The sequence below is a fragment of the Derxia lacustris genome (assembly GCF_002105195.1).
Taxonomy (GTDB): domain Bacteria; phylum Pseudomonadota; class Gammaproteobacteria; order Burkholderiales; family Burkholderiaceae_E; genus Derxia; species Derxia lacustris.
Window position 1 is genome coordinate 56,231 of the sequence record NZ_MUHU01000036.1, and the last position, 47,418, is coordinate 103,648.

Below are 47,418 nucleotides of genomic sequence, written 5' to 3' on the forward strand. Positions count from 1 at the left end.
GTCGATGCCGTTGCGGCGCAGGAAATCGACCGTGAGCGGACCGCGCACCGCATGCACCGACAGGTCGCTGACCTTCTTCTCGAAGCCCATCTTGCTGCCCTTGACGCCGGTGCCCCAGATCACGTCGCCGTCGCGCGCCGTGTGCAGCACCGAGCCGATCGACACCAGCTTGCGTTCGCCCGGCTTGGGCTGCTGCGGCCGGATGCCGCTGATGCGCTCGACGATCTCCATCGAGGCGATGTCGCCGAAGTTGCCGATGGCGAAGCGGCGCTTGCCGACCTGGCCGTCGAAGGCCTTGTCGACCGCATCCCACCAGAACAGCGGCAGGCCGACGCGTTCGGGCGGCAGCTCGGGCATCGGCTCGTCGGTCACGGCCTCGCCGGCCGCCGGCAGCGCCACGCCCTGGCTCAGCCCGTAGTCGCGCTTGACCGGCTTGAGGCTGGCCAGCACCGCCTGCAAGGACACCCGCGCGACCGCGCAGGCCTCGTCGTTGATGCCGTAGGAAATCACCACCTCGTCGCCGTTGACCACGAAGCCGCAGGGATAGACGACCTCCTCCACCTCCTTGTTGAGGCGCGGCATGTCGAAGGTGGTGCCCTTGGGATTGGGCAGCTCGAACGGCTCGGTCGAGGCGGTCAGCACCTCGAACGGCGCGCGCGGCGCGAATTCATAGAAGCAGGCGCGATAGCGCCGGCCGGTGCGGGTCTTGTAGCTGGAATGCGCGATGGTCAGGAAGCGGCCGTTGACCAGCACCGGCTGGGCGCTGCCGCGCAGTTCGCCGAACAGGTTCTGATAGCCGCTGTGCCAGCGCGACACCGCCGCCTCCTCGGCCAGCAGGAAGCGGTCGCCCTCCTCGCGCACCGACAGCACCTCGTGCGGGCAGAGGCCGTAGACCGCCCACAGCTTCGACTCGGCGGTGAACAGCATCCAGTTCTTCTCGATCGGATCGCGCCGCGCGCGGTAGATCTCGCGCGCCGGCGCCACCGGCCGCAGCCCGGCGGCATCCATGCGCGCGATGAACTGATGGTTGCGCGGCCGGTTCGCGCCGTCGTTCCAGATGAGATGGATCGCGCCGTCGAGCACCAGATAGCGCGCATCGGCATGCCACTGGAGCGCGCGCTCGTTGAGGTTTTCCTCGTCGGCAAAGCGGATCAGGTCGGACAGCGGCGTGACCGAGCCCGGCACGATCTCGAAACCGCGCGTCAGCCGGCAGGCCGCCAGCCGGCGGATCTCCTGCTTCTCGTGCACCACGCGATAGGTCATCGCAAAGCCGTCGCCGAGCGCGATCAGCGTGGGATTGAACACGCGGAAGCCCTCGTTGGGCGCCGGCGCATCCACATCGACCATCACCTCCTCGATCAGCACTTCCAGCAGTTCGCCGGTCTCGGGATCGCGCACCTCGATCTGCTTCGGCTCGGGTGGCTGGATGTGCCAGGCCTCGGGCACCAGGTCGGCGTTGTTGAACAGCTTCATGCCGACATCGCCCGCCGACTGATCTTCGGTCTTGGCGCCAGAAAACGGAAAGTTGAGCTTCATGAGCAATATCTCGATGGAAAGGCGTTCCGCGCTGCAACACGCAGGCGAATCGTCGATGACTGACAGGCGCGATGCGGTTTGAATTGTCGGCGTGCAAGGCCGCTGCTCGAAGGAAGACTTGCCGGCGACAGGCGTAGCGTCGCCGGCGCCGTCACACCGACGGCTGCACGAAATCCCAGTGCGCGCGGAAGAAGCGTGCGCGCCGGAAGCCGGCGTTGTCGGCCCCGAGCAGGCGGCCGGCCCAGTGCTGGGGAATGTCGACATCGGGCAGGCCGACCGCGAGCACCCGGCCGTTGCGCACGATGCCGACGCTGTCGTCCTCGTTGTCGAGCGCGCGGATATGGGTGTTGGCCTTGGCCACGCCGAGCGTCACGCCGCCGGCCGGAAAGCTGCTCAGCGCCCATTCGCGCAAGGTGTAGTGGGTGCGGCCGAGAAACTCGTGATGCGCCCAGTCGCTGCTGGAGAACTCCAGCCCGATGGCCTCGGCCACGCCGGGCAGGATCGGCGTGCGCACGCCTTCCTGCACCTCGATGGCCTGGCTGCCGTAGGCCGGATCGAGCGTGAGCCCGGCCAGCCGCGCCAGCTCGCGCACCACATGCGCATACAGCGCATTGCTCGGATGGTCGGGCGTGAGAAAGAGCTGGCTGCGGCGGTAGTTGGCGAGGATGAAATCGGAAATGCTCACGTCCACCGCGCACTCCTGCTCGCGCTTGCGCAGCTGCTCGGTGGTGAGCTCCATCATCTGCGGCATGGCGGCGGCGAAATGGCGCGGCTCGAACAGCGCGCCGTAAAAGCGCTCGAACGCCGCCGGATCGCTGGCCGACTCGAGCATGCCGGTCAGGCCCAGCACCGAGCTCAGGCCCCATTCGGCGAACCGGCCCCAGGTGCGTCGGCGCGGCGTGGGCCAGTAGCCGGCCCATTGCAGCCACGGGTACTTGATGAAGGGCCGGCCGATGCGCCGGCAGGCGTCCTCGAGGTGGACCGTGTTCCAGTCCTCCTTGTTGAGGATGGGATTGAAGACGACCAGGTCGTAATGAGCCAGACGCTCATAGGGAAACGGCGTCTTGGCGGCGATGAGCTGGTAGTTGGTCAGCGTGTCGAAGCGATGCTCGCCGAGCGCATAGCGGTCGAAGATCCGCTTGAGCGCGCCGGCATGGCAGCCGCCGTAGATGAGCACCTTCATTGCGGGATCCGGTCGTTCCGTTGGGGTTTCACAGATTGAGCACCACGCGCGCCGCCAGCGCGATCTGGAACAGGATCTGGGTCATGTCCTTCCAGATCTGGCGCGATTTCACGTCGATCTTGGGCAACACCAGAATCTGGTCGCCCGAGCGCACCGCGCCGGCCTTGGCATCGAAATGCCAGGCGTCGGCCTCGCCCAGATCGGCAAAGCTGCCGTTGTTGTGCGCCACCACCACGCGCGAGCTGCCGGCGTTCTGCACGAAGCCGCCGGCGCCGGCGATGTAGTCGCGCACGCCCAGCTTGGGGTCGTAGGCGATGGCGTTGGGGAACAGCACGTCGCCGCTCACCAGCACCAGGCCGTCGCGCGCCGGCACGTTGATGACATCGCCGTTCTCCAGCAGCAGATCGTCGCGCGCGCTGCTCTCGGCGATCAGCACCTGGCCCGAGGGCTCGATCTTGCGGGCCCGGTCGACCCATTGAAGGATCAGCGCCGCCTCCTCGCGCCGCAGCGCGGCCTCGTCGTTGGTGCCCGAGCGCGCGGTGAGCACGCTCACCTCCAGGCCGTGCAGCGCGGTTTCCAGCATCTGCTTCTGGCGCAGCTTCACGCTGGCGCGAAAGAGCTGGATGTTGTTGCGATCGGAGCGGTCGGAGAAGCGGATCCGCTGCATCACGTCGCCGAGCCGGCTGCCATAGGGCAGCACGTATTCCTGAAGACTGTCGTGCTCGCCCTGCACCCGCACGGTGATGATCCCGGGCTTCTTGTCGGCGGTGAACTCGATCTCGTCGCCGTTGACGAGATTGAGCTCGGCGGTCTGGTCGAGCGCGTAGTACTCGGTATTGGTCACGGTGCCGGTGTTGCGCACCACGCGCACATGGGTGGCGGCGGGCATCGGCCGGGCCAGCCGCACCAGCTCGGCCACGCCGATCTGGCGCCCGGCAAATTCGAAGCGGCGCGCATTCTCGACCAGCCCCGACACCTTGAAGGTGCTGCGGCGCGGGCCGACGAAGATCACGTCGCCGTCGGCCAGCTGCACCGGCTGCATGCGGCCGTCGAGCAGGAAGTCGTAGAGGTCGAGCCGGCTGCGCAGCGTGCTGCCGCGCTTGATCTGCACATCGAGAAAGCTGCCGCGATCGAGGTCGATGCCGCCGGCCTGGTCGAGATAGTTGAGCGGGCTGTCGAGGCTGGTGCCGCCGTACAGGCCGGGCCGGTTGACATAGCCGCCGACGAAGACCCGCACCGGCTGGGCCGCCGCGAGGTTGGCGTAGCTGCTCACATTGGCGCGGAACACCCGCGCCACGGCGGTCTCGACCACGCGCTGCAAGTCCTGGTTGCGCACGCCCAGCACCTGCACCGGGCCCACATGCGGCAGGAACAGATTGCCCTTGGGATCGACCGGCACCCGCGCATCGAACTCGAACGCGCCCCAGAGCCGGATCTGGATCAGGTCGCCGACCGCGATGGCGTAATCGGCATTGAAGTTCGAGGCGCTCAGCCGCGCGAACGAGCCGGTGAACAGGTTGGCGCCGAAGGTGTCGCTGGCGAGATTGGCCGAATAGTCGTAGCCGGCCGGCGCCGGATTGGTCGGCACCACCGGCAGCCCGGGCGCCGCCGCGGTCAGCGGCGCGGGCAGGGCGGTGCTCGGCGTGGGCGTCGGCGTGGCCGGCAGCAGCGCCGGCGTGGCCGACGGATTGCTCTGGGTGCTGCTGGTGGCCTGACTGGCCGGGGCCGGCGGCGCGAACAGGCCACCCAGCTGGGCCCGGGCCGGACCGGCCAGCAGCGCAAGCGCGGCCACGCAGGACAGGATCAGTCGTCTCATATCAGTCTCGGTGCTCGGAAATGACCGCCATCAGCAGATGGACGATGGCCGCCAGCAGAAACGCCAGCAGCGCAAAGGCGGCGATGTTGTAGAGCCGGCGCGGCTCCATCGAATACTGCGGAACCGTCGGCGCCTGGAGCACCGACACCTTCTTGAGCGTGCGCGCGGCCTGGATGCGACCCTGCTCCAGCGCGCTCAGCGCGGTCTTGTAGACATCCTGGTCGAACTGCGCCGCCATGCTCAGGCGCTGATATTCCTCGACCGTCTGGTTGAGCGGCGTGCCGCTGCTGGCGGTCAGACGCAGCCGCTCCTGCGCCAGCTGCTTCTGCACCGCCGCGATCTGGAGATTGATGTCGACGATGGCCGGGCTGTCGGGCACCAGATAGCCGAGCAGCGCCGACTTGCGGGTATTGAGGTCGGTGAGCTGGCCGTCGAGCCGGTTGACGATGCCCACCACGTTCTCGGCGGTGTTCTCGGGCGCGGCCATGCCGTGCTCGTTCTGGAACGCCAGCAACTTCTGGCGCCCGGCCAGCGCGCGGTCGCGCATCTCGCCGACCTGGCTTTCGAGGAACCTGACCTGCACCTCGGCGAGCCGGTGGCCGAGCAGGTTCATGTACTGCTCGCCCTCCTCCACCAGCGCCCGGGCGATGGCGGTCGCCATCTCGGGCGTGTAGGCCTGGACCCGCAGCAGCAGCAGGCCCGAGTAGTCGTCGTACTCGACCGCCACGCGCGACTGGTAGTAGCTGTAGAACCATTCGATCGAGCTGTCGCGCGCATACAGCCGCGACAGCGGATCGCGCGACGGATCGCTGTAGTGCTCGCGCAGATGCAGCCGGGCATCGAGCTTTTCGAGCATGTCGACCGACAGCAGATGGTCGCGCAGCAGCATCTGGTTGGGCCGGTCGCCGCCACCGATGCCGCCGAGCAGGCTGGAGAAATCGACCGACTGGCCGCCGCCCGGCATGTCGGCCTGCTGGATGATGACGTGGGCCTCGGACACATAGCGCGGCGAGGCGATCAGCCCCCAGTACAGCGCCGCCAGCAGCGTGGCCACGAAGGCGGCGGTGAAGGCCGGATAGCGGCGCCAGCGGCTCTTGCGCCGCGCCGCCGGCGCGATGTCGGGCAGCAGATTGCGCGCGGGCGCGGCCGGCGTGGGCGCCGGCGCAGCGTCGGGCAGGGTGACGTCCTTGCTCATGGAGACAGCTTTCCGCTTTGTTGGTGGGCGCTCAGCGCCGCGTCGATGTCGTCGAACCAGTCGGCCCGGCCGTCGTGCAGCCAGATGCCGGCGCTGCAGAACTCGCGCAGCACGCGGGGCCGGTCGTGCACCAGCACCAGCCCGGAGCGCGCCGCCAGCTGGCGGAAGGCGGCGGCGCTCTTCTCGCGGAAGGCGCCCTCGCCGATGGCCGTGACCTCGTCCGACAGATACACGTCGAACTCGAAGGCGAGCGACAGCGCGAACTGCAACTGCGCGCGCAGCGCCGGCGTGTAGCTGCCGACCGGCTGCTCGAAGCGCCGGCCCAGCTCGGAGAATTCATGGATCCAGGCCAGCCGCGCCGCATGGTCCGGATCGCGGCCTTCGAGCCGGCACAGGAACTTGGCGTTGACGCGACCGCTGAGTTGCAGATTGAGCCCGGTCGCCTTGCCGATCGGCCACGACACGCGGCAATCGTGCTCGATGCGGCCGTGCGTGGGCTGGTCGATGCCGGCCAGCAGCCGGATCAGCGTGCTGCGGCCGCTGGCCGGCGCACCGATCACGCCCACGCCCAGACCGGCCGGAATGGTCAGGCTCACGCCATCGAGCACCCGGTGACTGCCGCCGTGACCGCGATAGCGCATGCCCACATCGTCGAGCCGGATCATCGCGGCTTCGCCTTCAGCCGGTCGAGGAAGCGGCGTTGCAGCAGCAGGCCGAGGAACAGCAGCACCAGCGCGCATTCGTACAGATAGGCCAGGCTCACCTCGGGCGCGGCGTGATACATCGGCGAGAAGCCGTGCCGGATCAGCTCCAGCGCCTGCGCCACCGGATTGAGCAGCACCCAGCTGCGATAGGGCTGGGGCAGGCTCGACAGCTGCACGATCACGCCCGACAGGAAGTACATCGGAATCATGATGAAGCCGATGACGCGTCTGAAGCCCGGGATCAGCTCGCTGCCGACCGAGGCCATGAGGCCGAAGCCGAGCGCCATCAGCCAGGCGCCGAACAGCGCGCCGATCACCGCCAGCGGATCGGCCGGCCGGGCGTCGATGCCGAGCAGTTCGCCGATCACGATCAGCACCGAGAACACCAGCGTGAGCAGGAAGGCTTCGAGCACCGCGCGCACCAGCACGAAATCGACCGGCACGATCTGGCGGTAGAGGAACAGCGGCTGGTTCTGGCCGATGGCATTGGCCGACTGGGTGGCGATGCGCTTGAACAGCAGAAAGCCGAACAGCCCGGCCACCAGCCACACGGCGGTGTCGATGCCGCCGACCTTGCGCACCCGCACCACGGTCATCATCGTGACCATGAACACCGTGTGCACCAGCGGTTCGAGCAGGAACCACAGCCACGAAGTGCGGGTGGTGAGCAGCCGGGCGATGCCCTCGCGCAGCAGCAGCGCCTTCCACACCGCGATGCGCACGGCCCAGGACGAGCGTTGCACGGTCGGGCGCGGTACGGGCTGCGGGAAGACGGTTCGGCTCATTCAGCGGCTGGGATGACAGGGCTTGCAGGCGGCCGGCAGCGGCGCGGCCGGCGACAGGCGTGCGGATTCTAGCCGTGGCCGGCGCGGCAGCCGGCTCACTCGCGGAACGCCCGCCGCATCGCCGCCGTCAGCGGCTCGGAGAAATAGTCGAAGGCGGTGCGCTCGCGGGTGCGGATGAACACCTCGGCGGCCATGCCGGGCCGCAGCTCGATGTCGTCGGCGGCGAGCTGGGCGCGGTCGAGCTTGATGTGGCACAGGTAGTAGGGCGCGCCGGTGCGGCGGTCTTCGAGCGCATCGGCCGACACATAGACCACCTCGCCCTCGACCGTGCGCGCGGCGCGCAGCTTGATCGCGGTCAGCCGCACGTCGGCGCTCTGGCCGGTGCGCAGATGCTGGACCGCATCGACCGGCACCCGCGTCTCCACGATCAGCGGCGCATCGTCGGGCACCAGATCGAGCACCGGCTCGCGCGGGCCGATCGAGCTGCCCGGCGTGGTCACCTTCAGGTCGGTCACGCGGCCGGCCAGCGGCGCGACGATGAGCTTGTGGTCGGTCGCGTCGCGCGCGGCGCGCAGCCGCTCCTCGATGTCGACGATGCGGGCCTGGCTGTCGCGCAGATCGTTGCTGGCTTCCTGCACCTGACCGTCGCCGAGCGTGGCCAGCCGCAGTTGCAGATCGGACAGCGTCTGCGCCGCCTTGGCGGTCTCGGCGCGGTTGTCGTCGAGCCGCATGCGGTATTCGGCCGCGCTGCGCTGGAGCGTGAGCACGCGCACCTTGTTGACATAGTTCTGTTCCAGCAGGCGCTGGTTGGCGGCGGTTTCCTCGTCCATCAGCGCGAGCGCCTGGGTGCCGGCGGCGAATTCGCGCTCGCGCGCGGCGAGCTGCACGCGCACATCGTTCATCTGCTGGCGCGTGAGCGCGGCCTGACTGTCGAGCCGGGCGCGGCGCGCCTTGAACAGCGCCAGCTCCTGCGCCACCGCCGCCGCCATGCGCGGCTCGTGGCGGGCCCGCGCCACGAGGTCGGCCGGCGGCGCCCAGCTGGTGGCGAGCGCGCGCTCGGCCATCAGCCGCGACGCCTTGAGCTGCTCGGCCGCGAGCTGGCCGGCGAGCGCATCCTCGTTGGCATCGAGCCGCACATCCTCCAGCTCGACCAGCGGCTGGCCGGCCACCACATGCTCGCCCTCGCGCACGAGGATGGCCTTGATCGTGCCGCCGTCGCGGTGCTGCACCGTCTTGCGCTGGGTATCGACGCGCACCGTGCCCTGGCCATAGGCGGCGCCGCTCAGCGGCGCATACAACGCCCACAGCAGCAGTCCGCCGACGATGACCAGCGTGGTCCAGCCGCCCAGCGCGATCAGTCGGCGCACCTGCCGGTCGAGCGGATCGACCTCGATGGCATCGACGACCGCAAGCTCCTGCATCGCGCTCATTGCCGGATCTCCTTCACATTGGTCGCGGCGGCCACTGCCGGGCTGGCGACCTGATTGGCGGCCTGATTGGCCGCCGCCTTCACGCCAATGCGCTCGATGGCGCCGTCGCGCATCACCACCACGCGGTCGGCCACCGCCAGCAGCTTGCTGCGCTGGGTAATCACCACCACGGTCGTGCCCTCGGCCTTGAGGCCGGCGATGGCATCCATCAGCGCCTGCTCGCCAGCCTCGTCGAGGAAGGCGTTGGGCTCGTCGAGCACCAGGAAGCGCGGCCGGCCGTAGCAGGCGCGCGCAAAACCCACGCGCTGGCGCTGGCCGCCCGACAGCGGCGCGCCGCCCTCGCCGAGCGGCGTGTCGTAGCCGCCGGGCAGCGCCACGATCAGCTCATGCACGCGCGCGCGTTTGGCCGCCTCCACGACCGCGTCGGCGCGGCCGCCCTCCAGCCGCGCGATGTTGTCGGCCAGGCTGCCCGGAAACAGCGAAATGTCCTGCGGCAGATAGCCGAGATGGCGCCCGAGCTGCTCGGGCGGCCACTGGCTCAGCTCGGCGCCGTCGAAGCGCACCCGGCCCGCCGTGGGCGCGAGCGCGCCGACCAGCAGCCGCCCGAGCGTGGACTTGCCCGAGCCGCTCGGGCCCACCACCGCCAGCACCTCGGCCGGCGCGATGTCGAGATTGAGGTCGCGCACGATGGCGCGGTCGCTGCCCGGCGCGCGCCAGCTCACACCCTCGACCGTGACCCGGCCGGTCGGCTCGGGCAGGCCGGCAAAGCGGCTGGGCAGCGGCGCCGCCAGCAGCGGCGTCAGCCGGCCCCAGGCGGCGCGCGCCTCGACCAGCAGCTTCCATTGCGCGACCAGCGATTCGACCGGCGCCAGCGCCCGGCCCAGGATGATGGTCACGGCAATCATCACGCCCGGCGACGCCTCCTGCTTGACCACCAGATACGCGCCGGTGGACAGCATCGCCACCTGCACGCCCTGGCGGAAGAAGCGCGTGAGGCTGCCGATGCCGCCCGCGACCGATTGGGTGCCGAGCTGCTCGGCATGCAGCCGCGCCTGGGCCGCGCGATTGCGCTCGATGACCGCGCCGGCCATGCCCATCGCGCGCACCACATCGCCGCCGCGCGCCACCGCGTCGAGCAGCCGGCTGGCGTCGCGACCGTCCTGTTGCAGCTTTTCGAGCCGGCGCCGGGTGAAGCGCTCGTTGGCGACCGCCAGCAGCACCAGGATCGCGGCGCTCGCCAGCGCCAGCACGCCGAGCAGGTTGTCGAACAGGAAGATGACGCCCATGTAGATCGGCATCCAGACCACGTCGAACAGCGCGATCACGCCCGCGCCGCCAAGAAAGGTGCGCAGCGAGGCCAGATCGCGCAGCGCATAGCCGGCCGGCGCGGCGCCGGCGGGGCGGTAGAACATCTCGCGCAGCAGATCGGCGCCAAGGCGCCGCTCCAGCTTGACGCCGGCCAGCGCCAGCAGCCGCGCGCGGACCATGTCGAGCACCAGCATCAGCAGCAGCGCCATCAGCGTGACGAGGCCGAGCATCACCAGGGTTTCGAGGCTGCGGCTGGCCATCACGCGGTCGGTCACTTGCAGCATGAACAGCGACGGCGCCAGCAGCGACAGATTGATGAGCAGGCTGAATGCCGCCGCCGCGCCGAACAGCCGGGCATGGTCGTGAATGAAGGTCTTCATGCCGAGGCTCCGGGACGGGCGGGGTGGCGCGCGGCGCTCATGCGGCGCGCCCGGCCGCGAGATTGCGCACCAGTTGCAGCAGCTGCGGCAGGCAGGCGCCGCGCAGGTCGTACTGGGCGATGGCGTCGGCGCGGGCGCGCGCGCGGCGTGCCCGGTCGTCGTCGCTGCCGTCGAGGATGGCGACCAGCGCCGCCGCGATGCCGGCCGGATCGAAGAAGTCGACCAGCCGCGCGTTGACGCCGTCGGTCATGGCTTCTTCCACCGGCGCGGTGCGCGAGGCGACCAGCGAGCAGCCGCAGGCCATGGCTTCCATCGCCGACCAGGACAGCACGAAGGGATAGGTGAGATAGACATGAGCGCGCGACACCCGCAGCAGATCGAGGTAGCGCGCGTAAGGCAGCTTGCCGAGGAAATGCACGCGCGCACGGCCCGGATGATCGGCGATCGCGGCTTCGTGGATCGCCCGATAAGTCTTGCCCTCGGGCGGCTGACGGCCATAGCTGACCTCGTCGCCGCCGACGATCACCACGCGCGCATTCGGCCGCGCATCGAGCAGCGCCGGCAGCGCGCGCATGAAGCTGTGGAAGCCGCGATAGGGCTCCAGGTTGCGCGCCACGTAGGTCACCACCTCGTCGCCGGGCGCCAGCTCGCTGCCGTCGGGCAGGGCAAAGCGCGCCTCGGCCGACGGCGCCACCACGGCGGTATCGATGCCGTCATGGACCACGCGGATGCGGTCGCGGAAGAAGGCCGGGTATTGCGCGCGCTGCCAGTGGGTCGGGCTCAGGCCGGCATCGGCCTGCTCCATCGCAATGAGCTGCACCGTGTTGCGGATGCGCAGCTTGAACAGGTCGTCGGGCGAGGCCGGGAATTCGGGATCGAAGCCGACATCCGAGCCCTCGGCGCGGTAGAAGAATTCGAGATAGACCAGCAGCCGCGTGGCCGGGAACACATCCTTGACGAACAGCGCCTCGCCCCAGCCCGGATGCGCCACCACCACGTCGGGCACGAAGCCCTCGGCCTTCAGCTCCAGCAGCCGGCGCACCACCGCCTGGCCGCGCCGCACGCCGGCCTCGGTGCTGCGCAGATAGTGATGCGTGCCTTCGCCGGCGCCGCGCGGCGCGGCATAGCCCACGAAGCGCAGCCGCGCCGGCGGCGGCCCGAGCCGGGCGATGGCGCCGTCCTCGCCGATGCAGACCACTTCATTGGCCGGCTCGGCGGCGATGGCGGGCGCCAGATGCTTGAACTGGCCGGGGAAGTTCTGGTGGATGAACAGGACGCGCATGGGCTCGGCTGGCTCGCCCGGAGCGGGCGGATTCGTTGAACTTGACGGGCGGCGCGGCGGCAACCCGCCGCCCCCCGAACGCGGCCGCGAGCGTCGCACATCGTGCTGACGGCAGGCACGCGGCAGGCCAATGCTGTCGTGGCGCGAACGCGTCGAAATTCAGGCGAACAGGCCGAAATCCGTCACGGCGAGACTGGCGCTGCCGGTCACCACGCCGAGCAGCGTCAGCTCGTCGGCCTCGACCGCCGCATCGGCGTCGGTGCTGACAAAGCGGAACAGCGCCGAGCTGCGGCCGTCGTCGACCACGAACAGACGCGCATCGCCCACCGCAAATGCGCTGTCGGCGCTGCCGATGACCGCGCCCACCTCGGCCGCCGAGATGGCGCTGTGCCAGTCGCCGGCGCTGGCGAAGTCGCTGGCCAGATCGGCGCGCAGCACGACCAGCTCGGCGGCTTGCGCAAAGCTGCCGCCGGCCTCGGTCTTGACCGTGGCGCCTTCGAGCAGGCTGTCGCCGTCGCCGACCAGCGCGCCCTTCACCTCGATGCGGTCGATGCCGCCGACGAAGTCGCGGATCTCGGCGCCGGCGGCAAAGAAGAAGCCGGCATCGGCACCGACCGCGCCGGCACCGCTGCCGCTGTCGAAGCGAAAGCGGTCGAGCGTGCTGTCGTCGGCCGACTCGTCGGCGGATGCGCCGTAGACCAGCTCGCTGGCCACGGTCAGGCTCGCGGGCGCATCGACCACGCCGATGAAGAGCGTGTCGCTGCCGGCGCCGCCCTCGATGCTGTCGTTGCCGGCACCGCCGGCGATGCTGTCGTTGCCGTCCAGGCCCAGCAGCCGGTTGGCGGCGGCATTGCCGGTCATCGTGTTGGCCAGCTCGTTGCCGGTCAGGTCGCGCGCCAGACCGGCGGGCACGAACTCGGCGGCCACCTCGGCCGGGCTGCCGGCCAGCGCATGGACCCGGGCCCAGGCTGCCAGCGCCGTCGCCTCGGCCGCCAGCCCCGAGCCGAGCAGCGCCAGATTCTCGACGCCGCCGAGCGCCTCGGCCGAGCCCGAGATGGCGAAGATCGCCGTGTCGCTGCCGGACGAATCGTCGCCGCCCGCCAGCAGCTCGCCCGCTGCCGCCTCGGCCGCGCCGCCGATCAGATAGATGTCGTTGCCGCTGCCGCCCAGCAGCACCGAGGTCTCGCGCGCGATCAGCACATCGCTGCCGTTGCCGCCTTCGAGCACATCGGCATGGCCGTCGGACGCGATGGCGCCGAGCGCCAGTCCGCCGGCCAGCGTGTCGTTGCCGCCGCCGCCGGTCAGATGGTTCTCGCCGGCATTGCCCACCAGCACATTGGCGCCGGCATCGCCGCCGCCGAGCTGGGCCGTGCCTTCGAGGATCAGGTTCTCCACATTGGCAAAGCCCGCCAGCCCCAGGTCGATGCGCGCATGCACGGTGTCGTCGCCGGCGCCGACCGCCTCGACGATCACGTCGTCGGTGTTGTCCAGGTAGTAGTGATCGTCGCCGGCGCCGCCGGCCAGCGTGTCGATGGCCTTGTCGTCGCGCGTGAAATCGTTGAACTGGCCCGCGCCCACGCCGGGCACGGCGAGCGGCGTGGCCAGCCCGCTCAGGCCGCCGTAGAGCGTGTCGTTGCCGTCGCCGCCGGCGAGCGAATCGGCGCCCAGCCCGCCCACGACGATGTCGTTGCCGCCCAGGCCCGAGACGACATTGGCGCCGCTGCCGCCGACGATGAAGTTGTCGAGCCGGTTGCCGGTCAGCGCGGCGCCATCGGTGCCGATGTAGAGCAGGTTCTCGATGGTCGAGGCGAGGCTGCCGACATTGATCGTGGTCTTGCTGCCGTAGAAGCTGTCGTTGCCCTGGCCGAGCAGCTCGATCACCGAATCGGCGGCGTTGATGTAGTACAGGTCGTCGCCGGCGCCGCCCACCAGGGCGTTGCTGCCGCCCTCGCCGATCAGCAGATCGTTGCCGTCGCCGCCGATGAGCGTGTCGTTGCCGCCGCCGCCCAGCAGGGTGTCGTCGCCGCCCAGGCCGTTGAGCCGGTCGATGCCGGCGCCGAGCGATTGCAGCTGGTTGGCGGCGCTGTCGCCCACCAGCGAGACGGCAGCGCTGCCGTTGTAGAGCAGCCCTTCCACGCCGGCCCAGCGGCCGAGCCGCAAATCGAGCACCGCGCCCGCGCTCTGCACCGTGTCGAAGCCGCCGCCGGCCAGTTCCACCACGCGGTCGAGCGGATCGTCGATCACGTAGAAGTCGTTGCCGCTGCCGCCCACCAGCGTGTCGATGCCGCTGCCGCCGTCGAGCATGTCGTTGCCGGCGCCGCCTTCGAGCAGATCGTTGCCGCCAAAGCCGAACAGCGAATCCGCACCCGCGCCGCCGCTCAGCGTGTCGGTGCTGGCGCGCGCATCGTTGGCGCGGATGAGGTTGTTGAGCGAATTGCCGACCAGCCAGCTGGCGAGCGTGCCGGTGTAGCTCAGGTTCTCCACCTCGGCGAAGGGCAGCAGGCTGTAGCGGCCAAACACGTCGAGCACCGAGCTGCGGATCGTGTCGCGGCCGCCGTCGGCCGCTTCCACCACCTGGTCGCGCAGGTGGTTGACGACATACACATCGTTGCCGAGCCCGCCGGTCATGAAATCGACGCCGCTGCTGCCGTTGAGGGTGTCGTTGCCGCTGGTGCCGTTGAAGGTGCTCACTGCTGTCTCCGGTGGATGTCTTGGATGCGCGCGTCAGGCAAACAGCTGGAAGTCTGCCGCCGTCAGCGCGCTGTCGTTGTTCACCACCGCCAGCAGGCTCAGTTCGCTGGCGCTCACCACGGCATCGGCATTGGCGCTGACAAAGCCGAACACCGCCGAGCCGCGGCCGTCGTCGACCACGAACAGCCGCGCATCGCCGACCGCGAAGGCGCTGTCGGCCGTGCCGATGGCGGCCGTCACGCCGGCGGCGGCGATGCTGCCGCTCCAGCCCCAGTTGTAGGAAAAGCTGTCCACATCGGCCCGCACGAACACGATCTCGGCCGACCTGGCGAAGTTGCCGCCGGCAAAGTCCTTCTCCTGGGTAAAGCCGAGCGTGGCGTCGCCGTTGCCGACCAGCGCGCCGTCGATCCACAGATAGTCGGCGTCGTTCTCGAAATCGCCGATCTCGATGCCGCCCCTGAAGCTCGCCGTGCCGGCCGAGTAGCCGGTGGCGCTCAGTGCGTCGAAGCGGAACAGGTCGAGCGCGTTGTCGCCGCCGCCATAGCTTTCGCCGCCCCACAGCTGGGCCGTGCTGCCGCCGCCCGGCGCCAGCGCATAGAGCACGTCGGCATCGGCGCCGCCGGCCAGCGTGTCCACACCGCCGCCGCCAAAGATCAGGTCGCTGCCGGCGCCGCCGCTCAGGCTGTCGTCGCCGGCATCGCCGTAGAGGACGTCGTCGCCGGCCTCGCCATAGAGGTAGTCGCCGTCGTCGCCGCCGTGGAGCGTGTCGTTGCCGGCGCTGCCGTGCAACTGGTCGTAGCCGCCGCCGCCGTCGAGCGAATCGGCGCCGTCCGAGCCTTGCAGCCTGTCGCTGCCGGCGCCGCCGAGCAGGGTGTCGTTGCCGCCGTCGCCGTTGGCGGCGAAGGCGGTGGCGTAGATCTCGTCATTGCCGTCGCCGCCCAGGATCAAATCGCTGCCGGCATTGCCGCTCAGCGAATCGTCGCCGCTGCCGCCGTCGATGCTGTCGCCACCGGCGCCGCCGGCCAGGGTGTCGGCGCCGGCATAGCCGCGCAGCGTGTCGTCGCCGCTGCCGCCGGAGAACCAGTCGTTGCTGGTGTTGGCCGCGCCCAGCGTGAACAGGCGCGCCGTGCTGCCGGTGTAGCTCAGGCCCTCGATGCCGGCATAGCCGGCGTAGCTGGTGACGCTGTCGCTCTCGACGATGTCGAGTCCGCCGCTGCCGGTCTCGATCACGCTGTCGGCGGCGTCGATGCGGTACAGGTCGCCGCCGTCGCCGCCTTCGAGCGTGTCGACGCCCAGGCCGCCGTCGAGCGTGTCGTTGCCGGCAAAGCCGTAGATGTGGTCGTTGCCGCCCAGGCCGCGCAGCAGATTGGCGCTGTCGTTGCCGCCGATGGCATTGGCCTCGTCGTTGCCAGTGAGGTCGGCGAACGCGGTGTACAGCGCCGCCGAGCCGCTGCCGGCCACGCCGATGGCCACCGCCAGCGCCGCCTGCGCCTGCGCTTCCACGTCCAGGCCCGAGCCGTAGAGCAGCAGCGTCTCGACGCCGTCCATCGCCTCGGCCGAGCCGGTGTTGGTGAAGATCAGCGTGTCGTTGCCGCCGTCGTCGCTGCCGCTGATGACCGCGCCATAGCCGGCATCGACCAGATACAGGTCGTCGCCGGTGCCGCCGAACAGCACCGACGACTGGCGCGCGATCAGCACATCGGCGCCGCTGCCGCCGTCGAGCACATCGGTCGGCGCGCCGCCCATGCCGAACCAGCCGCCGCTGACCGCGCCGAGCAGGGTGTCGTTGCCGGCGCCGCCGTCGAGATAGTTCTCGCCCGAGCTGCCGACCAGGATGTTGGCCGCCGCCGTGCCGGCGCCGAACCAGGCCGTGCCGTCGAGCACCAGGTTCTCCACATTGGGCGCGTCGGTGAGGTCGTAATCGACCAGCGCCACGACGGTGTCGCTGCCGCCGCCGGCCGCCTCGACCACCCGGTCGTCGAGGTTGTCGAGCACATAGCGGTCGTCGCCCAGGCCGCCGACCAGCGTGTCGGCCACGCCGTCGTCGAGCAGCTGGGTGAAGAACAGCGCGTTGTCGCCGTAGACGCCGTCGAGCTTGTGGCCGGTGTCGCCGCCGTAGAGCGTGTCCTTGCCGTTGCCGCCCAGGATCGAGTCGGTGCCGGCGCCGCCGAACACCACGTCGTCGCCCACGCCGGCCGAGATGATGTTGGCGCCGGCGCCACCGACGATGAGGTTGTCGAGCCCGTTGCCGGTGAGCGCGATGCGGGTCGCGCCGGTGTAGATCAGGTTCTCGACGCTGCCCGACCAGCCGGCGCGGTTGATCGATGCAATCAGGCCGACAAAGCTGTCCTCGCCCTCGCCCGCCGCCTCGGTCACCGCGTCGCCGGCGGTCACCTGATACACGTCGTCGCCAATGCCGCCGATGAGCGTGTCGTTGCCCGCGCCGCCGTCGAGCGTGTCGTTGCCGGCACCGCCCAACAGCCGGTCGGCGCCGGCCGACAGCGATTGCACGAGGTTGCCGGCGGCATTGCCGACCATGGTCACGGCGGCGCTGCCGGTGTGGACGATGCCCTCCACATTCACCCAGCGGCTGGCGCTGATGTCGAGCACGATGCCGTCCGACTCGACGATGTCGAAGCCGGCATTGGCGGTCTCGAACACGCGGTCGCCGAGGTTGTCGACGAAGTAGCGGTCGTCGCCGCTGCCGCCGATCAGGCTGTCGGCGCCGGTGCCACCGTCGAGCCAGTCGGCGCCGCTGCCGCCTTCGAGCCGGTCCTTGCCGCCGCCGCCGAGCAGCGTGTCGTCGCCGGCACCGCCGTAGAGCGTGTCGGCCGTGCTGCCGCTGCCGGCCTGGATCAGATTGTCGAGATCGTTGCCGCGCAGCCGCGCCGCGCCGGCACCGGTGAACACCAGCGCCTCGACATTGGCGTAGCGCAGCAGGCTGAAGCCGCCGCTGCTGTCGAGCAGCGCGGTGCGCACGCTGTCGAAGCCGGCGCCCGCCGCCTCGACGATGCTGTCGCGCAGCGAATTCACCAGATAAATGTCATTGCCCAGACCGCCCGCGAGCGTGTCGGCGCCGCTGCTGCCGCCGAGGGTGTCGTTGCCGTTGCTGCCGGTGTAGGTGGTCATGCGGGCTGGCTCCTGGAACGCGCTGGAAATCGCCGAAGTTGGCGCGCCGGCATCCTGGCCGGCAAGACGGGACATTGCGATGACGGCCGGCGGGCGCTGGCGGGCGACGGGTGGCGCGGGCAATCAGCCAGCCATCGGCCCGAAATCATCGCGCCGGCATGCGCAGCGTGGCCAGCAGCCCGCCGCCGGCGCGCCGGCTCAGCACGATGTCACCGCCCTGCGCCCGCATCAGGTTGCGCGCGATCGCCAGCCCGAGCCCGGTGCCGCCCGAGGCCCGGCTGCGCGAGCCCTCCACCCGATAGAACGGCTCGAACACCCGCTCCAGCAGTTCGTCGGGCAGGCCGGGGCCACGGTCGGCGACGCCGATGCGCACCTCGGCGCCGGCGCGCTCCAGCGTGATGTCGGCCGCGCCGTCGCCATAGCGCAGCGCGTTGTCGAGCAGGTTCTGCAAGGCGCGTTGCAGCGCGCGCGGCGCCGCCGGCACCGCCTGGCCGAGCTGGCCGGTCACGGTCACGCGGGCGCCGGTATCGGCCGCGTCCTCGGCCAGGGTGGCGAGCAGGCGGTCCAGGTCGACCGGGCTGCGCGCCTCGTGCAGCTGGGCGCTGCGGGCGTAGTCGAGCCCTTCGCTCACCAGCGCATCCATCGCCTCGATGTCGGCGATGAAGCGGGCGCGCTGCGGCGCCGCCTCGGGCAGGTTCTCGGCGCGCAGCCGCAGCCGGGTCAGCGGCGTCTTGAGGTCGTGCGATACCGACGCGAGGATTTGCGTGCGCTCATCGAGATGGCGCCGGATCGCGGCCTGCATGCGGTTGAAGGCCGAGGCCGCGCGCGCCACCTCGACCGGGCCGTCCTCGGCCAGCGGCGGCGCATCGAGGTTGACCGACAGCGCCTCGGCGGCGCCGGCAAACCGCCCCAGGCTGCGCGTCGCCACCCGCGCCAGCAGCAGCGCCAGCGCGCCGATGACCAGCAGCAGCAGGCCCAGATAGCCGAGCACATCGACCGGCGGCGGCACCGAGTTGGGCGGCGGCGTGTCGAACAGCAGCATCAGCTGCTGCCGGCCGTCGAGCTCGATGGCGATGCCGGGCAGCGGCGCCGCATCGGGCGCAAGGCGCGCCAGCACCGGCCGCGCCGGCCGCATGTCGCCGGCGGTGTGCAGCCGCGCCTCGACGATGGCGAGGCTTTCGAGCACATCGGGATGGGCCAGCGGCGCGAGCGGCGCATCGGCCGGCAGCAGCGCCAGCCGGTAGTAGCCGCGGTTGAGGCGCGGCAGCCAGTCGGCGCGCCGCTCGGGCGGCAGGCTGCGCAGAAACTCGCGCACGAAATCCACGTCGGCGGCCATGAAGGCGTACATCTGCATGCGGGTTTCATGGCCGCGGATGAACAGCAGCGCGCCGAAGCTGGCCAGCTGGATCGTCAGCACGGCGGCGCCGAGCAGCAGCAGCAGCTGCGCGGCCAGGGTGTTGAAGCGGCGCGGCAGCCAGCGCCGGCAGGCGGCGGTGGCTCGCGCACCGGGCGCCGCGCTCATTGCGGCGCCCCGTCGGCGCCGAGCGGCGCGACCGCCTTGCAGAACACATAGCCCTCGTTGCGCACGGTCTTGATGTAGGCCGGCTCGCGCGCATCGTCGCCGAGGCGCCGGCGCAGCCGGCTCACGCGCAGGTCGATGGCGCGGTCGTAGGCCTCGGCCTCGCGGCCGGCCAGATGCGCGAGCAGCTGGTCGCGGCTGACCACGCGATTGGGATGGTCGAGGAAGAAGCGCAGCAGCCCGTACTCGGCGCCCGACAGCGGCGTGACCGCGCCGCGCGCATCGACCAGCACCCGCTCCACGGTGTCGAGGCGCCAGTCGCCAAAGCCCAGCCAGCGCGCCGGCTCCTCGGCCGCGAGCGTGCGCGGCAGCATCCGCGTGCGCCGCAGCACGGCGCGGATGCGCGCCACCAGCTCGCGCGGCACAAAGGGCTTGCCCAGGTAATCGTCGGCGCCAAGCTCCAGGCCGACGATGCGGTCCACGTCGTCGCCGCGCGCGGTCAGCATCACCACCGGCAGCAGCGCATGCGCGCCGGCGCGCAGCCAGCGGAACAGGCCGATGCCGTCCTCGCCGGGCAGCATCAGGTCGAGCACCACCAGATCGACCGGGCCGGCCGCGAGCGCGGCGCGCATCTGGCGGCCGTCGGCGGCGCAGCTCACGCGGAAATCCTGCCGCGCGAGGTAGTCGCCGAGCAGGTCGCGGATGTCGGGATCGTCGTCGACGATGAGGATGTGGTCGGGGCGGGGCTGCACGGCGCTCGGCTCGGGAATGGGCTGGGGCGATTCTGGCGTGCCGGCGCGGGCTGCGCGGCGCGACCAGCGGCCGCCATGTATCGCAGCGTATCGGCCGCGCGGCGCGACACGCGGCAATACAAGAAGCCCGCGCCACGACAAGCCGGCGATACATGCGGGCGCTGCAATGCGGGCCATCGCAACCCTCGCACCGGAAGCCCCATGAACAAGCTCGTCCTGCTCGCCGCGCTCGCGGCAGCCGCCACCGGCGCCCGCGCCGCCGACCTCAGCGTGGACATCGACGGCGTCGCGTCGCAGCGCGGCCATCTGGCGGTGGCGCTCTACAACCGCGCCGACGGCTTTCCGGCCGAGGCCGGCGGCGTGCAGGCCCAGCGCGTCGCGCCGGCGGCCGGCCGCAGCTCGGTCGTGTTCCGCAATCTGGCGCCGGGCAATTACGCGGTGGCCGTCTATCACGACGAGAACGACAACCAGAAGCTCGACCGCGGACTGTTCGGCATCCCGAAGGAGCCCTACGGCTTCAGCAACGATGCGCGCGGCACCGCCGGTCCGCCCGAGTTCCGCGATGCGCGCTTTGCCGTGGGCGAGGCGCCGGTCGCGGTGACCGTGCGCCTGCGCTGAGGAGCGCCGCCATGACCTTCGCCCAACTGGCGCGGCTGGCCGGCACGCCGTCCGCGACCGAACTGCCGGCCGCCGAACTGCGGCCCGCCGCCGGCAGCGGCCCCATCGCCCGGCTGCGCCGCGTGAGCCGCACCTACGGCGCCGGCGCCGCCGCCGTGCCGGCGCTGCGCGACATCGATCTGGCGCTGGCGCGCGGCGGCTTCACCGTGATCGCCGGGCCGTCGGGCAGCGGCAAGAGCACGCTGCTGCAACTCATCGGCGCGCTCGACCGGCCCGATGCCGGCGGCAGCGTCGAGATCGACGGCACGCCGCTCGACACGCTCGACGACGATGCGCGCGCCGATTTCCGCGCGCGCCGGCTCGGCTTCGTGTTCCAGAACTTCAATCTGCTGCCGGTGCTGACCGCGCTGGAAAACGTCGAATACCCGATGCAGCTGGCCGGCGGCAGCGCGGCGGCGCGGCGCGACCGCGCGCGCCAGCTGCTCGCCGAGGTGGGCCTGGCCGGCAAGGAAGACCGCCGCCCGGGCGAGCTGTCGGGCGGCCAGCGCCAGCGCGTGGCCATCGCCCGGGCGCTGGCCAATCAGCCGGCGCTGGTGCTGGCCGACGAGCCGACCGCCAACCTCGACCGCGCGACCGGCGCGGAAATCATCGCGCTCATGCGCCGCATGCAGCGGCAGCTGGGCACGAGCTTCGTCTTCTCGTCGCACGACGCCCAGCTGATGAGCCGGGCCGATGTGCTGGTGGCGCTGGTCGACGGCCGGATCGCGGGAGCGCAGCCATGAACACGCTCGATCTGGCCTGGCGCAACCTGCTGCGCAACCGGCGCCGCAGCCTGCTCACGCTGGCGGCCATCGCGGTCGGTGCGGCGGCCGTCGTGATCTTTGGCGGCTATGTGGCGGCCACGATCAAGGCGGTGCGCACCGAGACCATTCGCAACTCGGGCCATCTCACCGTCGCGGCGCGCGGCTGGCTCGACTTTGGCCGCGCCGATGCGGGCCGGTTTGCGCTGCGCGATGCCGACGCCATCGTGGCCCGGCTGCGCGCCGATCCGGTGCTGGCGCCCATGCTGGCGGTCGTCACGCCGGTGCTGCATGTGCAGGGCGTGGCCGGCAATTTCGCGGCCGGCACGTCGAGCAACTTCATCGCGAGCGGCTGGCGCGCCGACGAGCGCCGCCAGATGCTGGCCTGGGACGACTCGGGCCTGCGCATGCCGCCGCTGGCCAGCGCGCTGCGCGCCGACCGGCCCGACAGCGGGACCATCGGCTTTGGTCTGGCACAGCTGCTGGGCCTGTGCGCGGCGCTGGAAGTGCGCGACTGCCTGCCGCTGCCGCCGCGCGACGACGCCGCCGCGCCGGCCATGGGCGCCGAGCTGGCGGCGCTGGTCGCGCGCAATGCGGCCGAGGCGCCGCAGGCGGGCGTAGCGACGGACGCCACCGCCGCGTCGGCCGGCCAGCCCGCCACGCCGCCCGATCCCGACGTGGCCATCGAGCTGCTCGCGGCCGGCACCGGCGGCGCGCCCAACATCGTGCGCATGCGCGTCGACCGGGTGGAGCGCAACGCGATGCGCGAGCTGGACATGATGCAGATCGCGCTGCCGCTGCCGCTGGCCGAGCGCCTGGTGTTCGGCCCCGACGGCCACGGCGCCTCGGCGATTGCGGTGCAGCTGCATCGCACCGCCGATCTGCCGGCGGCGCGCGAGCGCATCGCCGCGCTGCTGGCCGACCGCGCCCAGCCGGTCGAGATTCACGACTTCGGCACGATGAATCCGCAGTACGGCCAGATCGTCGGCATGTTTGCGAGCCTGTTCGGCTTTGTGGCGGTGCTGATGGCGGTGGTCACGCTGTTCTCGGTCGCCAACGCGGTCAACATGGCCATCGGCGAGCGCATCGGCGAGATCGGCACGCTGCGCGCCATCGGCCTGCGGCGCGCGCAGATCCGCCGCATGTTCGTGCTGGAGGGCGGGCTGATCGGCGCGCTCGGCGCGGTCACGGGCGTGGTCGCGGCCACGCTGATTGCCGAGTACGGCATCAACCACGCAGGGCTGACGTGGACGCCGCCGGGGCGCGCGCAGGCGGTGCCGATCGGCGTCGATGCCTTCGGCTCGCCCGAGCTGCTCGGGCTGGCGGTGGCGCTGCTGGCGCTGCTGGCCTGCGTGTCGAGCTGGTGGCCGGCGCGGCGCGCGGCGCGGCTGGAAATTGTGGAGGCGCTGCGTCATGTGTGATCGCCTCGACCCGCGCCCCATCGATGCCGGCCGGCGGCGCCTGACCGGCGCGCTCGGCGCCGGCGCGCTGCCGGCGCTCGGCCTCGGCACGCTCACGCCGTCGGCGGATGCCGCCCAGCCGCGCCCGGCCGCCGAGCTGCTCGCCGCGAGCGACGCGGTGCGCAATCCGGCCGGCAGCTTCTCGCTGCACACCGCGCTGGCCGAGTACCGCGCCGGCAAGCTGGTGGCCAGCTCCTCGCTCGCGGTGTATGCGCGGCCGGCCGGCGACGGCAGCGGCCAGTACCGCAACCTGGTGCGCTTCATCGGCCCGGCGCGCGACGCCGGCAAGCTGATGCTGCGCAACGGCCTCGACCTGTGGTTCTACGACCCGGCGGCGCGCAGCGCGGTGCGCATCTCGCCGCAGCAGCGGCTGCTGGGCCAGGCCAGCAATGGCGACGTGATGACCACCCGGCTCGCGCTCGACTACCGCATCGACGCCGACACGGCCGAGCCGCTGAAGGATGCCGACGGCACCGAGCGCGCGACGCGCCGGCTGCATCTGGTGGCGCAGCGCGACGACGTGCCCTATGCGGCGGTCGATTTCTGGATCGACGAGCGCGATGCGCGGCCGGTGCTGGCGCGCTATTTCACCGCCGAGGGCCGGCTGCTCAAGACCGCCTGGTTCCGCCGCTTTCAGCTGGAAGCCGGCGTGCTGCGGCCGACCGAGACCGTGATCGTCGACGGGCTCGATCCGGGCTGGGTGACGGTGATGCAGACCGGCGGCTATGTGGCGCGCGACATTCCCGAGGAATGGTTGCAGCGGGATTACCTGCCGCGGTTTCGGGGCGAGTGATGGGGCGGCATCGCGTCGCGGCCGCGCTGCTCGCGGTGCTGGCAACGGTGGCACGCGCCCAGCCGATCGATCTGCCGTCGTCCGCGCCCGACCTCGCCGCCGCGCCGCCCGAGACCGAGCGCCTCGTCCCCGGCCTGCGCATCGAACTCGGCCAGCAGCGGCTGCGCTGGCGCGAGTCGGCCGTCAGCCAGCCCGCCTTCGCGTGGCGCGAAGCGCTCGACTACCGCAGCGAGCGCGACGCCGGCCGCTGGCGCTTCGGCTTCAGCGACCGGCTCGAAGCGGCGCAATTCGCCGGCCCGGCGCCGGCCGACCAGACCCGCAACGCGCTGCGCGAAGCCTGGGCCAGTGTCGACGCGGGCAGCGGCGTCTTCCTCGACGCCGGCCGCATCAACCAGCGCCAGGGCCTGGGCCAGGGCTGGAACCCGAGCGACTTCCTGCGCGCCTATGCCGTCGTCACGCGCAGCACGCAGGACCCGGCCAGCCTGCGCGAGAACCGGCTCGGCACGGCCCAGCTGCGCGCGCAATGGCTCGGCGCGGCGGGCTCGGCCCAGCTCGCGCTCATCCCGCGTCTGAGCCGGCGCGCGACGCTGTCCGATGCCGATTTCGCGCCCGGCCTGGAGCGCACGAACCGCCGCGCCGGCGCCCAGTTGCGGCTCGCGCCGCAGCTCGACGAGCGCAGCAGCTTCGACGCCGTGGCGCAGCTGCGCGAAGGCGGCGCGCCGCAGGTCGGCGCCAATGCGTCGCGGCTGATCGGCGACGCCGTCGTGGCCTATCTGGAATGGAGCGGCGGCAACCGGCCGCGCTCGGCGCCGCGCGCCACCAGTGCGGCAGGCGCGGCAAGCGCCGCAAGCACGCCGCCGGCCTTCGATGCCGCCGATCCCGCCGCGCCGCGCGGCTGGGCCGACCGCTGGGTCGCCGGCGCCAGCTGGACCACGCCCTGGGAAGTGCAGCTCACGGTCGAGCGCTGGCAGATGAACGACGCGCCCGACGCCGCCGGCTGGCGCGCGATCCGCGCCGGGCTGGTGTCGCCCGAGGCCGGCGCCGCCTACTCGGCCTGGCGCGCCGATCTGGCCGAACGCGGCCTGCCGACGGTGCGCGCGAGCTGGTTTGCGCGCGCCGCCTGGGACCGCGCCTTCGGCCGCGCCGACCTGGATTTGTCGGCCTTCGCGCGCGTCAACGGCTACGACCGCAGCCGCTTCTGGCAGGCCGAGGTGGCCTGGCATGCGAGCGAGCGGCTCAGCCTGCGGCTGGCGCTCAATGCCAGCGCGGGCGCGGCGGGCAGTGAATTCGGCAGAGCCAATTCGCGCGCGAGCTTGCAATCCTGGCTGCAATGCTGGTTTTGAATTGGCATATCGTGAAATCGAGGGCGAACATCCAGCCGGTGTGCGGGCACCAAACCGGAGTCGCCCAATTCAGGCTTGCATATTCCACTCATTGGGGTGAATCGAGCCACCGACATTCGGCACGCCAATTTCGCGATGCGAGTCGAAAAAGGGCTGGCGCATTGCCCGGCAATCCGGCAATTGCGAATGTGATTGCGTGCTTTGCCGGGCAATGCGCCCACCGAATCCGGCGGCGGCAGGCGGCGCTCGGCGCCTTGGCCACGCAAGGCATTTCGGCATTCGGCCGACAATCCGGGCGCGATTGCAGCGGCAATTGCATTGCAGGAAGTCATTTCGCAATGCAATTGCCGCGACCGGCTGCAATTCCCGGCGTTCCATATTGCGAATCACGGCCGCAATGCCGTTTCGATTCAGCCAGCGGCGCGGAATTGGCACCGCCCTCGATTGCGGCGCGCCGGCATTGCCAATCCGGGGCAAGCCGATAAGGTCGAGCCGATCGATTGCCGCGCAGGCAATTCAGCCGATCGGCGCCAGATCGATCCGCAAGCCTTCGAGCCAGGGCAGCGTCGAATGGGCGATCGTCGCGCCGCCGTCGGCGCCGATGCGGCCGATCGACACTTCCAGATCGGCGAAGGCGATCAGCTCGGCGCGCCCGGCGTGGCCTTCGGCACGGGCGCGGCGCGCGCGCAGGGCCGGGCTGGCCGGCAGCGCGCGGTCGCGCACGCGGGCAAACCAGCTGCCGGCGCGCAGCAGATGCACGGCGCCCTCGGCGGCATGGCTGACGCCGCCCGCGCTGCCGGGCTCGCGCCGCCACAGTTCGTAGTACTCGGCCAGCGCGCCCCATTCATGCAGCGTGTCGCCGGCGAGCGCATTGGCGCCGAGGTCGGGCGCATCGCCGAGCGCGAAGTCGATCTGGCGATCCCAGCAGCACAGCCGGCCGCCCTCGGCCAGCCGGGTGATGCCGGCGAAGGCGCGCTGGCCGGCGAGCCAGTGCAGCTGGGCGTCGGTGCAGGCGGCAAAGCCGTCGACGCCGGTGAAGTCGGGCCGGTCGGGCGGCAGTTCGAGGTCGGCATGCCAGTCGGCGGTCTGGAGCCAGAAGCGGCGCGTGGCGGCGTCATGCACGCCGGGCGCCGCGAGCAGATCGCGGCGCCAGACGCCGAGGTAATCGGCGCCGACGCCGGCGACAAGCGCGGGCAGCGCGGCGGCAGCGCGCAGGGCGGGCATCGGCGGCGTGCCGGGCGGGACGGAGAAGCTGGCGGTCATGGCGACGGGCGGGCGGTGGCGGATGCGCGGGATTATCGGGAGCGCACCGCCGGCCCCGCGCGCTGCCGGCGGGGCGGCCGGTTTGCCGGTCCGGACGGCCCGGGCGACTGAACTAAACTCGCCCGATGCTTACCCTCGCCCTCTCCAAAGGCCGGATCTTCGAAGAGACCGTGCCGCTGCTTGTCGCCGCCGGCGTGAACGTCACCGAAAGTCCGGAGTCGTCGCGCAAGCTCATCCTGCCCACCAGCGACCCGGGCCTGCGCATCGTCATCGTGCGCGCCAGCGATGTGCCCACCTATGTGCAGTACGGCGGCGCCGATTTCGGCATTGCCGGCAAGGACGTGCTGATCGAGCACTGCGCCGAGCATGGCGACGGCGAAGGCCTGTACGAGCCCGTGGACCTGAACATCGCCGCCGCCCGCGTCAGCGTGGCGGTGCCGGCCAGCTTCGACTACGCGGCGGCCGTGCGCCGAGGCGCGCGCATCCGCGTGGCCACCAAGTACACCGCCATCGCGCGCGAGTTCTTCGGCGCCAAGGGCATGCATGTCGACCTCATCAAGCTCTACGGCTCGATGGAGCTGGCGCCGCTCGTGGGGCTGGCCGATGCCATCGTCGACATCGTTTCCACCGGCAGCACGCTGCGCGCCAACAACCTCGTCGAGGTGGAAGAAATCATGCGCATCAGCTCGCGGCTGATCGTCAACCAGGCCTCGCTCAAGCTCAAGCATGCCGAGTTGCAGCCGCTGATCGATTCGTTCCGGCGCGCGGTCGAAGGCTGATCGCGTGGCGGCGCCGACGCGCTGCCCACGATTGGCTGGCGGCGCTCACGCCGCGCCGGCGCCGCCCGTCCGCCGGGGCGCTTGCAGCATCCGCTCCCGGCACCATCCTCCGTCTTTCCCTCGCAGACCCGCCACCGCCATGTCCGCCCCGCTGATCCACCGCCTCGCCACCACCGACGCCGACTTCGCCGCCAAGCTCGACCATCTGCTCGCCTTCGAGGCCGAGACCGACGCGGCGATCGAATCCGCCGTGGCCGGCATCCTGGCCGACGTGCGCAAGCGCGGCGACGCCGCCGTGCTCGACTACACGCGCAAGTTCGACCGCGTGGAAGTGGCCGACATGGCCGCGCTCGAAATCACGCAGGACCAGCTGCAGGCCGCGCTCGCCGCCATCCCGGCCGAGGTGCGCACGGCGCTCGAAGCCGCCGCCGAGCGGGTCCGCGAGTACCACGCGATCCAGCTCGACAAGACCGCCGGCAGCTTCAGCTACCACGACGCCGACGGCACGCTGCTGGGCCAGAAGGTCACGCCGCTCGACCGCGTGGGCCTGTACGTGCCGGGCGGCAAGGCGGCCTATCCGTCGTCGATCCTGATGGATGCGATCCCGGCGCGCGTGGCCGGCGTGGGCGAGCTGGTGATGGTCACGCCCACGCCCGGCGGCCTGCGCAACGACACCGTGCTGGCGGCAGCCGCCATCGCCGGCGTGGACCGCGTGTTCGCCATCGGCGGCGCGCAGGCCGTGGGGGCGCTGGCCTACGGCACGGCTACCGTGCCCAAGGTCGACAAGATCGTCGGCCCCGGCAACGCCTATGTGGCCGAGGCCAAGCGGCGCGTGTTCGGCGTCTGCGGCATCGACATGATTGCCGGCCCGAGCGAAATCCTGGTCATCTGCGACGGCAACACCGCCGCCGTGCCGGCGCTGGCCGACTGGGTCGCCATCGACCTGTTCAGCCAGGCCGAGCATGACGAACTGGCGCAGGCCATCCTGCTCACGCCCAGCGCCGAATTCGCCGATGCGGTCGAAGCCGCCATCGCGCGCCTGCTGCCCACGATGCCGCGCCGCGACATCATCGCGACCAGCCTGCGCGACCGCGGCGCCATCGTCGTGGTACGCGATCTGGAGGAAGCCGCGCGCGTCGCCAACCGCGTCGCGCCCGAGCACATGGAAGTCAGCGTCGACGATCCGCATGCGCTGCTGCCGCTGCTCAGGCATGCCGGCGCCATCTTCCTGGGCCGCTACACCAGCGAAAGCCTGGGCGACTACTGCGCCGGCCCCAACCATGTGCTGCCCACCTCGGGCACGGCGCGCTTCAGCTCGCCGCTTGGCGTGTACGACTTCATCAAGCGCTCCAGCCTCATCGACGTGAGCGCCGCCGGCGCGCAGAAGCTGGGCCGCATCGCCAGCACGCTCGCGCACAGCGAAGGCCTGACGGCGCATGCGCGCGCCGCCGAGCTGCGGCTGGTCGACGAAGGCTGAGCGGCGCCGGCCAATCCGGCGCGGGCTCGCCGCGCCGGCGCCTGCCTCAGTCGTTGCGCTGGTCCGGCAGGTTCAGCGGCGGATCGTTGGGGCCGGGCAGCGTCGGCAGGCCGTCGCGGATGCGCTCGACCCGCACCTGCCCGCGCAGGATGAGCAGGCCGCGCAGCTTGTCGAGCCGGGCGCGCTGCTCGGCGTCGTAATGGTCGGACGGCGCCTCGATCAGCCGGTCGACCGCCGCCAGATCGTGCAGATCGAATCCGGCGTATTCCGCGTGGCGGCGAATCTCCAGATTCAGCTCCTCCACGTCACGCACGTAATGCTCGAGTTCGCTCACGGGCACCTCGCCTCGAATGCTGATTGATGCACCGCATCATAAGGATGCCGCCCCGCATCCGTCTTTCTGCCCGGTAACCGGCCGCGCGACGGCGACGGCGCACTCGCGGGTTTATGCCAACATCCGGCCCATCTCCGCTTTTCCTTCCAAGCCCGCCGCCCTTTCCGGCGCGCGCCGAGCCCATGACCAGCCCCAGCCCACGCATCGCGGAAGTCGTCCGCAACACCGCCGAGACGCGCATCCGCGTCAGCGTCAATCTCGACGGCCAAGGCAGCGCCAAGCTCGCCACCGGCATCGGCTTCTTCGACCACATGCTCGACCAGATCGCGCGCCACGGCCTGATCGACCTCGACATCCATGCCGACGGCGATCTGCACATCGACGGCCATCACACGGTCGAGGATGTGGGCATCGCGCTCGGCCAGGCCGTCGCCAAGGCGGTCGGCGACAAGAAGGGCCTGGTGCGCTACGGCCACAGCTATGTGCCGCTCGACGAGGCGCTGTCGCGCGTGGTGGTCGATTTCTCGGGCCGGCCCGGGCTGGTGCTCGACTGCAAGTTCACCGCCGGCAGCATCGGCGGGCTGGATACGCAGCTGGTGCATGAGTTCTTCCAGGGCTTCGTCAATCACGCGCTGGTCACGCTGCACATCGACAACCTGCGCGGCCACAACGCGCATCACCAGGCCGAGACCATCTTCAAGGCCTTCGGCCGCGCGCTGCGCATGGCCACCAGCCGCGACGAGCGCCTGGGCGATGTCATCCCGAGCACGAAGGGCATGCTGTGAGCGGGCGCATCGTCATCGTCGATTACGGCATGGGCAACATCCGCAGCGTCTATCAGGCCATGCGCCACGGCGCGCCCGAGGCCGATGTGCGCGTGACCAGCGACGCCGCCGAAGTGCTCGCCGCCGACCGCGTCATCCTGCCCGGCCAGGGCGCCATGCCCGACTGCATGCGCTTCCTGCGTGAATCAGGCCTGCAGGACGCGGTGCTGAAGATGGCCGAGACGCATCCGCTGTTCGGCGTGTGCATCGGCGAGCAGATGCTGCTCGACGCCTCGGACGAAACCCACGGCGATCTGCCCACCGGTGGCCTCGGCCTCATCCCCGGCCATTGCGTGCGCTTTCGGCCCGAGGACATGCAGCTGGCCGACGGAACCCGCCTGAAGGTGCCGCACATGGGCTGGAACAACGTGCGGCAAAGCCCGCATGCGATGTGGGCCGGCGTGGAAGACGGCGCCATGTTCTATTTCGTGCACAGCTTTCATGCGCAGGTGAAAGACCCGGCGCATTCGGTCGGCAAAACCCAGTACGGAGCGCCCGAAACGCCTGCCTTTACCTGCGCAATAGCGCGGGATAACATTTTTGCAACCCAGTTTCACCCCGAAAAGTCGTCGACCGCAGGGTTGACGCTGTACCGGAATTTCGCCTCGTGGCAGCCCTGAATCCTTCTGCTTTGGCCGCCCTCATCTCTGCCACCCGCGCCCCTTTCCCATGCTGCTGATTCCTGCAATCGACCTAAAAGACGGTCAGTGCGTTCGCCTCAAGCAAGGCGAAATGAACGATGCCACCGTGTTCTCGGAAGACCCGGGCGCCATGGCCGCCCACTGGCTCGCCCAGGGTGCGCGCCGGCTCCACCTGGTGGACCTGAACGGCGCCTTCGCCGGCAAGCCCAAGAACGAAGCCGCCGTGAAGTCGATCCTCAAGGCCATCGGCGGCCGCATTCCGGTGCAGATCGGCGGCGGCATCCGCGATCTCGACACGATCGAGCGCTATCTCGACGACGGCATCGACTACGTCATCATCGGCACCGCCGCCGTGAAGAACCCGGGCTTTCTGCATGACGCCTGCGGCGCCTTCGGCGGCCACATCATGGTCGGGCTCGATGCCAAGGACGGCAAAGTCGCCACCGACGGCTGGAGCAAGCTCACCGGCCATGAAGTCGTCGACCTCGCCAAGAAGTTCGAGGACTACGGCGTGGAAGGCGTGATCTACACCGACATCGGCCGCGACGGCATGCTCAGCGGCGTGAACATCGAGGCGACGGTCAAGCTGGCGCGCTCGCTCAAGATTCCGGTGATCGCGTCGGGCGGCGTCGCCACCGTCAGCGACATCGAGGCGCTCTGCGCGGTGGAAGACGACGGCGTCGAGGCCGTGATCTGCGGTCGCTCGATCTACACCGGCTCGCTCGACCTAAAGGCCGGACAGGCCCGCGCCGACGAACTGCGCGGCGAGAAGCCGGCCGCCTGACGCGCTGGCGGGCCGCCGCGCCCGCCGGGTTAGCATCGCCGCTTCCCCGACTTCCGCCGAAGAGCCTCCGACCGTGCTCGCCAAACGCATCATTCCCTGCCTCGACGTGACCGCCGGGCGGGTCGTCAAGGGCACCAATTTCGTCGAACTGCGCGACGCCGGCGACCCCGTCGAGATCGCCGCGCGCTACAACGAACAGGGCGCCGACGAACTCACCTTCCTCGACATCACCGCGTCCAGCGACGACCGCGACCTGATCCTGCATGTGATCGAGGCGGTCGCATCGCAGGTGTTCATTCCGCTCACCGTGGGCGGCGGCGTGCGCGAGGTCGGCGACGTGCGCCGGCTGCTCAATGCCGGTGCCGACAAGGTGTCGATCAACACCAGCGCCGTCACCAACCCGCAGCTGGTGGCCGACGCCTCGGCGCGTTACGGCGCGCAGTGCATCGTCATCGCCATCGATGCCAAGCGCCGCACCGGCGCCGGCGAATCGGGCTGGGAGGTGTACACGCACGGCGGCCGCAAGACCACCGGCCTCGACGCGATCGACTGGGCGAAGCGCATCGAAGCGCTCGGCGCCGGCGAAATCCTGCTCACCAGCATGGACCGCGACGGCACGAAGTCGGGCTTCGACCTGGAGCTGACGCGCGCGGTGAGCGACGCCGTCGGCATTCCGGTGATCGCCTCCGGCGGCGTCGGCGGCTTGCAAGACTTGGCCGATGGCGTGTCGATCGGCCGCGCCGATGCGGTGCTGGCGGCGAGCATCTTCCACTTCGGCCAGCACACGGTCGGAGAGGCCAAGCGCTTCATGGCCGCGCAAGGGCTGCCGATGCGGCTGTGATGCAAGATGGCAGTCGGGTGCGCTGCAATGCGGCACGCCCTGGCCGCACTACTCAAACGCTGCGCCACGCTCAACCCAACCCCGTCCACGCCATGAAAACCCAGCTCCGCCGCCTGCTGCGCGAATGGGCGCCGACCGCGCTCTTCCTCGCCTGCATGTTCGCCTTCCGCTCGGCCGCCGCCGACTGGTACCAGATCCCGACTGGCTCGATGCTGCCGACGCTGCAAATCGGCGACCGCGTGCTGGTGGACAACACCGCCTACAACCTGCGCGTGCCGTTCACCGACATTCACCTCGCCGAGCGCGCCATGCCGCAGCGTGGCGATGTCATCACCATGAAGTCGCCGGTCGATGGCGAGCGGCTCATCAAGCGCGTGGTGGCGGTGGCCGGCGACCGCATCGCGGCCTTCAACGGCCAGCTGACGGTCAACGGCGAGGTCCAGCCGGGCCATGCCGGGCATCTGGATTTCGGCCCATATGAAGTGCCGGCCGAGCATGTGTTCGTGATGGGCGACAACCGCGACAACAGCTTCGACTCGCGCTACTGGGGCCCGCTTCCGCTGGCCAATGTGCGCGGCCATGCGATCAAGGTGGTCGCCTCGCTCGACGGCCTGCTGCCGCGCGCCGACCGGCTGTGGGTCGACATCGCGAGCGCCGCGCCATGAGCCGGCACGCCCACGATTGCGCCGATCACGCCCAGGCCGGCGACTGGCTTGATCATGTCCGCTGGGACGACAACGGCCTCGTGCCCGCCATCGCCCAGGAAGCCGCGACCAACGATGTGCTGATGGTGGCCTGGATGAACCGCGACGCGCTCGCCGCCACGCTCGCCCAGGGCGAAGCCGTGTACTGGAGCCGCTCGCGCAAGCGCCTGTGGCACAAGGGCGAGGAAAGCGGCCACACCCAGCGCGTGCTCGAAATCCGGCTCGACTGCGATCAGGACGTGGTCCTGCTCAAGGTCGAGCAGCGTGCTGGCGTGGCCTGCCACACCGGGCGCCATTCCTGCTTCTTCGAACGGCTCGACGCCGGCACCGAAGCGCCGCGCTGGGTCGCGGTCGATCCGGTGCTGGTCGATCCGGAAAGCATCTACAAATGAGTTTCGACGCCAGTCTGCTGCAACGCCTCGCCGCCACCATCGAATCGCGCAAGGGCGCCGATCCGTCCACGTCCTATGTGGCGCGGCTGTTTTCCAAGGGCGAGGACGCCATCCTCAAGAAGATTGCCGAGGAAGCCGGCGAGACGGTGATGGCTGCCAAGGACGCCGAGCACGGCGCCAGGCCCGCCGACGAAGCCGCCCGCCTGCTCACCGGCGAAGTGGCCGATCTCTGGTTTCACAGCCTCGTCCTGCTGGCGCACCACAATCTCGGGCCGGAGGCGGTGCTGGCCGAGCTGGCGCGCCGCGAGGGGCTGTCCGGCATCGACGAGAAGGCGGCGCGCAAGGCCGCCAGCCGCGACGCCGACGAAGCCCGCTGAACCGCATCACACCAAGGGGACAGACATGACCGACTGCATCTTCTGCAAGATCGTGCGCGGCGAAATTCCGGCCAAGGTGGCCTATGAAGATGATGATTTCATCGCCTTCCACGACATCGCGCCGGCGGCTCCGGTGCACCTGCTGCTGATTCCCAAGCAGCACATCGCCAGCCTCGCCGACCTGCGCGAGGAGCACCGCGACCTCATGGGTAAAATGCTCCTCCTCGCCCCCAAACTGGCTGCCGAGCACGGCGCCGGCAACGGTTTCAAGACCTTGTTCAACACGGGCAAGGACGGCGGACAGGTGGTGTTCCACCTCCACATGCACATCATCGGGGGCCCCCGCCCCTGGACCAACGCGCAACTCATCGGCTGATGGCCGGCCGCCCCGGTGGCGCGCGCAACCCCTGAACACACAAGGAATCGACATGGGCAGTCTCAGCATCTGGCATTGGCTCATCGTGCTGGTCATCGTGGTGCTGGTTTTCGGCACCAAGAAGCTGACGAGCGTGGGCAAGGACCTGGGCGGCGCGGTGCGCGGCTTCAAGGAAGGCATGGCCGAAGGCAATGCCGCCGCTTCCACGCCGGCCGACGCGAAGAAGACCATCGACGTCGAAGCGAAGGAAAAGTGATCGCCACGGCGGCCTGTGCCGCCGCGTCCTGCAACTTTCCCCTCCTCACCACGGCAAGCGGCGATGCTCGATTTCAGCTTCGGTGAACTGACCATCATCGGCGCGGTTGCGCTGGTGGTGCTCGGCCCCGAAAAACTCCCCAAGGTTGCGCGCACCGTCGGCAGCTGGGTCGCCAAGGCCCAGCGCTACGTCAACGATGTCAAGGCCGACATCAACCGCGAAGTCGAACTGGCCGAGCTGCGCAAGATGCAGCAGCAGATCGAGGAATCGGCGCGCGATCTGAAGAAGACGGTCGACGACAACCTCCAGACCGTGCATCACGAGATCGACGCGGCGCGCCACGAAGTGCAGCAGCTCGCCGCCGAGACCGAATCGGCCGCGACCGCCGCCCAGGTCAACGAACCCTGGCCGATGCACAAGTGGGAATGCGACGAGCACAACGCCTTCGCACAGGGCGAGTTCGTCAAGCCGGCGCCCACCGTGGAAAGCCTGGCCGCCGAGGTCGAATCGCTGCGCGCGCTGCTTCAGGGCGGCGCCACCGTCGGCTTCAAGTACGCGCCGCGCGCGCGTGCCCTGCGCGTGCGCCGCGCGCTTCGCAGAACCGCCTCATGACCGAACAGCAGCAAGCCCCGGAAGAGAGCTTCATCTCCCACCTGATCGAGCTGCGCCAGCGCCTGGTGCGCGCGGCCATCGCGGTCATTGTCGTGACGCTCGCGCTCACGCCCTTCATGCAGCAGATCTTCGATCTGCTGTCGGCGCCGCTGACGGCCGCGCTGCCGGTCGGCAGCAAGCTGCTCGCCACCGGCGTGATCGCGCCCTTCGTGGTGCCGCTCAAGGTGGTGCTGCTGGTCGGCTTCGTGATCGCCCTGCCCTATGTGCTCTATCAGGCCTGGTCCTTCATCGCGCCCGGGCTGTACCAGCACGAGAAGCGCTTCGCGCTGCCCATCCTCACGTCGAGCTTTCTGCTGTTTCTGGCGGGGATGGCGTTCTGCTATTTCTTCGTGTTCGGCGTGGTGTTCAAGGCCATCACCGGCTTCGCGCCGGCGTCGGTGCAGGTAGCGCCCGACATCGATGCCTATTTCAGCTTCGTGCTCGGCATGTTCCTGGCGTTCGGCCTCACCTTCGAGGTGCCGATCGTGGTCGTGGTGCTGGTGCGCTTCGGCATCGTGTCGGTGGCCAAGCTGCGCGAGGTGCGGCCGTACATGATCGTCGGCGCCTTCGTGGTCGCAGCCATCGTCACGCCGCCCGATGTGGTCTCGCAGCTCATGCTGGCGGTGCCGCTGGCGCTGCTGTATGAGCTGGGCGTGCTGGTCGCCAGCTTCGTCGGCAAGCGCGAGGCGCCGGAAGAAGCCGCCGAGGAAGGCTCCAGCTCCAGCTGATCTGCATCGGCATGAAAAAAGGGCCACCGGACGCGAATCCGGTGGCCCTTTTTCCTTGGGCACTCCCGATCCGCGGACCGGGAGTGCCTGAGCAACGCTTACGAGGCGTCCGAGGCGCTTTCCTCGTTGTGGGCGCTGAGCTCGGCCGAGGCCGGCAGCGCTTCGAGCGCGGCCAGCGCAGCGGCTTCGAGCGCGTCCTGCGATTCCTTCACCTTGCGCGCCGTGTGGTACGCGAGGCCGGTACCGGCCGGGATCAGACGGCCGACGATCACGTTTTCCTTCAGGCCACGCAGTTCGTCGCGCTTGCCCATGATCGCCGCCTCGGTCAGCACCCGGGTCGTTTCCTGGAAGGAAGCGGCCGAGATGAACGAGTCGGTCGACAGCGACGCCTTGGTGATGCCGAGCAGCACGTTGTCGTACAGCGCCGGACGACCGCCCTTGGCGATGACTTCGTCGTTGGCGTCGAACAGCTCCGAACGCTCGACCTGCTCGCCCACGATGAAGGTCGTGTCGCCCGAGTCGGTGATCTGAACCCGGCGCAGCATCTGGCGCACGATGACTTCGATGTGCTTGTCGTTGATCTTCACGCCCTGGAGTCGGTAGACGTCCTGGACTTCATCGACGATGTAGCGCGCCAGCGCCTCGATCCCCAGCAGACGCAGGATGTCCTGCGGATCGGCCGGACCGTCGACGATCAGCTCGCCCTTGTTCACGACCTGACCGTCGTGGACCAGCACGTTCTTGTCCTTGGGGATCAGGAACTCGTGGGCCAGACCGTCGAGGTCGGTGATGATCAGGCGCTGCTTGCCCTTGGTTTCCTTGCCGAAGGTGACCGTGCCGGTGACGTCGGCGAGCATGCCGGCATCCTTGGGCGAACGGGCTTCGAACAGCTCGGCCACGCGCGGCAGGCCGCCGGTGATGTCCCGCGTCTTCTGCGATTCGGTCGGAATCCGCGCCAGCACTTCGCCGCCGCCGATCTGCTGACCGTCCTTCACCGTGATGAGCGCGCCGACCGGGAAGGTGATGGTCACCGGGTGTTCGGTGCCCGGAACCTTCACTTCCTTGCCGTGCTCGTCGAGCAGCTTCACCGTCGGGCGGATCGTCGTGATCTTGGACGTGCTGCGGCGCTTGGAGTCGATGACCACCAGCGTCGACAAGCCCGTGACCTCGTCGATCTGCTTGGCGACCGTCACGCCTTCTTCCACATGCTCGAACTTCACCTGACCGCCGTGCTCGGTGATGATCGGGCGGGTCAGCGGGTCCCAGGTGGCGAGTTGCGTGCCGGCCTTCAGCACCTTGCCGTCGAGTTGCAGCAGCGTGGCGCCGTACGGGATCTTGTGACGTTCGCGCTCGCGGCCGTTGTCGTCGGTGATGATGACTTCGCCCGATCGCGTGATGACGACCTGCTCGCCCTTGGTGTTGGTCACGTAGCGCATGGCGGCGGTGAAACGCACCGTGCCGTTGCTCTTCGCTTCCACGCCCGAGGCCACCGCCGCGCGCGACGCCGCACCGCCGATGTGGAAGGTCCGCATCGTCAGCTGGGTGCCGGGCTCGCCGATCGACTGGGCAGCAATCACGCCGACCGCTTCGCCGGTGTTCACCAGCGAGCCACGACCCAGGTCGCGGCCATAGCACTTGGCGCAGATGCCGTAGCGCGTGGCGCAGGTCAGCGCCGTGCGCACCTTCACCTCGTCGATGCCGAGCGCCTCGATCGATTCGACCGCATCCTCGTCCAGCAGCGTGCCGGCCGGGAACACGACTTCGTTGGTCTCGGGATGGTTCACGTCGAGCGCGGTGGTGCGGCCGAGAATCCGGTCGCGCAGCGCCTCGATGACTTCACCGCCCTCGACCAGCGCGCGCATGACCACGCCCGAATCGGTGCCGCAATCGTCCTCGATCACGACCAGATCCTGGGTCACGTCGACCAGACGCCGCGTCAGGTAACCCGAGTTCGCCGTCTTCAGCGCCGTGTCCGCCAGACCCTTCCGGGCCCCGTGGGTGGAGATGAAGTACTGCAGAACGTTCAGGCCTTCGCGGAAGTTCGCGGTAATCGGCGTCTCGATGATCGAGCCGTCAGGCTTGGCCATCAGGCCGCGCATGCCCGCCAGCTGGCGAATCTGCGCCGCGGAACCGCGCGCGCCCGAGTCGGCCATCATGTAGATGGCGTTGAACGACTCCTGGTCGACTTCCTTGCCGTGGCGGTCGGTGACCTTCTCGACGGCCAGGAACTTCATCATTTCCTTGCCGACGTGGTCGCCGGCGCGGCCCCAGATGTCGATGACCTTGTTGTAGCGCTCGCCCTTGGTGACGAGACCCGAGGCGTACTGCTGCTCGATCTCCTTCACCTCGTTTTCGGCGGCGCCCACGATGCCTTCCTTGCTCGCCGGAATGAGCATGTCGCCCATCGCGATCGAGATGCCGGCGCGCGTGGCCAGCCGGAAACCGGCCTGCATCAACTGGTCGGCGAACACCACCGTGGCACGCAGGCCGCAGCGACGGAACGACGTGTTGATGAGCTTGGAGATTTCCTTCTTCTTCAGCGCCCGGTTCATCACCGAGAACGGCAGACCTTCCGGAAGAATCGTCGACAGCAGCGCGCGACCCACCGTGGTGTCGTAGCGCGTGATCTTCGGCGTGCGGATGCCCGTCGCCTTGTCGACCTCGACCTCGCCGATGCGCACCGTGATGCGCGTGTTGATCTCGGCTTCCTTGTTGTCGTAGGCGCGCTGAACCTCGTCCACGTCGGCGAAGATCATGCCCTCGCCCTTGCCGTTGATCTTGTCGCGGGTGGCGTAGTACAGGCCCAGCACGATGTCCTGCGACGGCACGATCGACGGATCGCCGGAAGCCGGAAACAGGATGTTGTTCGACGCCAGCATCAGCGAGCGCGCTTCCATCTGCGCTTCGAGCGACAGCGGCACGTGGACGGCCATCTGGTCACCGTCGAAGTCGGCGTTGAACGCCGCGCAGACGAGCGGATGCAGCTGAATGGCCTTGCCCTCGACCAGGGTCGGCTCGAAGGCCTGGATGCCCAGACGGTGCAGCGTCGGCGCGCGGTTCAGCATGATCGGATGCTGGCGGATCACCTCTTCGAGGATGTCCCACACTTCCGGAATCTGCGATTCCACGGCCTTCTTCGCCGCCTTGATCGTGGGCGCGAGGCCCATCTGCTCAAGCCGGTTGAAGATGAAGGGCTTGAACAGCTCCAGCGCCATCAGCTTGGGCAGACCGCACTGATGCAGCTTGAGCGTCGGGCCCACCACGATGACCGAACGGCCCGAGTAGTCGACGCGCTTGCCCAGCAGGTTCTGGCGGAACCGGCCGCCCTTGCCCTTGATCATCTCGGCCAGCGACTTCAGCGGACGCTTGTTCGCGCCCGTCATCGCCTTGCCGCGACGACCGTTGTCGAGCAGCGAGTCGACCGCCTCCTGCAGCATCCGCTTTTCGTTGCGGACGATGATTTCCGGCGCCTTCAGCTCGAGCAGGCGCTTGAGACGGTTGTTCCGGTTGATGACGCGGCGATACAGGTCGTTCAGGTCCGACGTGGCGAAGCGGCCGCCGTCCAGCGGCACCAGCGGACGCAGTTCCGGCGGCAGCACCGGCAGCACTTCCATCACCATCCAGTCGGGCTTGATGCCCGACTTCTGGAAGCCCTCGAGCACCTTCAGGCGCTTGGCGATCTTCTTGATCTTGGCTTCCGAGCCGGTCGCGGCCAGATCCTGGCGCAGCTGCTCGATGTCCTTCTCGATGTCGATCGTGCGCAGCAGTTCGCGCACGCCTTCAGCGCCCATGAAGGCGGTGAATTCATCGGGATTCTTTTCCCATTCCTGGTCGTACTGGTCGGGCGACAGGATTTGCGCGCGCTTCAGCGGCGTCATGCCCGGATCGGTCACGACGAATGCCTCGAAGTACAGCACGCGTTCGATGTCGCGCAGCGTCATGTCGAGCACCATGCCCAGACGCGACGGCAGCGACTTCAGGAACCAGATGTGCGCGACCGGCGAGGCCAGCTCGATATGGCCCATGCGCTCGCGGCGCACCTTGGCCAGCGTGACTTCGACGCCGCACTTTTCGCAGATGACGCCGCGGTGCTTGAGCCGCTTGTACTTGCCGCACAGGCACTCGTAGTCCTTGATGGGCCCGAAGATCTTGGCGCAGAACAGGCCATCGCGTTCCGGCTTGAACGTGCGGTAGTTGATGGTCTCGGGCTTCTTCACTTCCCCGAACGACCACGAGCGAATCTTCTCGGGCGACGCGAGGCCAATGCGGATCGCGTCGAATTGTTCGTCCTGTTGGACCTGCTTGAATAGATCGAGTAGCGCCTTCATGCGTCCTCCTTGCAGTCCCGATTAGTTGCGTTCGAGATCGATGTCGATCCCGAGCGAACGAATTTCCTTCACCAGCACGTTGAACGACTCGGGCATGCCCGCATCGATCACGTGATCGCCCTTGACGATGTTCTCGTAGACCTTGGTCCGGCCGTTCACGTCGTCCGACTTCACCGTCAGCATTTCCTGCAGGACGTAGGAAGCGCCGTAGGCTTCGAGCGCCCACACTTCCATTTCCCCGAAACGCTGGCCACCGAACTGCGCCTTGCCGCCCAGCGGCTGCTGGGTCACGAGCGAGTACGGGCCGGTCGAGCGCGCATGCATCTTGTCGTCGACCAGGTGATGCAGCTTCAGCACATGCATGTAGCCGACCGTGACCGGGCGGTCGAATGCCTCGCCGGTGCGGCCGTCGTACAGCCGGGCCTGGGTCTTGGCCGGCGTGAGTTGCAGCTTGGCCGCGATGTCGTCCGGGTAGGCCATGTCGAGCGCACCCTTGATTTCAGCCTCGGTCGCGCCGTCGAACACCGGCGTCGCGAAGGGCAGGCCCTTGCGCAGGTTCTGCGCCAGTTCCATCACCTCGACGTCGGTGAACGAGTCGATGTCTTCCTGCTTGCCCGAGAAGTTGTAGATCTTCTTGAGCGCCTCGCGCACCTGCGACGCCTCGGACCGGTTGTGGTCCTTGAGCATGTCGTCGATGCGCTGGCCGATGCCCTTGCCGGCCCAGCCCAGATGCACTTCGAGCACCTGACCGACATTCATCCGCGACGGCACGCCGAGCGGGTTCAGCACGATGTCCACCGGCGTGCCGTCGGCCATGTGCGGCAGGTCTTCCACCGGCACGATGCGCGAGACCACACCCTTGTTGCCGTGACGGCCGGCCATCTTGTCGCCGGGCTGAAGACGACGCTTCACGGCGATGTAGACCTTGACCATCTTCAGCACGCCCGGCGGCAGTTCGTCGCCCTGGGTCAGCTTCTTGCGCTTCTCTTCGAAGTCGATGTCGAACTGGTGGCGCTTCTGCTGGATGGCCTCCTTGGTGGCTTCCAGCATCGCGGCCGCTTCCTCGTCGTCGAGGCGGATGTCGAACCAGTGATAGCGCTCGAGTTCGGCCATGTAGTCCTGGGTCAGGACCGTGCCCTTCGGCAGCTTCTTGGGGCCGCCGCTGGCGGTCTTGCCGATCAGCGCGCGTTCCAGACGCTGGAACGCGTCGGCCTCGACGATGCGCAGCTGGTCGTTCAGGTCGAGGCGGTAGCGCTTCAGCTCGTCGTCGATGATCTGCTGGGCGCGCTTGTCGCGCTGGATGCCTTCGCGGGTGAACACCTGCACGTCGATGACCGTGCCGCTCATGCCCGAGGGCACGCGCAGCGAGGTGTCCTTCACGTCCGACGCCTTCTCGCCGAAGATCGCGCGCAGCAGCTTTTCTTCCGGCGTCAGCTGGGTCTCGCCCTTGGGCGTGACCTTGCCGACCAGCACGTCGCCGGCGGTGACTTCGGCGCCGATGTAGACGATGCCCGAGTCATCCAGACGCGCGAGCTGGTTTTCGGCCAGGTTCGAGATGTCGCGGGTGATTTCTTCCGGTCCGAGCTTGGTGTCGCGGGCGACGACGTTCAGTTCCTCGATGTGGATCGAGGTGTAGCGGTCGTCGGCCACCACGCGTTCGCTGATGAGGATCGAATCCTCGAAGTTGTAGCCGTTCCACGGCATGAACGCGACCAGCATGTTCTGGCCAAGCGCCAGCTCGCCCATGTCGGTCGAGGCGCCGTCGGCCACCACGTCACCGCGTGCCACCACATCGCCGATGCGCACGATCGGGCGCTGGTTGATGTTGGTGTTCTGGTTCGAGCGCGTGTACTTGGTGAGGTTGTAGATATCCACACCCACTTCGCCGGCCGGCGTTTCCGCGTCGTTCACGCGGATGACCACGCGGGTCGAGTCGACGAAGTCGACCTTGCCGCCGCGCAGCGCCTTCACCACCGTGCCCGAGTCGACGGCCACGGTACGCTCGACGCCGGTACCCGAGAACGGCTTTTCGGGCCGCAGGCAGGGCACGGCCTGACGCTGCATGTTCGCGCCCATCAGCGCGCGGTTCGCATCGTCATGTTCCAGGAACGGGATCAGCGAGGCCGCGACCGACACGATCTGCGACGGCGCCACGTCCATGTACTGGATCTTGTCGGGCGTCACCATCATCGTTTCGCCAGCTTCGCGCGCCGAGACCAGGTCTTCGGACAGCGTGCCGTCAGCGTCGATTTCCGCGTTCGCCTGAGCGATCACATAGCGGCCTTCTTCAATCGCCGACAGGTAGTCGATCTGGTCGGTGACCTTCTGACCCTCGACCTTGCGGTACGGGGTTTCGAGGAAGCCGTACTCGTTCAGGCGCGCATACAGCGCCAGCGAGTTGATCAGGCCGATGTTCGGGCCTTCCGGCGTCTCGATCGGGCAGACGCGACCGTAATGGGTCGGATGCACGTCGCGCACCTCGAAGCCGGCGCGCTCGCGCGTCAGACCGCCCGGGCCGAGGGCCGAGACGCGACGCTTGTGCGTGATTTCCGACAGCGGATTCGTCTGATCCATGAACTGCGACAACTGCGACGAACCGAAGAATTCGCGGATGGCGGCGCTGATCGGCTTGCTGTTGATCAGGTCATGCGGCATCAGGTTCTCGGTCTCGGCCTGGCCAAGACGTTCCTTGACCGCGCGCTCGACACGCACCAGACCGGCACGGAACTGGTTCTCGGCCAGTTCGCCAACGCAACGCACGCGGCGATTGCCCAGGTGATCGATGTCGTCGACTTCACCGCGACCGTTGCGCAGCTCGACCAGCGTCTTGATGACCGCGAGGATGTCCTCGTTGGTCAGCGTCATCGGACCGGTCACTTCGTCGCGCTGGATGCGGCGGTTGAACTTCATGCGGCCGACCTTGGACAGGTCGTAGGACTCTTCCGCGAAGAACAGGCGATGGAACAGCGCCTCGACCGCGTCTTCGGTGGGCGGCTCGCCCGGACGCATCATCCGGTAGATGGCCACGCGCGCGGCGAGCTGGCTGTCGGTCTCGTCGGCACGCAGGGTCTGCGAGATGTACGGGCCGTGATCCAGATCGTTCGTGAAGATCGTCTTGATCTCGTGGATGTCGGCGTCGCGCAGCGTCTTGAGCAGACCTTCGGTCAGCTCGTCGTTGGCGTTCGCGACGATCTCGCCCGTCTCCGGGTTCACCACGTTGGTGGCGAGCACATGGCCGATCAGATAGTCCTCGGGCACCGAAATGACCTTGATGCCGGCCGCTTCCATGTCGCGGATGTTCTTCGCGTTGATGCGCTTGTCCTTCTGCACCAGCAGCTTGCCGCTCTTGTCGACGATGTCGAACTTGGCGATCTCGCCGCGCATGCGCGACGACTCGAACTGCATCAGCGCGCCTTCGGTCTGGAGCGTGAAATGGTCGAAGGAGAAGAAATTGGCGAGGATCTGCTCCGGCGCCATGCCGATGGCCTTGAGCAGGATCGTCACCGGCATCTTGCGACGACGGTCGACGCGGAAGAACAGGATGTCCTTCGGATCGAATTCGAAGTCGAGCCAGGAGCCGCGGTAGGGAATGATTCGCGCCGAGAACAGCAACTTGCCCGAGCTGTGAGTCTTGCCCTTGTCATGCTCGAAGAACACGCCGGGCGACCGGTGCAGCTGCGAGACGATGACGCGCTCGGTGCCGTTGATGATGAAGGAGCCGTTCACGGTCATGAGCGGCATTTCGCCCATGTAGACCTCTTGCTCCTTCATCTCCTTGATCGTGGGCTTGCTCGCCTCGCGATCCATGATGACGAGGCGCACCTTCGCCCGCAGCGGGGCGGCGAAGGTCAGGCCACGCTGCTGGCATTCCTTGACGTCGAAGACGGGGTTTCCAAGCTGATAGCTCACGAATTCCAGCCGCGCCATCTGGTTATGGCTGGAAATCGGGAACACCGAATTGAACGCCGCCTGAAGCCCGTCGATTTGCCGTTGCGCCACGGGCACGTCGGCTTGCAGAAAGGCCGTATACGATTCGATCTGCGTCGTGAGCAGGAAAGGGACGGCGTGGACCGCATCGCGCTTGGCGAAGCTTTTGCGGATCCGCTTCTTTTCGGTGAACGAATAGGACATGTAGGCTCCGTTCTATGACAGAGAAAAGTAGGCGATGACCTTGTCGGTGGATCGATGGCCGGCCCGCAAGGTCATGGCCGACTTTTCTCGCGCGAAACGCCTTGTTTCAAAGCGATCCGCAAAAACGCAAAAACCCGGAAGGTCGCGAGCGACCCTCCGGGTATGACGACAAGGCGAATTACTTGAGTTCGGCCTTGGCGCCAGCTTCTTCCAGCTTCTTCTTGGCTGCTTCGGCGTCGGCCTTGGCAATGCCTTCCTTGACGGGCTTCGGCGCGCCGTCGACCAGATCCTTGGCTTCCTTCAGGCCCAGGCCCGTCAGTTCGCGCACGGCCTTGATGACGTTGACCTTGTTCGCGCCGATTTCGGTCAGCACAACGGTGAACTCGGTTTGCTCTTCGACGACCGGGGCGGCAGCGCCACCAGCCGGAGCAGCCACGGCGACGGCAGCAGCAGCAGCCGAGACGCCGAACTTCTCTTCGAGGTCCTTGATCAGTTCCGACAGTTCGAGCACGGTCAGACCGGCGATCGCGTCGATGATTTCAACTTTCGTGAGTGCCATTTGAATTACTCCAAAACAAAGATGGGATGAGATTCCGGAAGTGAACAGGCGTTACTCAGCCTGTTCGGCCTTCTGGTCGCGGACGGCGGCGAGGCCACGCACGAACTTGGAAGGCACTTCATTGAGCGTGCGAACGAATTGCGCGATCGGAGCCTGGATGGTGCCAAGCAGCTTGGCCAGCAGTTCCTCACGGCTCGGCATCGTGGCCAGGGCTTTCACGCCATTGGCATCGAGAACCGAATTGGGCAGCGAACCGGCCTTGAGGACCAGCTTGTCATTGCCCTTCGCAAAATCGTTCAGCACCTTGGCGGCAGAAACCGGATCGGCGGAAAAGCCGTAGATCAGCGGTCCGACCATGTTGTCGGAGAGCTTTTCGAACGGCGTACCGACGACGGCACGGCGAGCCAGGGTGTTTTTCAGCACGCGCAGGTAGACACCCGATTCACGCGCCTTGCGACGCAGCTCGGTGATCTTGCCCACTTCCAGACCACGGTATTCGGCGATGACGATCGACTGGGCCTTGGCAACTTCTGCCGAGATCTCGTCGATGACAACCGCCTTCTCATTGCGATTGAGAGCCACGGTCCTACTCCACTGAATGGTGCTCGGTCGAAAGACCTTGCACCGGCCACAAAACGGCGACCGAGGTTTGGAGCATCCACATCAAATGACACTGCAAATCTTCGGGACCGCCATCTACGCTGGGCAATCGATTAAGGCTCGCATCGACATCAGCTTGCCCCCAGCGGTCTTTGACAACCCACGCCCGGCTTGACCGGCCAGGCGTGGCCCAAAGTCATTGCGGAATTCTTCTCGAATCCCGACTTGAATCCGGTATCAGGCCGCGACGAGCGAGGTCTGATCGACACGCACACCCACGCCCATCGTGCTCGACACGGCGAGCTTGCGCAGGTAGACGCCCTTGGCGGCAGCCGGCTTGGCCTTGTTCAGCGCTTCGATCAGCGCGCTCAGATTGCTTTGCAGCGCTTCCGGCGTGAACGAGGCGCGGCCGATCGTCGCGTGGATGATGCCGGCCTTGTCGGTGCGGTACTGAACCTGACCGGCCTTGGCGTTCTTCACCGCGGTGACGACATCGGGCGTGACCGTGCCGACCTTCGGATTCGGCATCAGGCCGCGCGGACCGAGGATCTGGCCCAGCGTGCCGACGACGCGCATCGTGTCCGGCGAAGCGATCACGATGTCGAAGTTGAGATTGCCGGCCTTGACCTGTTCGGCCAGGTCTTCAAGACCCACGATGTCGGCGCCGGCAGCCTTGGCTTCTTCAGCCTTGGCGCCTTGGGCGAACACAGCAACGCGCACGCTCTTGCCGGTACCGGCCGGCAGCACGACCGAACCTCGAACCACTTGGTCCGACTTCTTCGGATCGACGCCGAGTTGAACCGACACGTCGACCGATTCGTCGAACTTGGCGTTGGCGGTTTCCTTGATCAGGGCGATGGCTTCGCCGATCGGATAGAACTTGCTGCGATCGATCTTGGCGCGGATCGCCTTGTTGCGCTTGGTTTGTTGGGCAGCCATTTACAGACCCTCCACCGTGATGCCCATCGAACGGGCGCTGCCCGCGATGGTGCGCACTGCCGCGTCGAGATCGGCAGCCGTCAGATCCTTGAGCTTGGTCTTGGCGATTTCCTCGGCTTGCGCGCGGGTAATCGAGCCAACCTTGTCGGTATGCGGCTTCGGGGAACCCTTCTGGATGCCCGCCGCCTTCTTGATGAGGATGGTCGCCGGCGGCGTCTTCATCACGAAGGTGAACGACTTGTCCGCGTAGGCGGTGATCACCACCGGAATCGGCAGGCCCACTTCAACACCCTGAGTCTGGGCATTGAATGACTTGCAGAATTCCATGATGTTCAGGCCGCGCTGACCCAGCGCGGGACCGATCGGGGGCGACGGATTCGCCTTCCCGGCCGGCACTTGCAGCTTGATGAAGCCGATGATTTTCTTGGCCATTTTGCTTCCAATAGCACGAGTGATAACGCCGTTTCGGTCATCCGAAGATTTCCTACTGCGGCTCCTCAGGGACTGTCAGCGCCGTCCCAATCGCGAACGCCTGTCTTTCGACAGCGTCGTCAGGCCTTTTCGACCTGACCGAATTCCAGCTCAACCGGCGTGGCGCGACCGAAGATCGTGACCGAGACGCGCAAGCGACTTTTCTCGTAATTCACTTCTTCGACATTGCCATTGAAATCGGTGAACGGACCGTCCTTGACCCGCACCATTTCGCCCACTTCGAACAGCACCTTGGGGCGCGGCTTTTCGACCCCTTCCTGCATCTGCGTCAGGATCTTGTCGACTTCGCGCTGGCTGATCGGAGTCGGCTTGTTGCCCACGCCACCAACAAAACCGGTCACCTTGTTGGTGTTCTTCACCAGATGCCAGCTGTCGTCGGTCATTTCCATTTCGACTAGTACATAGCCCGGAAAAAACCGACGCTCCGAAATGGACTTGTGGCCATTCTTGATTTCAACCACTTCTTCGGACGGCACGAGAATGCGCCCGAACTTGTCTTGCATGCCCGCGCGGTCAATACGTTCCTGCAAGGCACGCTGCACACTTTTTTCCATTCCGGAATAGGCATGCACGACGTACCAGCGCTTTTGGGCAGATGCCGAGTTTTCTTCCATTAGCGCTTCCACCCAAGAATGAGGTCATAAAGAAGCCATTCGAGCCCCTTGTCGACCAGCCACAGAAACAGTGCCATCACGACAACGAACGCGAAAATCACGCCAGTCATCTGAAGGGTTTCCTTCCGAGTGGGCCAAGTGACCCGACGAGCCTCGAGATAAGACTCGCGCGCGAAGCCGAGAAAGCGTCGGCCAGGCTCGCTAGCCCATGCGATGCCGACTGCAACGCCAATCGCCACGAGCATCACGACGACACGAAGAACCATCGGCTGTGCCGACAGTGCATAAAAGCCGCCAACACCGGCCACGACGACGAGCAAGGAGAGTGCAACCTTGACCTTGTCGGCGGCCGTCATCACGGTCTCGACGCTGCGATTTGTCATTGATGAGGCACTGCCGATTGCCGGCAGTGCTTTCGTTAGATGGCAGGGGCAGAGGGAATCGAACCCCCAACCTTCGGTTTTGGAGACCGACGCTCTGCCAATTGAGCTATGCCCCTAGAAACAGCTGTGGCCCGCATCGTGCTCAGGCGTCTGGGCTTGGCAACCCAGACTCGCAACGACAAGGCCGTGAAACCTACTTACTCGATGACCTTGGCGACGAC

Annotated in this window: 42 protein-coding genes and 1 tRNA gene (1 of these 43 running past the window's edge); 18 read left to right on the forward strand and 25 right to left on the reverse strand. The window is 68.5% G+C overall.

Annotation, left to right across the window (positions count from 1 at the left end; all coding sequences use genetic code 11):
* The 13 genes from B9P64_RS21235 to B9P64_RS21295 all read right to left on the reverse strand — a co-directional run.
* Window positions 1-1,536 carry the 5' portion of a polysaccharide pyruvyl transferase family protein gene (locus tag B9P64_RS21235; protein WP_176256920.1) on the reverse strand. Its footprint begins 975 nt before the window's first position, so the window shows 1,536 of its 2,511 coding nt (coding positions 1-1,536); it begins with the start codon at window positions 1,534-1,536; the stop codon falls past the left edge of the window.
* 151 nt (window positions 1,537-1,687) lie between these two features.
* On the reverse strand, window positions 1,688-2,719 hold the full coding sequence (locus B9P64_RS21240) for a WcbI family polysaccharide biosynthesis putative acetyltransferase (RefSeq protein WP_085318103.1): 1,032 nt from the start codon (window positions 2,717-2,719) through the stop codon (window positions 1,688-1,690).
* Window positions 2,720-2,747: 28 nt separating this feature from the next.
* Entirely contained in the window at window positions 2,748-4,535 is a 1,788-nt protein-coding gene (locus B9P64_RS21245) for a polysaccharide biosynthesis/export family protein (RefSeq protein WP_085318104.1), read from the reverse strand.
* Window position 4,536: 1 nt separating this feature from the next.
* Window positions 4,537-5,730, reverse strand: a complete 1,194-nt coding sequence (locus B9P64_RS21250) for a chain-length determining protein (protein WP_085318105.1) — start codon at window positions 5,728-5,730, stop codon at window positions 4,537-4,539.
* Window positions 5,727-6,395, reverse strand: a complete 669-nt coding sequence (locus tag B9P64_RS21255) for an ABC transporter ATP-binding protein (RefSeq protein ID WP_085318106.1) — start codon at window positions 6,393-6,395, stop codon at window positions 5,727-5,729. Before B9P64_RS21255 ends, B9P64_RS21250 begins: the two co-directional genes overlap by 4 nt.
* The gene (locus B9P64_RS21260) at window positions 6,392-7,219 is read right to left on the reverse strand and encodes an ABC transporter permease (RefSeq protein ID WP_085318107.1); all 828 of its coding nucleotides are present in this window, start codon (window positions 7,217-7,219) and stop codon (window positions 6,392-6,394) included. The genes B9P64_RS21255 and B9P64_RS21260 overlap by 4 nt, the downstream gene beginning before the upstream one ends.
* 95 nt (window positions 7,220-7,314) lie before the next feature.
* Window positions 7,315-8,649, reverse strand: coding sequence for an HlyD family type I secretion periplasmic adaptor subunit (locus B9P64_RS21265; protein WP_085318108.1), 1,335 nt, complete (start codon window positions 8,647-8,649; stop codon window positions 7,315-7,317).
* The gene (locus B9P64_RS21270) at window positions 8,646-10,337 is read right to left on the reverse strand and encodes a type I secretion system permease/ATPase (RefSeq protein WP_085318109.1); all 1,692 of its coding nucleotides are present in this window, start codon (window positions 10,335-10,337) and stop codon (window positions 8,646-8,648) included. The genes B9P64_RS21265 and B9P64_RS21270 overlap by 4 nt, the downstream gene beginning before the upstream one ends.
* Before the next feature lie 37 nt (window positions 10,338-10,374).
* Window positions 10,375-11,619: a glycosyltransferase family 4 protein gene (locus B9P64_RS21275; protein WP_085318110.1), complete on the reverse strand. Its 1,245-nt coding sequence runs from the start codon at window positions 11,617-11,619 to the stop codon at window positions 10,375-10,377.
* A gap of 159 nt (window positions 11,620-11,778) precedes the next feature.
* On the reverse strand, window positions 11,779-14,310 hold the full coding sequence (locus tag B9P64_RS21280) for a calcium-binding protein (RefSeq protein WP_085318111.1): 2,532 nt from the start codon (window positions 14,308-14,310) through the stop codon (window positions 11,779-11,781).
* Between the two features lie 33 nt (window positions 14,311-14,343).
* Window positions 14,344-17,439 (reverse strand): calcium-binding protein, encoded by a 3,096-nt coding sequence (locus B9P64_RS21285; RefSeq protein ID WP_085318112.1) that lies wholly within the window; start codon window positions 17,437-17,439, stop codon window positions 14,344-14,346.
* Between the two features lie 145 nt (window positions 17,440-17,584).
* Window positions 17,585-18,961: a sensor histidine kinase gene (locus B9P64_RS21290; RefSeq protein ID WP_085318113.1), complete on the reverse strand. Its 1,377-nt coding sequence runs from the start codon at window positions 18,959-18,961 to the stop codon at window positions 17,585-17,587.
* The gene (locus B9P64_RS21295; protein WP_235840080.1) at window positions 18,958-19,710 is read right to left on the reverse strand and encodes a response regulator; all 753 of its coding nucleotides are present in this window, start codon (window positions 19,708-19,710) and stop codon (window positions 18,958-18,960) included. Before B9P64_RS21295 ends, B9P64_RS21290 begins: the two co-directional genes overlap by 4 nt.
* A gap of 201 nt (window positions 19,711-19,911) precedes the next feature.
* On the opposite strand from B9P64_RS21295, the gene B9P64_RS21300 reads away from it, so the two are divergent.
* Genes B9P64_RS21300 through B9P64_RS21320 form a run of 5 tightly spaced genes read left to right on the forward strand, consistent with a single transcriptional unit; the run spans window position 19,912 to window position 24,724 of the window.
* Window positions 19,912-20,328: a DUF2141 domain-containing protein gene (locus B9P64_RS21300; protein ID WP_085318115.1), complete on the forward strand. Its 417-nt coding sequence runs from the start codon at window positions 19,912-19,914 to the stop codon at window positions 20,326-20,328.
* 11 nt (window positions 20,329-20,339) lie between these two features.
* Window positions 20,340-21,110, forward strand: a complete 771-nt coding sequence (locus B9P64_RS21305) for an ABC transporter ATP-binding protein (RefSeq protein ID WP_085318116.1) — start codon at window positions 20,340-20,342, stop codon at window positions 21,108-21,110.
* Window positions 21,107-22,549 (forward strand): ABC transporter permease, encoded by a 1,443-nt coding sequence (locus tag B9P64_RS21310; protein WP_085318117.1) that lies wholly within the window; start codon window positions 21,107-21,109, stop codon window positions 22,547-22,549. The genes B9P64_RS21305 and B9P64_RS21310 overlap by 4 nt, the downstream gene beginning before the upstream one ends.
* On the forward strand, window positions 22,542-23,381 hold the full coding sequence (locus B9P64_RS21315) for an outer membrane lipoprotein-sorting protein (RefSeq protein ID WP_085318118.1): 840 nt from the start codon (window positions 22,542-22,544) through the stop codon (window positions 23,379-23,381). Before B9P64_RS21310 ends, B9P64_RS21315 begins: the two co-directional genes overlap by 8 nt.
* Complete coding sequence (locus B9P64_RS21320) at window positions 23,381-24,724, forward strand: hypothetical protein (protein WP_085318119.1); 1,344 nt, start codon at window positions 23,381-23,383, stop codon at window positions 24,722-24,724. The genes B9P64_RS21315 and B9P64_RS21320 overlap by 1 nt, the downstream gene beginning before the upstream one ends.
* A gap of 69 nt (window positions 24,725-24,793) precedes the next feature.
* Here B9P64_RS21320 and B9P64_RS24705 read toward each other — a convergent pair whose 3' ends face one another.
* Together B9P64_RS24705 and B9P64_RS21325 are read right to left on the reverse strand one after the other, a co-directional pair.
* Window positions 24,794-25,159, reverse strand: coding sequence for a hypothetical protein (locus B9P64_RS24705; protein WP_139826449.1), 366 nt, complete (start codon window positions 25,157-25,159; stop codon window positions 24,794-24,796).
* An 81-nt stretch (window positions 25,160-25,240) separates the two neighbouring features.
* Window positions 25,241-25,987 carry a hypothetical protein gene (locus tag B9P64_RS21325; RefSeq protein WP_085318120.1) on the reverse strand — a complete coding sequence of 249 codons (747 nt, stop codon included), beginning with the start codon at window positions 25,985-25,987 and terminating at the stop codon, window positions 25,241-25,243.
* A 125-nt stretch (window positions 25,988-26,112) separates the two neighbouring features.
* Between B9P64_RS21325 and hisG the strand changes: the two genes are divergently transcribed.
* Together hisG and hisD are read left to right on the forward strand one after the other, a co-directional pair.
* Window positions 26,113-26,766: an ATP phosphoribosyltransferase gene (gene hisG / locus B9P64_RS21330; protein WP_085318121.1), complete on the forward strand. Its 654-nt coding sequence runs from the start codon at window positions 26,113-26,115 to the stop codon at window positions 26,764-26,766.
* Between the two features lie 139 nt (window positions 26,767-26,905).
* The gene (gene hisD / locus B9P64_RS21335) at window positions 26,906-28,243 is read left to right on the forward strand and encodes a histidinol dehydrogenase (RefSeq protein ID WP_085318122.1); all 1,338 of its coding nucleotides are present in this window, start codon (window positions 26,906-26,908) and stop codon (window positions 28,241-28,243) included.
* 46 nt (window positions 28,244-28,289) lie between these two features.
* Here hisD and B9P64_RS21340 read toward each other — a convergent pair whose 3' ends face one another.
* Window positions 28,290-28,577, reverse strand: coding sequence for a hypothetical protein (locus B9P64_RS21340; protein WP_085318123.1), 288 nt, complete (start codon window positions 28,575-28,577; stop codon window positions 28,290-28,292).
* A gap of 182 nt (window positions 28,578-28,759) precedes the next feature.
* On the opposite strand from B9P64_RS21340, the gene hisB reads away from it, so the two are divergent.
* The 11 genes from hisB to tatC all read left to right on the forward strand — a co-directional run bounded on the left by hisB (window position 28,760) and on the right by tatC (window position 35,151).
* Window positions 28,760-29,362, forward strand: a complete 603-nt coding sequence (gene hisB, locus B9P64_RS21345; RefSeq protein WP_085318124.1) for an imidazoleglycerol-phosphate dehydratase HisB — start codon at window positions 28,760-28,762, stop codon at window positions 29,360-29,362.
* Window positions 29,359-30,021, forward strand: a complete 663-nt coding sequence (gene hisH / locus B9P64_RS21350) for an imidazole glycerol phosphate synthase subunit HisH (RefSeq protein WP_268877156.1) — start codon at window positions 29,359-29,361, stop codon at window positions 30,019-30,021. The genes hisB and hisH overlap by 4 nt, the downstream gene beginning before the upstream one ends.
* A 49-nt stretch (window positions 30,022-30,070) precedes the next feature.
* On the forward strand, window positions 30,071-30,826 hold the full coding sequence (gene hisA / locus B9P64_RS21355) for a 1-(5-phosphoribosyl)-5-[(5-phosphoribosylamino)methylideneamino]imidazole-4-carboxamide isomerase (RefSeq protein ID WP_085318125.1): 756 nt from the start codon (window positions 30,071-30,073) through the stop codon (window positions 30,824-30,826).
* A gap of 73 nt (window positions 30,827-30,899) precedes the next feature.
* Window positions 30,900-31,667 carry an imidazole glycerol phosphate synthase subunit HisF gene (hisF, locus tag B9P64_RS21360; RefSeq protein WP_085318126.1) on the forward strand — a complete coding sequence of 256 codons (768 nt, stop codon included), beginning with the start codon at window positions 30,900-30,902 and terminating at the stop codon, window positions 31,665-31,667.
* A 92-nt stretch (window positions 31,668-31,759) separates the two neighbouring features.
* A complete protein-coding gene (gene lepB, locus B9P64_RS21365) occupies window positions 31,760-32,332 on the forward strand; it encodes a signal peptidase I (protein ID WP_139826450.1) in 573 nt (190 codons plus the stop codon).
* Complete coding sequence (hisI, locus tag B9P64_RS21370) at window positions 32,329-32,763, forward strand: phosphoribosyl-AMP cyclohydrolase (protein ID WP_085318127.1); 435 nt, start codon at window positions 32,329-32,331, stop codon at window positions 32,761-32,763. Before lepB ends, hisI begins: the two co-directional genes overlap by 4 nt.
* Window positions 32,760-33,140 (forward strand): phosphoribosyl-ATP diphosphatase, encoded by a 381-nt coding sequence (locus B9P64_RS21375; protein WP_085318128.1) that lies wholly within the window; start codon window positions 32,760-32,762, stop codon window positions 33,138-33,140. Before hisI ends, B9P64_RS21375 begins: the two co-directional genes overlap by 4 nt.
* A 25-nt stretch (window positions 33,141-33,165) precedes the next feature.
* Window positions 33,166-33,516: a histidine triad nucleotide-binding protein gene (locus B9P64_RS21380; RefSeq protein ID WP_085318129.1), complete on the forward strand. Its 351-nt coding sequence runs from the start codon at window positions 33,166-33,168 to the stop codon at window positions 33,514-33,516.
* A gap of 52 nt (window positions 33,517-33,568) precedes the next feature.
* A complete protein-coding gene (gene tatA / locus B9P64_RS21385; protein ID WP_085318130.1) occupies window positions 33,569-33,772 on the forward strand; it encodes a Sec-independent protein translocase subunit TatA in 204 nt (67 codons plus the stop codon).
* Window positions 33,773-33,835: 63 nt separating this feature from the next.
* Window positions 33,836-34,384, forward strand: a complete 549-nt coding sequence (gene tatB, locus B9P64_RS21390) for a Sec-independent protein translocase protein TatB (RefSeq protein ID WP_085318131.1) — start codon at window positions 33,836-33,838, stop codon at window positions 34,382-34,384.
* Window positions 34,381-35,151, forward strand: coding sequence for a twin-arginine translocase subunit TatC (tatC, locus tag B9P64_RS21395; protein WP_085318132.1), 771 nt, complete (start codon window positions 34,381-34,383; stop codon window positions 35,149-35,151). The genes tatB and tatC overlap by 4 nt, the downstream gene beginning before the upstream one ends.
* 98 nt (window positions 35,152-35,249) lie before the next feature.
* On the opposite strand, the gene rpoC is transcribed toward tatC, so the two are convergent.
* The 9 genes from rpoC to B9P64_RS21440 form a co-directional block, all read right to left on the reverse strand.
* Window positions 35,250-39,479 (reverse strand): DNA-directed RNA polymerase subunit beta', encoded by a 4,230-nt coding sequence (gene rpoC / locus B9P64_RS21400; protein WP_085318133.1) that lies wholly within the window; start codon window positions 39,477-39,479, stop codon window positions 35,250-35,252.
* 21 nt (window positions 39,480-39,500) lie between these two features.
* On the reverse strand, window positions 39,501-43,610 hold the full coding sequence (rpoB, locus tag B9P64_RS21405) for a DNA-directed RNA polymerase subunit beta (RefSeq protein WP_085318134.1): 4,110 nt from the start codon (window positions 43,608-43,610) through the stop codon (window positions 39,501-39,503).
* Between the two features lie 178 nt (window positions 43,611-43,788).
* Complete coding sequence (gene rplL, locus B9P64_RS21410) at window positions 43,789-44,169, reverse strand: 50S ribosomal protein L7/L12 (RefSeq protein ID WP_085318135.1); 381 nt, start codon at window positions 44,167-44,169, stop codon at window positions 43,789-43,791.
* Between the two features lie 51 nt (window positions 44,170-44,220).
* The gene (rplJ, locus tag B9P64_RS21415; RefSeq protein WP_085318136.1) at window positions 44,221-44,751 is read right to left on the reverse strand and encodes a 50S ribosomal protein L10; all 531 of its coding nucleotides are present in this window, start codon (window positions 44,749-44,751) and stop codon (window positions 44,221-44,223) included.
* Between the two features lie 255 nt (window positions 44,752-45,006).
* Window positions 45,007-45,708 carry a 50S ribosomal protein L1 gene (gene rplA, locus B9P64_RS21420; protein WP_085318137.1) on the reverse strand — a complete coding sequence of 234 codons (702 nt, stop codon included), beginning with the start codon at window positions 45,706-45,708 and terminating at the stop codon, window positions 45,007-45,009.
* Complete coding sequence (gene rplK / locus B9P64_RS21425; RefSeq protein WP_085318138.1) at window positions 45,709-46,140, reverse strand: 50S ribosomal protein L11; 432 nt, start codon at window positions 46,138-46,140, stop codon at window positions 45,709-45,711.
* A gap of 119 nt (window positions 46,141-46,259) precedes the next feature.
* Entirely contained in the window at window positions 46,260-46,814 is a 555-nt protein-coding gene (gene nusG, locus B9P64_RS21430) for a transcription termination/antitermination protein NusG (RefSeq protein ID WP_085318139.1), read from the reverse strand.
* The gene (secE, locus tag B9P64_RS21435) at window positions 46,814-47,197 is read right to left on the reverse strand and encodes a preprotein translocase subunit SecE (RefSeq protein WP_085318140.1); all 384 of its coding nucleotides are present in this window, start codon (window positions 47,195-47,197) and stop codon (window positions 46,814-46,816) included. Before secE ends, nusG begins: the two co-directional genes overlap by 1 nt.
* 40 nt (window positions 47,198-47,237) lie before the next feature.
* A tRNA-Trp gene (locus B9P64_RS21440) sits at window positions 47,238-47,313 on the reverse strand.
* Window positions 47,314-47,418: the final 105 nt, after the last annotated feature.

Bases quoted from the DNA above. Each gene is read 5' to 3' on its own strand.
- B9P64_RS21305 (WP_085318116.1), top strand. From the start codon at position 20,340: ATGACCTTCGCCCAACTGGCGCGGCTGGCCGGCACGCCGTCCGCGACC.
- B9P64_RS21320 (WP_085318119.1), top strand. From the start codon at position 23,381: ATGGGGCGGCATCGCGTCGCGGCCGCGCTGCTCGCGGTGCTGGCAACG.
- B9P64_RS21310 (WP_085318117.1), top strand. From the start codon at position 21,107: ATGAACACGCTCGATCTGGCCTGGCGCAACCTGCTGCGCAACCGGCGC.
- B9P64_RS21270 (WP_085318109.1), bottom strand. From the start codon at position 10,337: ATGAAGACCTTCATTCACGACCATGCCCGGCTGTTCGGCGCGGCGGCG.
- B9P64_RS21265 (WP_085318108.1), bottom strand. From the start codon at position 8,649: ATGAGCGCGATGCAGGAGCTTGCGGTCGTCGATGCCATCGAGGTCGAT.
- rplA (WP_085318137.1), bottom strand. From the start codon at position 45,708: ATGGCTGCCCAACAAACCAAGCGCAACAAGGCGATCCGCGCCAAGATC.
- B9P64_RS21245 (WP_085318104.1), bottom strand. From the start codon at position 4,535: ATGAGACGACTGATCCTGTCCTGCGTGGCCGCGCTTGCGCTGCTGGCC.
- lepB (WP_139826450.1), top strand. From the start codon at position 31,760: ATGAAAACCCAGCTCCGCCGCCTGCTGCGCGAATGGGCGCCGACCGCG.
- hisI (WP_085318127.1), top strand. From the start codon at position 32,329: ATGAGCCGGCACGCCCACGATTGCGCCGATCACGCCCAGGCCGGCGAC.
- hisB (WP_085318124.1), top strand. From the start codon at position 28,760: ATGACCAGCCCCAGCCCACGCATCGCGGAAGTCGTCCGCAACACCGCC.
- nusG (WP_085318139.1), bottom strand. From the start codon at position 46,814: ATGGAAGAAAACTCGGCATCTGCCCAAAAGCGCTGGTACGTCGTGCAT.
- B9P64_RS21275 (WP_085318110.1), bottom strand. From the start codon at position 11,619: ATGCGCGTCCTGTTCATCCACCAGAACTTCCCCGGCCAGTTCAAGCAT.
- B9P64_RS21325 (WP_085318120.1), bottom strand. From the start codon at position 25,987: ATGACCGCCAGCTTCTCCGTCCCGCCCGGCACGCCGCCGATGCCCGCC.
- rplL (WP_085318135.1), bottom strand. From the start codon at position 44,169: ATGGCACTCACGAAAGTTGAAATCATCGACGCGATCGCCGGTCTGACC.
- B9P64_RS21240 (WP_085318103.1), bottom strand. From the start codon at position 2,719: ATGAAGGTGCTCATCTACGGCGGCTGCCATGCCGGCGCGCTCAAGCGG.
- B9P64_RS21380 (WP_085318129.1), top strand. From the start codon at position 33,166: ATGACCGACTGCATCTTCTGCAAGATCGTGCGCGGCGAAATTCCGGCC.
- rpoC (WP_085318133.1), bottom strand. From the start codon at position 39,479: ATGAAGGCGCTACTCGATCTATTCAAGCAGGTCCAACAGGACGAACAA.
- B9P64_RS21250 (WP_085318105.1), bottom strand. From the start codon at position 5,730: ATGAGCAAGGACGTCACCCTGCCCGACGCTGCGCCGGCGCCCACGCCG.
- B9P64_RS21300 (WP_085318115.1), top strand. From the start codon at position 19,912: ATGAACAAGCTCGTCCTGCTCGCCGCGCTCGCGGCAGCCGCCACCGGC.
- rplK (WP_085318138.1), bottom strand. From the start codon at position 46,140: ATGGCCAAGAAAATCATCGGCTTCATCAAGCTGCAAGTGCCGGCCGGG.
- hisA (WP_085318125.1), top strand. From the start codon at position 30,071: ATGCTGCTGATTCCTGCAATCGACCTAAAAGACGGTCAGTGCGTTCGC.
- secE (WP_085318140.1), bottom strand. From the start codon at position 47,197: ATGACAAATCGCAGCGTCGAGACCGTGATGACGGCCGCCGACAAGGTC.
- B9P64_RS21290 (WP_085318113.1), bottom strand. From the start codon at position 18,961: ATGAGCGCGGCGCCCGGTGCGCGAGCCACCGCCGCCTGCCGGCGCTGG.
- B9P64_RS21285 (WP_085318112.1), bottom strand. From the start codon at position 17,439: ATGACCACCTACACCGGCAGCAACGGCAACGACACCCTCGGCGGCAGC.
- B9P64_RS21375 (WP_085318128.1), top strand. From the start codon at position 32,760: ATGAGTTTCGACGCCAGTCTGCTGCAACGCCTCGCCGCCACCATCGAA.
- B9P64_RS21260 (WP_085318107.1), bottom strand. From the start codon at position 7,219: ATGAGCCGAACCGTCTTCCCGCAGCCCGTACCGCGCCCGACCGTGCAA.
- tatB (WP_085318131.1), top strand. From the start codon at position 33,836: ATGCTCGATTTCAGCTTCGGTGAACTGACCATCATCGGCGCGGTTGCG.
- tatC (WP_085318132.1), top strand. From the start codon at position 34,381: ATGACCGAACAGCAGCAAGCCCCGGAAGAGAGCTTCATCTCCCACCTG.
- rpoB (WP_085318134.1), bottom strand. From the start codon at position 43,610: ATGTCCTATTCGTTCACCGAAAAGAAGCGGATCCGCAAAAGCTTCGCC.
- hisG (WP_085318121.1), top strand. From the start codon at position 26,113: ATGCTTACCCTCGCCCTCTCCAAAGGCCGGATCTTCGAAGAGACCGTG.
- B9P64_RS21315 (WP_085318118.1), top strand. From the start codon at position 22,542: ATGTGTGATCGCCTCGACCCGCGCCCCATCGATGCCGGCCGGCGGCGC.
- B9P64_RS21255 (WP_085318106.1), bottom strand. From the start codon at position 6,395: ATGATCCGGCTCGACGATGTGGGCATGCGCTATCGCGGTCACGGCGGC.
- hisD (WP_085318122.1), top strand. From the start codon at position 26,906: ATGTCCGCCCCGCTGATCCACCGCCTCGCCACCACCGACGCCGACTTC.
- tatA (WP_085318130.1), top strand. From the start codon at position 33,569: ATGGGCAGTCTCAGCATCTGGCATTGGCTCATCGTGCTGGTCATCGTG.